Origin of the sequence: Cellulomonas algicola, assembly GCF_019024305.1 — a bacterium.
GTDB classification, from domain to species: domain Bacteria; phylum Actinomycetota; class Actinomycetes; order Actinomycetales; family Cellulomonadaceae; genus Cellulomonas; species Cellulomonas algicola.
Map to the genome: position 1 here is coordinate 57672 of NZ_JAHKSJ010000006.1, position 56554 is coordinate 114225.

Genomic DNA, 56554 nt, shown 5'->3' on the forward strand with positions numbered 1-56554 from the left:
GGAGATGGCGGCCGTGGCGGCGATCTCCTCCTTGGACTCGACCTCCTTGGCCTGCGCGAGGAGCTGCGTCGTGACGGCCTCGACGGCCTTCTCGATGCCCTTCTTCAGCGCGATCGGGTTCGCACCCGCGGCCACGTTGCGCAGGCCCTCGCGGACGAGCGCCTGGGCCAGGACGGTCGCCGTCGTCGTGCCGTCACCGGCGACGTCGTCGGTCTTCTTGGCGACCTCCTTGACGAGCTCCGCGCCGATCTTCTCGAACGGGTCGTCGAGGTCGATCTCCTTGGCGATGGAGACACCGTCGTTGGTGATCGTGGGGGCGCCCCACTTCTTGTCCAGCACGACGTTGCGGCCCTTGGGGCCCAGGGTGACCTTGACGGTGTCGGCGAGGACGTTGAGACCCCGCTCGATGCCGCGGCGGGCCTCCTCGTTGAAGGCAATGATCTTGGCCATGGGGCTGTGATCCTTCGCTCGGTTTGCGTGGTGGCCGCCGGGTGCCCGCGACGGACGACGCGCCCCGCGCGGTCATGTCCCGCGACGCGACGCGCCTCACCGGGCGGCCGATGCTTCTGTCACTCTCGACCCGAGAGTGCTAAGTCAATGGTTAGCACTCGACCCCTGCGAGTGCAAGGCGCGTTCGCCCAGGGACGACCTCACCCGCCGAACCGCCCGGACGCGCACGCCCGCCGGTCTATCGTGCGCGTGTGCCAGGTCACACCGGGGTGGTCGACGACGTCGTCGACGCCGTCACCGTGCCGACCGGCACCGCGTCCCGCACGCATGCGCCGCCTCCCGGGCGCTCCGCGACCCCGCCGCGCACCGCCGCCGCACCACCCCGCCCGCACCCGCGGCCGCGGCCCGGCACCGCCCGCCGTCCGCCGAGCCCTCTCGCGCGCGTCGCCACCGCCACCCTCGGCGGCGTCGTCGCCCTGGCCGTCCTCGCCGCGCACCTCCCCCCGGCCGGCCGCTCCGCGCCGCGCACCGCGCCACCCGCCGCGGTCGTCGGCCCGCCGACGACGTGGGCGCAGATCCCGCTCTACCAGGAGACCGTCACGCTGCTCCCCGACGGCACCCGCGCCGAGGTGCGCAGCGGCACCGACCCGACGTTCCTCCCCGGCTCGCGCGTGCTCGACCCTGCGGCGGCGACGCTCGCGGAGGCGTTCGGCGCGTCCTCGGCCGCGGCGGCGACGTCACACGGGGTGCCGCGGGCCGACGCGGCCGCGCAGGTGCAGCGCGACTGGCTCGCGGCCGGGACGGTCCCGGGCGCGGGCGGCCCGTACGAGCCGATGGCCCGCGCCGCGCTCCTCGACCTGCGCACGCTGCTGCTGCCGGGCGGCGCCGCGGTCGCGGGGTGGTCGGAGCGCTGGCGGTACGTGTGGCCGCGCGACGCGGCGTTCGTGTCCGTGGCGCTCGCCCGCACCGGTCACGTCGAGGACGCGCTCGACGTGCTCGCGTTCCTCGACGGCGTCCAGGCCGCCGACGGCTCGTTCCAGGCGCGCTACCTGCCCGACGGCTCCGGCCCGCCCGACGACCGCGGCGTGCAGACGGACGGCACGGGCTGGGCGCTGTGGGCGGCCGGGCTCGTCGTCGCCGAGCTCGACGACCCCACCGAGCGCGCGGCGGCCGCGCACCGGCTGCACCCCCTCGTCGTCCGCTCGACGCAGCACGTGAACGCCCTGGTCGCGGGCACGGGCCTGCCGCCCGCGTCGCCCGACTACTGGGAGGTGCCCGAGCGCTCGCTGACGCTGGGCACGGTCGTGCCGCTCGTCGCGGGCCTCCAGCAGGCCGACGGGCTGCTCCGCCTGACGGGTGACGTGGCCCTCGCGGACGCCGCCGCCCGCGCGGCGACGCGCAGCCAGGTCGCGACCATCCGCGAGTTCGGCGGGTCGGGCTACGCACGGTACGCGGCGGGCGGCCACGCGGACGCGGCGACGGCGTTCCTGCTCACGCCGTTCCTGCGGGCACCCGCACCGGGCGCGCACGACGCGTGGCTCGCGTCCGTCCCCACGATGCGTCGACCGGCGAGCGGGCTCGCACCCGGCGCGGGGTGGCGGGACGACGGCGTCTCCTGGACGCCGCAGACGTCGCTCTACGCGTGGGTCGCGGCGGAGAACGGCGAGCCGGGGCTCGCGCACGGCTGGCTCGACTTCCTCGACGCGCACCGCACGACGGCCGGCTCGATCCCGGAGAAGGTGCTCGGCGACGGGTCGCCCGCCGCGGTCGCGCCGCTCGCGTGGAGCGCCGCGTGCGTGCTGCTCGCGCTCGACGCGCTCGACACCGCCGCGTCGACGACCGCCCCGCACGCGGCCCCGCTCCCCCGCTGACGACGCTCCCCGCCGACGTCGCTCGGCCCCTCGTGCACCCGGCCGCCGTCGGGCAGGAACGCGCGAGGGCCGCGCACCACGGTGGGTGCGCGGCCCTCGCCGATGCGTCCGACGTGGACGTCCGGAGCTGGAGTGCCGGGGAGACGACGCCGGGGCGTCAGGTCAGACGGGGCGAACCTGCTCGGCCTGCGGGCCCTTCGTGCCCTGGCCGACCTCGAAGTCGACCTGCTGGCCCTCCTCGAGGGTCCGGTAGCCGTCGACCTGGATGGCGCTGAAATGCACGAAGAGGTCCTGCCCTCCGCCGGTCGGGGTGATGAAGCCGTACCCCTTCTCCGCGTTGAACCACTTCACGGTGCCCTGGGCCATGCGAACTCCTCGACGATCGGTGCGCCGCGGGCTCCGCCGGCCCCCGGTGCGCGTGAGCCTAGTGGTCACGGGCATGCCACGACCAGGGTCATCTCGGAGGTGACCAGCGCGTCGACCCCGGTCAGGCGTCGGGGTCGGTGCGCAGGACGACGACGATGCCGTCGCCCGCCTGGTCCGGGTCGAGCGTGACGGCGGTGAGGCCGAGCGTCTGGGCGACGAGGTCGGCGGTCGACCGCAGGTCCTCGCTCGCGTAGAAGACGGTCGAGTCGGTCACGCCCTCGCCGTCGGAGTTGCCGGTCGTCGCGGCGGTGAAGCCGGCCTCCTGGAGCTTGGCCTGCTGCCGGGCGGCGACCCCGCTCACCCCCGAGGCGTTGAGCACCTGGACGGGCGTGCTGAGCACGGGCTCGACCGCGGGCGGCGCCTCGCTCTCGACGGGCGGCTCCTCCGTCCCGTCGGCGGGCGTCTCCTCCGTGCCGTCGGTCGTGCCCTCGTCACCGGTCCCGCCGTCGTCGACGGTCGAGCTCCCGGGCGAGTCGTCGGCCCCGTTGATGATGCCCCACGCCGTCACGGCGCCGTAGGCGAGGACGGGGGCGAGGACGAGGACCGCCAGGAACGGCCACCACCGGCTCCACGCCGAGCGCGGCGCACGGTGGACACCGCGCGGTGCGTCGGGGTCCGCAGCGGCGTCGAACTCGTCGTCCGGGTAGGGGTAGTCCGCCTTGCTCACGGCCGCAGGCTATCCGCTGGACCTGGGGCTCAGGCGTCGGTCGCGAGGCGACGCGCGGTACGGGCGCGCTGACGGGACTGCCGCAGGCGCCGCAGACGCTTGACCAGCATGGGGTCGTGGGCCAGGGCCGCGGGCTCGTCGATGAGGGCGTTGAGCACCTGGTAGTACCGCGTGGCGGACATGTCGAACAGCTCGCGGACCGCCTGCTCCTTGGCGCCGGCGTACTTCCACCACTGGCGCTCGAACGCGAGGATCTGCTCGTCGCGCTCCGTCAGGCCGGAGGTTCCCCCGTCCGGCCCAGCGTCGACGGTGCCGATCGGGAGCGCGGTCGCGGTGTCCATACGGCCTCCTCGGTGGTGCAGGGCGGGTCGGTCAGCGGCCATCGTAGGTGCGAACCACACCGGTGTCATTCCGCCTCACCGCCCGTCACCGGGTCGGGTGGCCGACCGGGTAGCCTCGCCCGCGTGAACCCGGCTCCCCTCGCGTCGCTCGTCGCACCGGACTGGGCGCAGGCGCTCGCACCGGTCGAGCCGCAGATCCGGGCGGCGGGGCAGTTCCTGCGCGACGAGGTGGCCGCGGGCCACGGGTACCTGCCCGCGGGCGAGTCCGTGCTGCGGGCGTTCACCCGCCCGCTCGCGGAGGTCCGCGTGCTCGTCGTCGGGCAGGACCCCTACCCCACGCCCGGCCACCCCATGGGTCTGTCGTTCTCGGTGCAGGCGGACGTGCGGCCCCTGCCGCGCTCGCTCGACAACATCTTCAAGGAGCTCGTCGCCGACCTCGACGTGCCGCGGCCGACGACGGGCGACCTGTCGCCGTGGGCCGACCAGGGCGTGATGCTGCTCAACAGGGTCCTGACGGTCCGGCCGGGTGCGCCCGCGTCGCACCGGGGGCGCGGCTGGGAGGCGGTCACCGACCGGGCGATCGCGGCGCTCGTCGAGCGTGGCGGCCCGCTCGTCGCGGTCCTCTGGGGGCGCGACGCGCAGTCGCTGCGTCCGGCCCTCGGGTCCGTGCCGCGGGTCGAGTCGGTGCACCCGTCGCCCCTGTCGGCGAGCCGCGGGTTCTTCGGGTCGCGCCCGTTCTCGACCGTCAACCGCCTGCTCGCGGAGCAGGGCGCGCCGCCCGTCGACTGGCGCCTGCCCTGACGCCTCGCCCGGGCGCGACGGCCCCGCCCTCCGGGCTCCCGGCTGCCACGACGGCCGCGGGACCCCGGCTCAGGGCAGGCACAGGGGCGGCATCCCGCCCTGGGTCGTCAACCGGACCTGCACCTCGGGCGTCGCTCCGATGTTGGCCGGGAGCTTGCCGCGGATCGTCGGCAGGTCGGCGCACCGCGACGTCAGCTGCGCCGAGTTGTTGACCTGGACCACGGTCGCCGCGGACCAGACCCACCCGCTCGGCACGGCGCGGTCGGGCACCGTGATCTCGAACTCGACGTGCTCGCCCTGCTGGATGCCCGGCGCGGAGAAGTAGACGGTCCAGTACGCGTTGCCCGTCCAGAAGCTCGGCGCACCCGTGCCGGTCACGGTGCACGGCGTGGTGCTCGCGCTGCCGTCGGCCTTCACGACCCGGCACGAGTCCGGCGCCGGGCCCGGGACGCGCCACGTCGCGGGGACGGCGAACCCGCCCACGAGGACGCGCACGCGCGTGACGGCGGTCGGTGTCGGCGATCCCGTGAGGGGGTACGTCTGCGTCGCGCCGGTGAGCGTGCCCTGCGCGGTCCCGACGACGCCCGAGGCGCCGAACAGGGTCACGTCGACCGGCCGCCCCGCGCACGCAGCCTGGTCGGCGGCGGTGAGGCCGTCGAGCCGGAGGGCGGTGGGCGCGGTGGTCGTGGTCGGGACGACCTGCACGGCCGTCGCGGTGCACGCGGTGCGCGTGACGATCGCGGCCGGCTCGGCGCGCACGTCGAGGCGCGACGCGCTCGCGGTCGCGACCGGGGTGGCGACGACGAGGGCGACGAGCGCGGCCAGGGCGGCGATCCCGCGGCGGCGGTCGCGGCGGCGCGTGGAGCCGGCACGGCGGTCGCGGTGCCGGGTGCGGGCGGTGGAGGTGGCGCTCATGACAGCGTCACCACGAGGGAGCGGACCGCCGTCGCGGTCACGGGGGCGAACCCGCCGAGGCGCACCGTGGTCGCGCCGGCAGGGAGCGGACCGCTCGCGGACAGCAGCAGGGAGCCGGCGGCGTCGTGCCCGGTGACGGCGACGGTGCGGCCGGCGCAGGCGGTCGCGTCCACGTCGAGGACGTCGACGGCGGCGACGCGGTCGGTGTCGACACCGCCGACCTGCTCGAACGCCAGACGGGTCGTGACGTCGACGTCGCACGGGGCGCTCGCGACCGCGGCGCCCGAGGCGACCCGGTCGTGCGCGGCGACGTCGAGGCGCGCCGCCGACGCGGACGTCAGGCCGCCCACGAGGGCGAGCCCGAGGACGACGACGCCGGTGCGGATGGCGCGGGTGCGCAGGTCAGCGGTCCGAGGCAACGGACACCTCCTGGGCGGGCTGGTCGGCGCCCTCCGGGACGGTGCGGTCACGCGCGGGCCACAGCAGCCAGCCCGCGACGACCAGCGCGAGCGCGATCCACGTCGTGGGTGCTGCGAGCACGGGCGTCACCGCGCCGAGTCCCGCCACGTGCCAGCGGACGACGCCCGCGACGTCGTCGGCCGTCGGGTGCCAGACGTCGTCCCAGCCGTTGTTGTCGCCGCGCGTCGTCCAGCCGGTCGCGGCGTCGCCCCCGACGACCCGGTGGACGACGTAGCCGTCGACGCCGTCGGGGCGGTAGACGATCACGTCGCCCACCTCCACGGCGCCGGCGCGCGCGACGACCAGGTCACCCGAGGCGAACGTGGGGTCCATCGACTCGCCGGCGACGACGACGAGCGTGGTCCCGCCGCCCCATGCCGTGGGCCACAGGAGGACGGCGACGGCGAGGACGAGGGCGGCGGGCACCCACGCCACGACCCGCCGCCAGGGCGCGCGGGTCCGCGTGGTCGCGGTCCTGGCGGCCGCGGGCGGCGTGGTCGTGGTCATGGGCTTCCTCCTCGGCGACGGGTGGTCAGGCGTTCTTCACCAGGACGACGGACACGGTGTCGAGCTCGTCGTGGCTGGTGAGCCCGCCCGCGATGGGCTGCGGGGCGGCGGGGTCGAACGCGATGCCGACGGTGTCGGACGCGCCGACGTAGACGGTGCCGCTCCAGTCGCCGAGGTCGACGCCGGGGGGCACGTCGGACAGGGCGATCGTGAGGACGACCGGCACGGCACCGGAGGCGTCCGGCGGCGTGGTGCCGTCACGCTCGGTGCTCAGGGTCGCGACGGCACCCGTCAGCCCGTCGACGTCGGTCGCGACGCCGGACGCGACGCGGTCCTCGGCACCGACGACGAGCTGCGAGGCGGACGCCGTGGCCAGGCCGGCGATGCCGATCCCGACGAGGGCGACCGCGGCGATCCGCTTGCGGTTGTCCTTCTTCTGGTTCGTCTGCGTGGTCATGGTGCACCTCCTGGTCCGCGTTTCGTCCCGGTCGGTCCGAGCCGTTGTTGCGAACCGTTCTTGTTGACGCATCCAGGGTGCGGGTCCATGCGAACGCATCGATAGGACGCTGGTCCCAGCGAATTGGACAAGCGTCCAGACAAACCCACGGCGACCAGCGATGACGCCGCACGGTGTGGATCGCGCCACAATGTCCCGCGTGAGCACCCCCGCCGACACCCCCCGCTGGAACCGCTACGTCGCGATCGGCGACTCGTTCACCGAAGGGCTCTGGGACTCCCCCGACGGCCCCGACTCGCCGACGCGCGGCTGGGCGGACGTCCTGGCCGCCCGCCTCTCGCAGCGTCGCACCGCCGCAGGCGAGACCCCGCTCGAGTACGCCAACCTGGCGATCCGCGGCCGGCTGCTGCGGCCGATCCTCGTCGAGCAGGTGCCCGCGGCCCTCGCGATGAAGCCCGACCTGGTCAGCCTGGTGGGTGGCGGGAACGACATCCTGCGCCCCGCCGCGGACGTCGACCGGCTGGCCCGGCTGCTCGAGCAGGCCGTCGTGCGGCTGCGCGAGGCCGGCGTCGACGTGCTGCTCGGCACGGGTGTCGACGCCTCCGACAGCCCGCTCGTGCGGGCGACCCGCACGCGCGTCGGCATCTACAACGCGCACATCTGGTCGATCGCCCGCCGGCACGACGCGCACGTCGTCGACCTGTGGGGCATGCGCAGCCTGCGCGACTGGCGGATGTGGGCCGACGACCGGATCCACCTGACGTCCGACGGGCACGCGCGCGTCGCGCAGGCCGCGCTCGTCGGCCTCGGGCTCGAGCCCGACGAGCCGCGCTGGGACGACCCGCTCGCGCCGCTGCCCCCCACGCCCCGGCTCGAGCAGCTCCGCGGCGACGCGCAGTGGCTCCGCGAGCACGTCTACCCGTGGGCGACGCGTCGCCTGCGCGGGCGCTCCTCGGGCGACACGCGCGTGCCGAAGCGCCCGGTCCTCACGCCGCTCGACTAGCGGGTCACCGGCGCGTCCCCGTCAGCGGTCGACGACGCAGGTGGAGAACGAGAAGCTCTGCGTCCCGACGATGTTCGACGCCGTCCGCGAGGTGGTCTGGAAGACGTAGGGACCGCTGAGCGACGGCACGACCGTCCGGTCCAGGCGCCACTCGTCGCCGCCGTACCGCCAGGCGTCGGGCGACCCGCCCGCCGACCGGAGCCGCGCCACGGCCGCGGTCATGTCGACCGGCGTCTGCCACGCCACGTAGAACGGCGACGTGCCGTTGCCGGTGACGGTCGTGACCACGCACGCCTCACGGTCGGTCCACGTGCCCTGCGCGGACGACACCGTGTAGGCGGACGGGGTCACGACGGCGCCGGGCAGCGAGTAGTTGCACACGGTGACCGTGCGCACCTGGCCGGCGACGACCGTGTCGTACGGCTGCCAGACGTCGGTCCGGCCCGAGACCTTGATCAGCCCCGCGCTCGTCGGCGCACCCAGCTGGTACTTCCACGACTCGTCGCCCTGCAGCGAGTACCCCGTGCGCGCGCCGTTGAACGGCGCCTGCGTGGTGTCGATGTACGCGGACCAGACGATCGGCGTGGTCGACCGCGTCGTGACGCGGATCGTGAAGCACGCCTGCTGCCCGCTCGTCGCGTTGGTGAGGTCCCACGTCACGGTCGTGTCGAACGCCGAGCCGTCAGGTCCCGGGTACACGGGACCCGCGGCCGCGGGCGGGACCCAGGTCGCCGCCACGGGCCAGCCGTCGCCCGCGACGAGGACGCGCGCGGTCGTCGCGGTCGGGGCGGTGAACGGGGTGCTCGTCATGGCGGTGAACGCACCGCCCGCGAGGGGGCCCGTGGAGTCGAGCAGCACGGTCCCGGCGCTCGTGGCGAGCAGGACGCGCCCGGTGGCGCACGTCCCGCCGAGCCCGGTGACGGTGACCTGCGTGTACTGCCCGCCGACCGCGGAGCCGCTCGGGGTCACGGTCGCGGGGCCGGTGGCGCAGCGCTGCACGGCCGCGGCGTAGGGCTGCGCGGGCTTCGCGAGGGTCAGGCGGGCCGCGCTCGCCTCACCGAGCCCGAGGACGGCGACGACGAGCACGAGCACCGTGACGACCAGCCCGGCGGTGCGCGGGCGCAGCAGGGTCCGGTGCACGGCGTCAGCCGCCGGCGGGGGTGAGCGCGGGGCGCCGGGTGCCGTCGTCGTCGACGGCCGGCGTCCCGGTGGGGAGGTCGTCGGCGGCCGGGTCCGGACCGCTGGCAGGTGCGGGGGTCGGGTCGGCGTCGTCGGTGTCGTCCTCGTCGCGCGACGACGGCCAGACGAGCAGGGCGCCCGCGATGAGCAGGCACGACCCGAACACCCACGGCGACGCGACGAGCCGGCCGACGAGCCCGACCTTCGCGACGTGGAGCTGCGCGACGCCGAGGACCTGGTCGTTCGTGGGGGCGAACGGGTCGGTCCAGTCGTTGTTGTCGCCCTGGACGACCCAGCCGTTCGTGCCGTCGCCCCCGATGAGGCGGTGGATGATCCGCCCGCCGTCGAGCTCGTCGGGGCGGTAGACCACGACGTCGCCGACCTGCGGCTCGCCGCAGCGTGAGACCACGAGGTCGCCCGTCTCGTACGTCGGCTCCATCGAGTGCCCGGAGACGATCGTCAGCGTCGTGCAGCCGCCCAGGTTCGTCGGCCACAGCAGCCACGCGGCGACCGCGGCCGCGGAGTAGAGCAGGACCGACGCGACGGCACGCAGCACCCGGTGCGCGAGGTGCGCACCGGGTGCCGTCGTGACGTCGCTGGTCATCGGTCTCAGCCGTCGATGCTGACCGCGAACGAGGAGATCGTGTTGTAGTCGACGCCGGCCGGGAGTGCGAAGGCGACGAGCGTGGCCGTGGTGTGCGGCGCGGTGAGCGTCTTGGGGGTGAGCTCCGTGTACGAGCCCGACGCGGTCTTCCACGCGACGCGGATCGTCTTGCCCTGGCAGTCGGCGTCGATGTTGCTGAACTGCACCTCGGACGGCGCGAAGCCGGTGGTGCCGAGTGTCGGCGTCTTGTACTTGGCGGTGACGGCGCCCGTCGCGGCCTTCTGGCAGGTCGCGTCGACGCTCACGGTGCCCGTCGCGGCGGTGCCGTTCGAGGTGAGGTTGAGCTGCGACGCGGACGCGAGGGACAGGCCGGCGACGCCGAGGACGGCCAGGCCGACGGCCAGGCCCTTACGGGTCGAGAACTTCGCCATGGTGACTCCTGGATCGTGACGACGCGGGTCGGCGTGTCGTCGATCCGCACGGCCTCCGGTTGCGGAGCGCCGTCGCAGACGCTACGAACCTCCGATCGACCGCGGTCGGGCCGGCCTGGGTGCCAGCACCTGGGCCGCCGGGAACGTCGTTTTCTTTCACCCGGAGCGGATCCGGCCGATCCTGGACGACCGTCCATGAAGCGGACAGGGCCGGTGTGACCTGCGCCTACGGCCGAACGGGTGACGCCTTGTGGCCGCCGGTGCCGAGCGGGATGCGCGCGACGAGCCGTGCGCCGCGACCGGCCCCCGGCTCGAGCGCGACGGAGCCGCCGACGAACGTCAGGCGCTGGCGCATCCGGGCAGTCCCCGACGCGACGCCCGCGGTCCCCTCGTCGTAGAGCGCGCCGTCGTTCTCGACCGCGACGACGAGCACGCCGTCCTGCACGTCGACCGACGCCGTGATCGACGTCGCCGGCCCGTGCTTGAGCGAGTTCGTCACGCCCTCCTCGACGACCCGCACCGCGAGGAGCCGCTCGGGCACCGTGAGCCGCGGGTGCGCCGGGTCGTCGTAGGCGCGCACGGCGTCGGTCACGTCGAGGCGGGTCGCGATGCTCGCGGGGAGCCGCCCGAGCAGCGCGCGCACCGCGGGCACGAGGCCGAGCTCGAGCCGGTCCGGGTACAGCAGCCGGCTCATCTCGCGCACGTCGGCCGCGCGGGCCTGCTCGAGCTCGCCCCGGATCCAGTGCAGGTCGTCGAGGTCGCCCGGGTCGAGCGGGCCCTGCTCAGCGTGCGCCGCGATCTGGTCGAGCCGCGCCTCGACGAGCACGAGCTTGTTCTGCAGCGTGCCGTGCAGCCCTTCCGCGACCTCCCGCCGGACGCGGATCTCCTCCTGCTCGAGCGCCCGGACGGCGTTCTCGACGAGGACCGCCTCACGCTCGGCACCGCGGATCTGCGCACGCAGGCGGCGCCTCGCGACGAGCCCCCACATGCCGATCGCGCCCGAGATCACCCCGATGACCAGCCCCGAGAACAGCTCGGCCTCGACCACCTCGCGCGTCGGGTCCTCGTAGACGCCCAGCAGCTGCTGCGCGCCGATGCGCAGGACCGCGCACGCGGTCGCGGCGAACAGCAGCGAGACGGCCATGTGCCAGATGCGCGTCGCCCGGTGCGCGTTGACGACGGCGAGGACCGCGACGAGGCCGACGACGGCGGCGAAGTTGGCGCCGAGCCGGCTCCAGACGCTGACCGACTGCCAGTCCTCGACGACGCGGCTGTAGATGTACGTCGTCTGGAGGGCCGCGCCGACCGCGTAGCCGGTCGCGACGATGCCGCTCGCCCGCAGCAGCCCGACGCGGTCGCTGCGCAGGTCGCGGGCGCGGCGGGCGACGAGGGCGGCCGACTCGTCGTCGGCGGACGTGCTGCGGGTGGTGGGCATCGTTCGTCCCTGCGGGCCGTGCGGGTGCACCGGACGGGTGCTCGTGCGCGTGGCGTCGGTCACGTCAGACGCTCCGGGTGACTGACGCGTGGCGCGGCGACGACGATACTTGCCCCGATGAACGCTGCCGCGAACGGCCCGGTGCGCGTCGCCGTGGTCGAGGACCAACCACTCTTCCGCTCCATGCTCGAGCGGATGCTCGACGACACCGACGGCCTGCAGGTCGTGGTGGCCACGGGCACGGTGACCGAGGCGACACGCCTGCTCCCGCCCGGCGCGGTGGACGTCGTCGTGCTCGACGTGGACCTGCCGGACGGCAACGGGATCGCCCTGGGTGTCACCCTGCGGCGCCGTCAGCCCGCGCTCGGGGTGCTCCTGCTGTCGGCGCACGACGCGATGGACCTGCTGCTCGACCTGCCGCCCGACGTCGCCGCCGGCTGGGGCTACCTGTCGAAGACGTCGTCGACGAGCGAGGAGGTGCTCGTCTCGGCGGTGCGCGCGGCGGCGGTCGGCGAGACGGTGCTCGACCCGGCGCTGCTCGCCCGGATGGCGCCGCGCGCGGGGTCGGCGGTGTCGCGCCTGACGGACCGCCAGTACGAGGTGCTGCGGCTGCTCGCCGAGGGCCTGTCGAACGCGGGCATCGGCGCGCGACTGGGGATCACGGAGAAGTCGGTGCAGAACCACGTCAACGCGCTGTACGCGACGCTCGGCATCGACACCGACCCGAGTCGGAACCCGCGGGTGAGCGCGGCGCTGCGCCTGCTCGCGGAGACGGGTCCCGTCTAGCCCGTCCGGTCCGTCTGCCCTGGTCAGCGGCATTCTTCGGCAATCGCTTGACCGGTACAGTCCCGGATCTACTGTACCGGTATAGCGATCTGTAGCGGTACAGATCGGAAGGGAGAAGGACCCGTGCTCGACCAGTCGATCGGCCTGCTGCTCGCCCGTGACGCGTCCGTCCTCGAGTCGCACAGCGCCCGCCCCTGGGCCCCCGTGGCCGAGGAGCGTCCCGCCCGCGAGCCGCAGCCGCACCGTCCGCGCGTCCCGCGCACCCGTCGCGCCCTCGCCCGGGGCCTGCACCGCGTCGCCGACGCCGTGCAGCCGGCCTGCACCTTCGAAGCCGGCCACCCCGCGCGATGACCGCGACACCCGCCCCGCTCGCGGCCCCCGGGACCAGCCCGGACGCGACATCCCTCGGGCGGCGCTCCCCGGTGCCCGGCGGCACGACCTACCCTGTCCCGCATGCCGCGGAACAGGGTGGCGTCGTGCCCCGGGTGACCCTCCAGACCATCGCCGACAAGGTCGGCGTCAGCCGCATGACCGTGTCCAACGCGTTCTCGCGCCCCGACCAGCTCTCGGCCGACCTCCGGCGGACCATCCTCGACGCCGCCGCCGAGCTCGGGTACGTCGGCCCCGACCCGTCCGCGCGCGCGCTCGCGCGCGGCACCACCGGCGCGATCGGCCTGCTGCTCACCGCCTGGGTCGGCGAGGCGCTCCGCGACCCCATCGCCGCGTCGTTCTTCGGCGCGATCGCCGAGGAGCTCCAGCCCACCGGCTACGCCGTCGCGCTCCTCCCCGGCGAGAAGGCCGCGCGCGACATCCCCCTCGACGGCGCGCTCGTCTACGCGTGCGGCGGCGACTCCGCCGCGCTCGACTGGCTCGTGCGGCGCAAGCTCCCGCTCGTCTTCGTCGACCTCGACCCCATCCCGGGCCACCCGTCGATCGTGCTCGACGACCACGCCGGCAGCCGGCAGGCCGCCGAGCACGTCCTCGCGCTCGGGCACCGGCGCATCGCGTTCTTCACCATGGGCGGCCGCGAGCGCCACGGCCACCTCGCCGACGGCCGCACCGCGGGCCACGACTACGTCTCCCGCGCCCGCGTCGCCGGAGCGGTCGAGGCGCTCGACGCCGCCGGCGTCGTGCCCACCGCGTTCGAGATCGTCGACAACGTCGACCCCTACGCGCACGAGGGCGCCCGCGCGCTCCTCACCGGCCCCGACCGCCCGACCGCGGTCCTCTGCTTCTCCGACCTCATGGCCACCGCCGTCCTTGACGTCGCCGCCGAGCTCGGCCTGCGCGTCCCCGAGGACCTGTCCGTCGTCGGCTGGGACGACAGCCCGCTCGCGGCCCGCGTCCGGCCCGCGCTCACCACGCTCCGGCAGGACCTCGACGCCAAGGGCCGCGCCGCCGCGCGCACCCTGCTCGCCGCGATCGAGCGGTCCCGTGCGGGCGCACCCGTCGACGCCGTCCGCACCGAGCTGCCCGTCGAGCTCGTGGTGCGCGAGAGCACCGGCCCGGCCCCGACGGACTGACGCCGCCGGCGCCCCCCGGCCGCCGCCGGCCGCGCGGTCAGCGGCGGCCCGTCACTGCTCCCGGTCGCCGATGTGCCCCGGCGCCGTCACCGAGAGCACGCGCTGCACGAACGAGCAGTACTCCTCCATGTAGTGCCCCAGGAACTGCTCGAGCGACGAGTCCGCGACCGACCCGTCGTCGCCGAACGTCTGGTCCGTGACCTGGATGTACACCTCGGGCGAGTTCAGCTGCGGCGCGTTGAGGAAGCTCAGGACGCTGCGCATCGACGACTGCATGACGGCCGTCCCGACCGCACCGATCGACGCCCCGACGATGCCCGTCGGCTTGCGCGCGAACGAGTTGGTCCCCCACGGCCGCGACCCCCAGTCGATCGCGTTCTTCAGCGCACCGGGGATGCTGCGGTTGTACTCGGGCGACACGAACAGGATCCCGTCCGACGCCTCGATCGCCTCCTTGAGCGCGCGCGCCGGCGCCGGGTAGTCCGCGTCGTGGTCGGGGCTGTAGAGCGGGAGGTCGCCGACCGGGATCTCGGTGAACGCGAGCTCGTCGGGCGCGAGCGCGATCAGCGCCTGCGCGAGCCGGCGGTTGATCGAGCTGCTCGACAGGCTGCCGACGAAGTAGCCGATGCGGTAGGTCACGAGGGTCTCCTCTCCGCGGGCCGGCGGAGCAGGACGCGCGCACCGGCACCGGGCTTGCGGACCCGTCCGATTCTCGTGCGGCACGCCGCGTCTCGCGCGGCGGGTGCGTGGAGCCCCCTGTCGGATTCGAACCGACGACCCCCTGTTTACAAGACAGGTGCTCTGGCCGACTGAGCTAAGGAGGCGGGCGGGGACAGCGTACCGGTGCCCCCTCGCACCCCCGGCCCAGGCAGGCGGCGCACGTCGCCGGACGCGCCGACGGGCGGACCGGGAGCCCCTCGCGAGGTCCGGCCCGCCCGTCGGCGGTGCTGCGGTGCGGGCGTCAGCCCTTGGCGGCGGCGGCCTGCTCCACGGCGGCGCGCAGGGCGCCCGGCTGCTGCCAGTTGCCCTCCCACTTCACGCCGTCGATGAGGATGTACGGCGTGCCGAGGTCGGGGAACTGCTGCTGAGCAGACGCGTAGGCGGCCTTGATCCAGGGCGCGAACGTGCGCCACTCGCCGTCCTTCTCGGTCGTGTCGTCGCCGGTCCCGACCTCGTACGTGCCGGTCACGGTCGAGGTGAACGTCGCGATGACGTCGTCCGGAACGCCGACCCCGGACGCGACCTCGGCGATCTCCGCGTCCGACAGGCCGGACGTGCCCTCGGCCGGCTGCGTGCCCTCCGCGTACATCGCGGACATGAAGTCGACGAGGTGCTCGGGCGACTCGTCCGCGATCACGGCGTACGCGTTGGCGGCGCGCGTCGAGTAGAAGGTGCCCTGCGACGTGTAGTCGAGGAACGCGAGCGGGTGGAACGCGACGGTCACGCCGTCGGTCTCGGTGAGGGCCTTCACGTCCTCGCCGTTGGTCTGCTCGAACTGGCCGCAGACGGGGCACATGAAGTCGAAGTAGATCGACAGGACGGTGTCGTCGTCGCCCTGCTCGCCGACGCCGGCGGGGCTCACGGGGATGCCGCCCTCGTCGTTCGCGGGCGCGGGCGCCTCGACGTCCGCGAGCGCGGGCGCGACGACGTCGTCCCCGCCGCCGCCGAACGCGACGCTGCCGTAGGCCTCGGCGCGCTCCTTCGACTGGTTGACGATGAAGAACACGACGGCACCGAGCGCGAGCACGGCGAGCACGAGGCCGCCGATCGCGAGCATGCGGTTCCGCTTGGCCTTGCGCTCCTGCTCGGCGCGCATCTGGGCGGCCTTGGCGCGCGCCTCGTCGCGTCGGACCGCCTTGGTGGGGCGGGGTTCGTTCGTGGGCATGGGTACTCCTGGTCCGGGAAGAAGAGGGTCGTGCGGGTCGGTCAGACGGCGACGGAGACCGGTGGTCCGCGGACCGGGAGGACGGCGACGAGCAGGCGGTCCCGCAGGACCGGCGCGGCGCGGTCGACGGGTGCCGCGACGCCGACGGGCAGCTGGACGGCCGCGTCGTCGAGACGGACGACCCAGCGCCGCAGGAGGCGGGTGACCCCACGGGCGGCACGGGTGACCACGACGGACGCGCCGAGGCCGCCCGCCGCGAGCGCGAGGTGCGCGAGGACGACGGGCACGGCGACGCTGAGCAGCAGCACGGCGCCGCCGGCGGCGGGACCGAACGCGTAGGTGCCGTCGGGGCAGTCGGACGCGTCGCTCAGGAGCAGGAGCCGCACGCCCCACGGGCCGACGCCGACGGCCGACACGCACTGGTGCAGCAGCACCCGGCCGGACAGGGCGATCGCGAGCCCGAGCAGGGCGGCGAGCCCGGCGACGGCGACGAGCGCACGCGAGTCCGCGAGCGGGGCTCGTCGTGCGCGCATGCGGGACAGCGTAGGGCCACGACCTGTGCGGCAGGGCCGGGCTGGAACGGTTCGCACGTGCCGCGCGGCGCTCGCCGCGGCGTCAAGACGTCCGGGGGCGTCGCGCGCCGGTCACGGCATCGTCGGCGTGGGGAGCGGCCACCAGGTGATCGGGCGGCCGTCGAGCAGGAGGGCGACCAGCACGGCCGCCGCGGCGAGCAGCACGACGACGGCCACGAGCCCCCCGAGCCGGCCGGGGGCGACGACCGCGAGCGTCCGGCGCGCGCCCACGCGCGTCATGCTCGACAGCGGCCCCCACCACACGACGAGGACGGCCAGCAGGACCAGCGCGCCGACGACGAGCGAGGCCGTGAGCCCCTGCACGGGCAGCCCGGACGGGGAGCCGTCGATCGTCCAGCGTCCCGAGTCGAGCAACCACCAGAGCACCCCCACGACGACGACCGCGACGCTGGCGCCGACGACGAGCGACGGCACGAGCCCGGCGGTCGCGCGCAGCAGGTGCCACGGTCCGGCGGCGACGGTCACGGGGACGTCGGAGCGGCGGACGCCGGACCGCTCGCGACGGGCGTGCATCGACTCGACGGCGGTGCCGAAGGTGCGGACGACGAGCACGAGGACACCGACGACGACGAGGGTGACGACGGGGAACAGGGTGCCGGCGGCGGCCACGAGCAGCCCGGCGGCGAGCAGCGTGCCCCAGCGCCGTTCGGTGGGCGGGCGCACGTAACCCGACCCCTCGGGACCGGGCTCCTCGGACGCGTCGAGGTCGTCCTGGATCCACTCGACGCCCTCGGGGTCCTCCTCGTCGGACCAGCCGTCCTCGTCCTCCGACCAGCCGTCCCACCCGTCGTCGTCCCCGGCCACGTCGTCGGTGCCGGGCTCGAACGTCCGCGTCTTCCCGTCGTTGGCGACGAGCGTCGCCGTGCCCGCGGCAGCGGCACCGCCGGGCCGGGCGGCCGCGCCCGCGAGCAGCGCGGTGCCGGTCGCGTCGGCCGGGTCCAGCCGCGCCGTGTCCGTGGCGTCGCCCGGGCCGACGTGCGTCGTGTCGGTGAGGTCCTGCGCGTGCACGAGGGTCGTCGCGGTCGCGTCCTCGGTGACGACGTCCCCGTCGGTCGCGGCGACGGTCAGCGCGGCGACGACGTCCTCGGGGTCGGTGCGGGCGTCGGGTTCGGCGACGAGCGCCCCGCGCAGCGCGGTCGCGGTGAGCGTGCCGAGGCCGTCGAGGTCGGCGGTGCCGGACCGGGCGCGCGACAGCACGGCCTCGAGCGGGCGGGTCCCGAACGGTGCGCGCCCGGTCGCGGCGAACGCGAGGACGGCAGCCCAGCCCCAGTAGTCGCTCGCCGCGGTGGGCTCGTCGCCGTCGAGCAGCTCGGGCGCGAGGTAGCCGGGCGTGCCGATGACGAGGCCGTCCGACGTCAGCGGCGCGTCGTCGGCCGCCTGCGCGATGCCGAAGTCGATGAGCACCGGACCGTCGTCGGTCACGAGCACGTTCGCGGGCTTGAGGTCGCGGTGGACGACGCCGGCGCCGTGCACGGCCGCGAGCGCGGACCGCAGCCCCTCGGCGAGGTCGAGCAGGTCCTGCGCGTCGAGCGGGCCGCGCTCGCGCACGTGCTCCTCGAGGGTGTCGCCGTCGACGAGCTCGGTCACGAGGAACGCCTCGGTCGAGTCGGCCTCGGCGTCGAGGATCGCGGCGACGCCCGGGTGCCGGAGCTTCTGGAGCGCGCGGACCTCACGGCGCAGCCGGTCGCGGGCGACGGCGTCGGAGCCGAGCTGCGGGTGCAGCAGCTTGAGCGCGACGGCCGTGCCGCCGCCGTCGACCGCCCGGTACACGGTTCCCATGCCGCCCGAACCGAGCGGCGCGACGATGCGGTACCCCCCGATGTCCGACCCCGGCGTCAGACCGATCCGCTCCATGCCCCGCAACCTAGCCCGCGGTGCGGACGGGCGTCCCCCAACGCGCGGGTGACGTGTGACGCGCGTCGCGTCCTGCCGTGACCAGGGGCGCTCACCTGGCCCGACGGCTAGGGTCGACGCAGACCCGAGGAGTTGATCTCGTTGCCTTCCGACGTGCCTGACGCCGGCTACGACCTGCTCGTCGTCGCGAACCGTCTCCCCGTGGACGTCGCGCTGGGGGACGACGGCGAGCCCACCTGGACCCGCTCCCCCGGCGGTCTCGTGACCGCCCTGGCTCCCGTGATGGCGGGGGCCGACGGCGCGTGGATCGGGTGGGGCGGCTCACCCGACCTCGACCTCGAGCCCTTCGAGGTCGACGGCACGCAGCTCGTCCCCGTGACCCTCAGCCAGACCGACGTCGAGCGGTACTACGAGGGGTTCGCCAACGACACCCTGTGGCCGCTCTACCACGACGTCATCGCCCCGCCCGCGTTCCACCGGCAGTGGTGGGACGCCTACCAGCGCGTGAACAAGCGGTTCGCCGAGGCCGCCGCGAAGGCCGCGTCGAAGGGCGCGACGGTGTGGGTGCACGACTACCAGCTGCAGCTCGTGCCGCAGATGCTGCGCGTGCTGCGCCCCGACCTGCGCATCGGCTACTTCCACCACATCCCGTTCCCGCCGCTCGAGATCTTCGCGCAGCTCCCGTGGCGGCGGCAGGTCGTCGAGGGCCTGCTCGGCGCGGACCTGGTCGGCTTCCAGCGCGCGGGCGACGCCGCGAACTTCGTGCGGATCGTGCGGCGCCTCACGGACCTCACGACGCGAGGCCAGGTCGTCACGCTCATGAAGCACGGCCGCGTGGACCGGCACGTGCGCGCCGCCGCGTTCCCGATCTCGATCGACTCGCACGCGTTCGACGACCTGGCCCGCAGCCACGACGTGCAGATGCGCGCCAAGCAGATCCGGCACGAGCTCGGCGACCCCGAGGTGCTGCTGCTGGGCGTCGACCGGCTCGACTACACCAAGGGCATCCGGCACCGCATCAAGGCGTACGGCGAGCTCCTCGAGGACGGCCGCCTGTCACCGAGCACGACGACGCTCGTGCAGGTCGCGAGCCCGAGCCGCGAGAACGTGGGCGCCTACCAGCAGCTCCGCGACGAGGTCGAGCTGCTGGTCGGGCGTATCAACGGCGACTTCGGCCAGGTCGGGCACGCGCCCGTGCAGTACCTGCACCAGTCGTTCCCGATGGAGGAGATGGCGGCGCTGTACCTCGCGGCCGACGTCATGCTCGTCACCGCGCTGCGCGACGGCATGAACCTCGTCGCCAAGGAGTACGTCGCGGCCCGCTCCGACGACCGGGGCGCGCTCGTCCTCTCGGAGTTCACGGGAGCGGCCGACGAGCTGCAGGGCGCGGTCCTGGTGAACCCGCACGACATCGACGGCATGAAGGACGCGATCACGTACGCCGTGCACATGGACCAGCGGGAGGCGCGCAAGCGCATGCGCCGTCTGCGTCGCCGCGTGCTCGGCCACGACGTGACCGCCTGGTCGAAGGAGTTCCTCGCGGTGCTGACGGCGATCCCCGCCCGGACGGACCATGTCTGACGGCCCCGCGGACGCCGCGGCCCTGCGCGACCTGCTCGCGGGTCTCGCCGCCGATCCCGCGTCGCGCCCGCTGCTCGTCGCGCTCGACTTCGACGGCACCCTCGCACCCCTGCAGGACGACCCGCAGACGTCGCGGATCCTGCCCGACGGCGTCGAGGCGCTCACGCGGCTGGCCGCCGCCGAGGGCGTCGCGCTCGCGCTCGTGTCCGGCCGCGCGATGAACGACCTGCACGCGCTCGCCGAGGTCCCACCCGGCACCTACCTGGTCGGCAGCCACGGCGCCGAACGGGCCAGGGTCACGCGGTACGGGCTCGACCGCGACGTCGTGCAGCTCACCGACGAGCAGGCGGACCGGCTCGCGGCGCTCGGCGCCGAGGCCGCGCAGGTCGCACGGGGACGCGACGGCGTCTGGGTCGAGACGAAGCCGACCGCGGTCGTCGTGCACACCCGGCTGGCCGAGCCCGACGTGGCCGAGCCCGCCGAGGCCGAGGCGATCGCGCTCGGCGAGCGGCTCGGGTCCGGGGTCCTGCACGGCAAGGACGTCGTCGAGATCTCCGTGCTGCGGGCCAGCAAGGGCGAGGCGCTGACCGCGCTGCGCGACGAGCTCGGTGCGCCGGTCGTGCTCTACGCGGGCGACGACGTGACCGACGAGCACGCGTTCGCGGCGCTCGGTGAGCGCGACGTCACGGTGAAGGTCGGGCCGGGCGACACGTCCGCGCGGTTCCGCGTGGACGACCCGCACGCCGCGGTCGACGCGCTCGCCGACCTCGCGGCGCGGCTGCACGTCTGACCCGACCGCACCCCGCTGCCCCGCGGAACGACTGACCCGACCGCACCTCGCTGCCTCGCCGAACGTCGGAGCCGACCGCACCTCGCGGCCCGGCCGCGCGCCGCCGGCGACCTCACCCGCTCCCCGCCCGCGCCCGCGCGGACCCCGGGTTACCGTGACGAGATGTCCGGCCGGATGCAGGACGTGCACCTCGTCGAGGCCGACGAGCACGACGACCGCACGGTCGCCCCCTCGGGCCGTGCGCGACCCGGCCGCGACCGGCGAGGCCCGGGCGCAGGAGGCCCGACGGGTGCACCGGACGGCGCCGACGCGCCCTCCGCGGCGGCGGACGACCGCCACGACACCGACGGTTCCGACGCCTCCCCGGTGCACGGGTGGGTGCGCACGCACCTGCGCCTGCTCGTCCCCGCGGTGCTCGCGGTCGCCGCGCTGCTCGTGGGAGCCCAGCTGCTCCTCGACGCGCTCGAGCGGGCCCGGGTCGCGGCCCTCGCCGACGTCCGCGGCGTGCTGCGCCCGGTCGACCCGGGGCTCGGGGTCCGCTGGGCGTCGGGCGCCGAGGACGCGCGCGTGGTCGAGTCGGGCGTCCTCGTCGACGGGCTCGTCGTCGGCGCCGCACCGCTGCCGGCCGCGCAGGTCCAGGTGCGCGCGCTCGACGAGCTCACGGGCGCGCTGCGGTGGACGCGCGAGCTCGACCTGCCGACGCCCGTCATGACGCCCGACGCCGCCTCGCCCGCGACGTGGACGGTCTGCACGACGGCGGGCGCGCCGAGCACGTCGACGAACAGCCCGGACGACGCCCGGCCCGTCGTCGCCTGCCTCGCGCAGCAGCCCGGTTCGGACATCGGCCCGCCGCCGGAGGTGTCGCTGTGGTTCCTCGACGCGCGCGACGGCACGCTGCTGTCGACGCAGCGGCTCCCGGGCGACGCGGCGTTCACCGTCCTCGACGGCCGGCTCCTCACGGCCGTCCGCGAGGAGGACGAGGACGGCGGCGGCGACCGCTCGACCCGCTGGCGCGTCACGGCGACCGACCCGGCCACGCAGGAGGCGCTGTGGACGTGGACGACGCCGCCGATCGACGCGCCACGGGTCACGCAGCAGCCGACCGACGTGTGGTCGTCGTCGTTCGCGTCGCTCGACGCGCGCGCCGACCACGTGCTGCTCGCGGTGGGCTCGTCGTCGTGGCTGCTCGACACGGACGGGTCGATGCTGCGCCGCGACGGCCTGGAGCCCGGCTGGTGGCCGGAGCTCGCCCGCGGCGGCGCGGTCGTGCACTCGACGTGGTCGCGCGACGGCCGCCCGCAGTCGCGTCTGCTGCGGCCCGACGGGTCGCGCACGACGGTCGACGCGACACCGCTGTGGCTCACGGTCGACGACGGCTCGGTCCCGGGCTCGGTGCTGTTCGCGACGCGTGACGTCGGGCCGTCGGGCGTGGTCGCGTCGGTGTCGGCGCGCGACGCGTCGACGGGTGACCTGCGGTGGCGCGTGACGGGCGTCGAGGCGACGTCGGCGGTCCTGCTCGACGACCGGCTCTACGTCGTCGGGGCCGACGGGCTCGCAGCGATCGACGCGACGACGGGGGCGGTCCGGTGGACGACGCCGCTCGGCCGCACGGTCGACGAGCTCTCGACGGACGGCCGCTGGCTGCTGCTGCGCGGGCCCGGTCCCGTGGTCGAGGCGTACGCGACCGCGGACGGCGGGCGCGCGTGGCGGGCGGACCTCACGGGTGAGGCCCTCGAGCCGGGGACGAACCTGCGGGTCGGGTGGCAGGTGCCGCGGATGTACGCGCTGCGCACCGACGGGTCGGTCGCGGTGCTCGGCTGACCGGTGGTGCGTGGGGTCCTCGCGCCCGTCGCGCGCAGCGTCGCAGGCCCGCGAGGTGGTTGCCCGGGCCGACGAGACGTGCGTCACGCGTGTGGCATGATGACCTCGGACCGAGGACGGGCCTTTCGCCCCCCTCGGTCCGTGTCAGCGAAGACACTCTGACACCCTCCACAACGGATCGTCCGGCACGTACCTGCCGGTGAAGGGAACGGATCAGACATGGCTACGGTCACGTTCGACAAGGCCACCCGGGTCTACCCGGGCACGGAGCGCCCCGCGGTCGACTCGCTCGACCTGCACATCGAGGACGGCGAGTTCCTCGTCCTCGTCGGCCCCTCCGGCTGCGGCAAGTCCACCTCGCTCCGCATGCTCGCGGGTCTCGAGGACGTCAACGCGGGTCGCATCCTCATCGGCGACCGCGACGTCACGGACGTCCAGCCGAAGGACCGGGACATCGCGATGGTGTTCCAGAACTACGCGCTGTACCCGCACATGACGGTCGCCGACAACATGGGCTTCGCGCTCAAGATCGCCGGCACGCCGAAGGCGGAGATCCGCCAGCGCGTCGAGGAGGCCGCCAAGATCCTCGACCTCTCCCAGTACCTCGACCGCAAGCCGAAGGCCCTCTCGGGTGGCCAGCGTCAGCGTGTCGCCATGGGCCGCGCCATCGTGCGTCAGCCCCAGGTGTTCCTCATGGACGAGCCGCTGTCGAACCTCGACGCCAAGCTCCGCGTCCAGACCCGTACGCAGATCGCGTCGCTGCAGCGTCGTCTCGGTGTCACCACCGTGTACGTCACGCACGACCAGACCGAGGCCCTGACGATGGGTGACCGCATCGCGGTCCTCAAGGACGGCCTCCTGCAGCAGGTCGGCACGCCGCGCGACATGTACGACACCCCGGCCAACGTCTTCGTCGCCGGCTTCATCGGCTCGCCGGCCATGAACATCGCCACGGTCCCGGTGCTCGAGGGCGCCGCCCAGCTCGGCCGTGCGCGCGTCTCGCTGCCGCGCGACGTCCTCGCCAAGTTCACCGAGGCCGACCGCAACCACATCACGCTCGGCTTCCGTCCCGAGGCGCTCGAGGTCGTCCCGCAGGGCACCCCCGACGCGATCCCGGTCATCGTGAACATCGTCGAGGAGCTCGGCTCGGACGCGTTCCTCTACGCGTCGCTGACGAACGAGTTCGGTGGCGCCGAGGCCGTGCACTCCGGTGCCGGCGACGCGCAGATCATCGTCCGCATCGACCCGCGCGGCGTCCCCGCCAAGGGCGAGACGGTCTGGGTCCGCATCCGCGAGGGCCAGCAGCACCTGTTCCACGCGGGCACCGGCGAGCGCATCACGGTCTGATCGCTCCCAGCAGCACCGCCGACGGGCGGGTCCGGCTCCGGCCGGGCCCGCCCGTCGGGCGTTCCCCGGGTGCTCCCGCTCGTCGCCGGCATGCGCGGCTCGCGCCCACTCGTCACGTTGTGCGGGACGCCCACACGTCCTCCCCGACTTCCGTGCCCGCCCGCAGGGTCGGTCGTCGGACCACTCTGAGAGGATCGGGTCATGAGCCCGACGCCGCAGCGCCTGCAGATCACCGCGGCCAACCCGGACCCCGCGCTCCTCGACCTGCCGTGGCAGGTGCCGCTGGAGGACTGGCCGGCCGAGACCCTGGCTGCGCTCCCCCGCGGCATCTCCCGCCACATCGTGCGGTTCGTGCGGCTGTCGGGCCGGGTCATCGCGGTCAAGGAGATCGGCGAGACCGTCGCGTACCGCGAGTACGAGCTGCTGCGCCAGCTCGACCGCATCGACGTCCCGAGCGTCGTGCCCGTGGGCGTCATCACCGGCCGGCGCGACCCCGACGGCGAGCCGCTCGAGGCCGTGCTCATCACCGAGCACCTGCAGTTCTCGCTGCCGTACCGCGCGCTGTTCAGCCAGTCGCTGCGCCCCGACACGGCCACCCGCCTCATCGACGCGCTCGCCGTGCTGCTCGTCCGCCTGCACCTCGCGGGCTTCTACTGGGGCGACGTGTCGCTGTCGAACACCCTGTTCCGCCGCGACGCCGAGACGTTCGCCGCGTACCTCGTCGACGCCGAGACGGGCGACCTGCACGACACGCTGACGACCGGCCAGCGCGAGTACGACCTCGAGGTCGCGCGCGTGAACATCATCGGCGAGCTCATGGACCTCCAGGCGGGCGAGTTCCTCGAGGAGGACGTCGACGCCGTCGCGATCGGCAACGCGCTCGCCGAGCGGTACCGCGAGCTGTGGCGCGCCCTCACCGAGACCGAGTCGTTCGGCTACGGCGAGCGGTGGCGCGTGCAGGCGCGCATCGACCGCCTCAACGACCTCGGGTTCGACGTCGGCGAGCTCGACATCACGACCGACGTCGGCGGCACGACCGTGCAGATCCAGCCGAAGGTCGTCGACGCGGGCCACCACTCGCGCCGGCTCATGCGCCTGACCGGCCTCGACGTGCAGGAGAACCAGGCCCGCCGCCTGCTCAACGACCTCGACGAGTACCGGGCCGCGACCGACCGGCAGCGCGAGGACGAGGCGTTCGTCGCGCACGACTGGCTCACCGAGGTGTTCGAGCCCGCGGTGCGCGCGGTCCCGCGGGACCTCCGCCACAAGCTCGAGCCCGCGCAGGTGTTCCACGAGCTGCTCGACCACCGGTGGTACCTCTCGCAGCAGCAGGGCCGCGACGTGCCGATGCCGGAGGTCGTGAAGAGCTACGTGAAGAACATCCTGCCGACGCGCCCGGACGAGGACGCGATCCTGGGCGTGCAGTCGGGCGACATCCGCGACACCGACATGTTCCCGCAGGTCGAGGACGACCAGCTCCTCGGCTGACCGATGTTGTCACTACTGCAACGCCTACTGCAAAGAGCATGTGGCAGTAGCCGTTGCAGCTGCCGTTCGCGAGTATCAGGTCAGACGCCACGCCGCCCGTGGGTCCTTGGGTGACTGCCCCTCCCACTTGATCAGGCCAGCGTCCTGCAGTCGCTGAAGGTGGCGGGACGCCGTAGGGCGCGTGACACCTGCCGCGTCGGCCACCTGCCCTGTGCCGATTGGCCGCCCGACACGGCGCAGCACATCAAGCACCTTCAGAGCGCCCGCAGGGAGCGACTCACGCACCTCACGCGGGAGCGCATCCGAGAAGAACAACGTCAGTTGCACGGCTCCGGCCGTCTGCGTGTACACCGGATCGGTGAGACCCCGAGCGCGCATCTCATCGAAGATGCGTCGTATGCCCTCGCCCAGTTCCTGTGCGATGCCGAGGTCCGAGCACACGCGCGCAATTCGTGGATTGCGTGCGTAGCGGCTGATGTCGAGCGGTCGACTCGGGTCGACTAGTCCAGGGAATCGTCCAGGGCTAGCGATCTCCAACCGATCCGGGAAGATCTCCACCCGCACGTGATCGCCCGCCATGCTGTAGGAGCGATGAAGCACGGCATTGACGAGGCCTTCGAGCCACGCATCTCGAGGGATCACCGGAATGCGTTCGAACCGTCCGCTTGCCCCTAACGCACGACGATCGGGCAGGAACCACTCGATGACGTTTGCGGCCTCGGTGATCTGCTGCGGGATCGAACCTTCGCAACGAACGTCCGCGGCATCCTCGAGTGTGAGCCCGGCGCCCGTCCCGCGCTCCACGTCGCGGTACCGCAGGATGCGGACATGAGCATTCGGAAATGCGTCCTGCGGTCGCTCTCCGAACAACAGGTAAGCAGCAACCGTCAAACGCCCCTGACGTGTGAGGAGTCCGCGTGCGCGAAGCATCGACTCTGGTGACGACGAACCAATCGCCAGCTGATAGGCCGAGACCTGACTCGCGTCGAGGTCCTCGACCCCGAGGTCGACCGTTGTCCCGTCGAAGGGCGCTCCGCCGCGGTCGTACTCCAGTTCCTGACGCTGAGCGAAGCCAAGCTTCCGAGACTCGTCGCCTACGCGGAGATAACAGTCACCGCTCGTCGTTTCGTGCACTCTCTCACCGGGATCGACGCGCAAGAGGAGCACACGTGCCCCGTCGGAGGTCGTCAACACCTCAGCCCGTGTCCGTGCGACGGGTTGTGTGAAGTCCTGGGCGACCTCGCGCAGGTCGTTGAGGCGACCTTCGCCCACACCGTCGACCGCGCCGGAGTGGATCCCCACGACGATGCACCCACCCTCGGCGTTGGCGAACGCCACCAAAGGGACCGCGAGGTCCCGAGGCGCGATCCGACCAGACTTCCGCTCGAACCACTGCCCTTCGGGCAGGTCTGCGAGCGCCTGCCGTCAAGCCCGTGGGTACGGGTTACGACGCGCGGCGGCGGGCGACCTCGTAGAGCGCGATCCCCGCGGCGACTCCCGCGTTGAGCGACTCGACGGCCGACGCGATCGGGATGGACGCGATCGCGTCGCACTGCTCGCGCACGAGCCGGGACAGGCCCTTGCCCTCGGAGCCGACGACGAGCACGAGCGGGTCCTCGGCGAACGCGACGTCGCCGATCGCGACGTCGCCGCCGCCGTCGAGCCCGACGACGAACACGCCCGCCTCGCGGTACGCCTGCAGGGTCCGGACCAGGTTCTTCACGCGCGCGACGGGCACGCGCGCCGCGGCACCGGCGGACACCTTCCACGCCGAGGCCGTGACACCCGCGGCGCGACGCTCGGGCACGAGCACGCCGTGCGCACCGAACGCGCCCGCGGACCGGAGCACGGCGCCGAGGTTGCGCGGGTCGGTCACGCCGTCGAGCGCGACGACGAGCGCAGGCTGCTCGGACGCCTCGGCGGCGTCGAGCAGGTCCTCGTCGTCGGCGTACGCGTACGGCGGCACCTGGATCGCGACGCCCTGGTGCACGGACCCGTCGGTGAGCCGGTCGAGCTCGGTGCGGCTGACCTCGAGCAGCGGGTAGCCGGACTCGGCGGCGGTCGAGACGATCTCGCGCGTGCGGTCGTCGGCCTCGAGCCGTGCCGCGAGGTACACGGTCGACACCGGGATGCCGGCCCGCAGCGCCTCGACGACGGAGTTCCGCCCGGAGACGATCTCGTGCGTCGACGACGTCCGGCCGCCGCGGCCCCCGGCCGCGCTGCGCGACGCGGACGCCGAGCGCTGACCCGAGCGGCCCTGGCCCGCGACCGTGCGCTTCTCCGCGGCGACCTTCTTCTTGTACGCCGCGTGGTACGGGCGGTCCTCGGCCTTGGGCGTCGGCCCCTTGCCCTCGAGCGACTTGCGGCCGTGCCCGCCGGTGCCGACGGACGCGCCCTTCTTGGACCCCGGCTTGCGGGTGGCGCCTCGGCGCTGGGAGTTGCCGGCCATGGGTGCTGTCTCCTACGTCTGGTGGTGCGAACGTCTGGTGCGGGTCGGGCCCGCGCGGTTCCGGTCGGGCGGCGGCGGCCGCAGCGGGGTGGCGGTCAGCCCTCGGGTCGCAGGGACCAGCGGGCCCCCGTCGGCGAGTCCTCGACGACGACCCCGGCGGCCGCGAGGCGGTCGCGGATCGCGTCGGCGGTCGCGAAGTCGCGGTCGGCGCGCGCCTGGGCGCGGGCCTCGAGCTGCCCGGCGACGACCGCGTCGAGGGCGCGTGCGTACCGCTCGTCGCCGCCCCGCCCAGCCCACTGCGGGCTGCCCGGGTCGAGGCCCAGGACGTCGAGCATCGCGCGCAGCGCGACCATCTCGGTCCGGGCCACGACCAGGTCACCCGACGCGAGCGCGCCGTTGCCGAGCCGCAGGTGCTCGTGCACGACCGCGAGCGCGGCGGGCACGTTGAGGTCGTCGTCCATCGCGGCGACGAACGCGTCGGGCAGGTCGGCCTTGGCGACCTCGTCGAGGTCGGCGGCGCCGACCTTCTCGGCCGCGCGCTCGACGAACCCGGCGAGCCGGTCCCACGTCGCCTCGGCCTCGCGCAGCGAGTCGTCGGTCCACTCGAGCATCGACCGGTACTGCACGGCCGTGAGCGCGTACCGGAGCACCGCGGCACGCACGCCCTGGAGCACGACGTCGACGAGCAGCCCGTTGCCGAGCGACTTGCTCATCTTCGCGCCGCCCTGCGTGACCCAGCCGTTGTGCAGCCAGTACTGCGCGAACCCGTACCCGGCGGCGCGCGACTGCGCCTGCTCGTTCTCGTGGTGCGGGAACCGCAGGTCGAGCCCGCCGCCGTGGATGTCGAACGCGTCGCCGAGGTACCGCCGCGCCATCGCGGAGCACTCGAGGTGCCAGCCCGGTCGCGCACGGCCCCACGGGGTGTCCCACGACGCGCTCGTGGGCTCGCCCGGCTTCGGCGACTTCCAGAGCGCGAAGTCCCGCGCGTCGCGCTTGCTGATGCCCGACGCGTCGTCGGGGGCGGGGACCATGTCGTCGACCCGCTGGTTGGTGAGAGCGCCGTACTCCGGGTACGAGCGGACGTCGAACCACACGTCGCCCGGGCCGGTCGTGTACGCGTGGCCTGCGTCGACGAGCCGGTCGACGAGCTCGACCATGGCAGGGACGTGCCCGGTGGCGCGCGGCTCGTACGTCGGCGGCAGGACACCGAGCGCGTCGTACGCGGCCGTGAACGCGCGCTCGTTCGTCGCCGCCCACGCCCACCACGGCTCGCCCGCGTCGGCGGCCTTGGCGAGGATCTTGTCGTCGATGTCGGTGACGTTGCGGACCAGCGTGACGCGGTGGCCCGTGCGGCGCAGCCAGCGCACCAGCACGTCGAACGCGACGCCGGACCGGACGTGGCCGATGTGCGGGGGCGCCTGGACGGTCGCGCCGCACAGGTAGATGCCGACCTCGCCCGCGGTGAGCGGGACGAAGTCGCGCACCGTGCGGGTCGCGGTGTCGAACAGGCGCAGGGTCACGCCCGTCATCGTACGGGGACGGAGGGGAGGCGCGGAGTGACGTGGAAGGTGACGACCGCAGGTCGCTGCCTGGAACAGCACGCAGCGACTCCCCGACCGACGAGCACCGGCTGCTCACGCGGGGTCGGTCCCCGCAGGCCCGCTCGGCAGGGGCGCCCGACGTGGCCGCTCGACGGGACGCCGCACCACCGTCCGGGCGGACCGGACGTCGCGGCCGCGCTCAGCCGAAGGTGCGCCCCTCGCCCCGGTACGTCGGCACGGTCGCCTCGACGGACGTGCCGCGCACGAGGTGCACGTCGGAGAACCGCTCCATGACCTCGCCGGCCTTGGCGTGCCGGAACCACACGCGGTCCCCGACGCGCAGGTCGGCGCCCGACGACAGCCGCAACGGCGTCTGCACCTCGCCCGCACCCTCACGGCCGGTGAGCGCGAGCCCGCCCGGCCACACGGGACGCGGCAGACGCGTCTTCACGGCCGGGCCGGACGCGACGTACCCGCCACCGAACACGGTCGCCCAGCCGGGCCCGGGGACGCGGACGACGTCGAGGCCGAAGAACGCGGCGGGACGCGGCTCGAACGCGCGGTACCGGTCGAAGAGCGTCGGCACGAACAGGCCCGAGCCGGCGGTGACCTCGGTGACGGTGGCGTCGGAGACGCTCGTCTCGACCGACCCGGACCCGCCCGAGTTCACGAGGTCGAGCGCGTGCCCCACGGCGTCCTGCACGGCCTCGACGACGGCGGCACGGCGGACCGCGAGGTCGGCGACGGACAGCCGCTTCACGGCCCGGACGGCGGGGCTGGTGTCGGGCAGGCCTGCGACCTGCGCCTCGTAGAACATGACGCCGCGCACGACGAGCGGCCCGCGGGCCTCGACGGCGGCGGCGAGCACGGCGGCGTCGGCGGCGGAGTGCACCGGGGAGCGGCGGACGCCGAGGTGCGCGCGCAGCGGGCCGAGCCGCACGCGGAGCGACGCGTCGACGTCGAGGCACACGCGCAGCGTCGTCCCGTGCGCGCGGGCCGCGGCCGCGGCGAGGTCCGCCTGCGCGACGTCGTCGACCATGAGCGTGACGGCCGCCGCGGCGCGCGGGTCGGCGGCGAGCTCGTCCAGCGCACCCGTGTCGACGCTCGGGTAGCCGAGCAGCACGTCGTCGACGCCCTCGCGCGCCAGCCACACCGCCTCACGCACCGAGTACGCCATGACACCCGCGAACCCGGGCCGGGCAAGGACGTCGTGCAGGACGTGGCGCACGCGGACGGACTTCGACGCGACGCGGACCGGCGTCCCGCCCGCCCGGTGGACCAGGTCGGTCGCGTTGGCGTCGAGCGCGTCGAGGTCGACCACCGCGAGCGGTGCCGGGAGGCCGCGCGTCGCCTCGTCGAGCCGCACCCCGAGCGTGCCCGTCGCCGGCGCCGACGCGTCGGCGGTGCGGACGGTCGCGGTGGTGGAGGGGGACGTGGGCGGGACGGTGCCGCGGGCGGTGCCGGTCACCGGGACGCCTCGTCCGTGGGCACGACGCCGCCCGAGGCCGTGACCGGGCCGACCGACGTGGCCGAGTCGCCTGCGTCGGCTCCCGTGTCGACGCCGCTCGCGCCGACGCCGCCCGCGCTGTCGCCGCCCGCGCTGTCGCCGCCGTCGTCCGCGCTGCGCCGCCCGAACCGCGGCGCGACCACCGCGACGGCGACGACGAGCAGCACGGGCACGACGAACCCGGCGCGCAGCGTCGACCCGGAGCCGATCGCGCCGACGAGCACCCCGCCGAGGACCGCGCCGACGTAGTTGAAGATGTTGAGCCGCGCGACGACGGCGTCGGCGTGCCCGGGCGCGAGCGCGCCGGCGGCCGAGAAGCACAGCGGCGCGACGACGCCGAGGCCGGCGCCGGTGACGGCGAACCCGAGCAGCGCGACGGGGGTGCCCGGCGCGACGACGACGAGCACGAGCCCGGTCGCACCGACGACGGCCGCGACGCGGACGACCGCGGCTCGCCCGTGCCGGCGGACCAGCGGGTCGCCCGCGACGCGCGAGACGAGCGTCGTCGCGAGGTACGCGGCGTACCCGAGCGGGGCGATCCGTGCCGTCGCGTCGAGGACGTCGCCCAGGTAGATGGTCGACCAGGTCGAGACGGCGGTGTCGGCGACGTAGTACGCGACGACGCCGAGCCCGAGGAGCAGGACGGGACCCCACGGGACGCGTCCGGCGACGTCCGTCGACGCGTCGGACGCAGGCTCGCCCGACCGGTCACGACGCCACCCGGCGGCGGCGACGAGGACGGCCGCGAGCGAGGCGACGAGGATGCCCGACCACAGCACGTACGCGACGGGCTCGGGGGGCGTCCGCCCGGCGGTCACGGACACGAGCACGGCGCCGGCGATCCCGCCGACGGACCACGCGGCGTAGAAGCCCGTGAGCAGCGACCGCCCGTAGACGCGCTGGACGGAGACGGCCTGCATGTTGGTGCCGGCGTCGACGAGCCCGAGCCCGAGCCCGTAGACGGCGAACCCGAGGGCCAGCACCGCGAACGTCGGCGCGGCCGACACGACGGCGACGGCGGCGACGAGCACGCACAGGCCGGACGCGAGCGCCCCGCGGCTGCCCGCACGCCCGCGTGCGACCCGGTCGGCGACGAGCGTGCCCACGGCGGCGAGCGCGCACACGCCGAGCACGACGAGGGTGATCTGCCCGTCGTCGACGCCGTACCGGTCCTTGAACTGCTCGAGGCTGGTGAGCAGGAGCGCGTAGACGAACCCCTGGGTGGCGAACCCGCCGGACGTCGCGACCCGGGCGCGCCGGGCCGCCGTCGTGACCGTGCTGCTGCTCCCCCTGGCCTCGGCGCTCACGCGGTCGTCTGCTGGTCCGCGCGCGCGGACGCGCCGGGCGGCAGGCCGTGGTCGAGCGCCTCCGGGGCGAGCTCGACGGGCACGGCCATGGTCGCGAGGTACTGCCCGAAGCCCTGCAGACCGCGCCGGGCGGCCTCCGAGTCCCCGTCGACGAGCCACGCGAGCGAGAACCCGTCGACGACGGCGACGACGGCCCGCGCGACGTGCGCACGCGGCACGGTCCAGCCGACGTGCGCGGCCTTCTCGACGAGCTCGAGCACCTGCTCGGCCGCCGACCACTGGCCGCGGTACTGCTCGATCGCGACCTGGTTGAGCTCGGCGTGGCGCAGCGACGACGTCGTGAGCTCGTACGAGAGCAGCTGCGGGCCGCGCGCGGACGCGATGGTGTCCCACAGCGCGTCGAGGACGGCACCCACGATGACCGCGACGTCCGCACCCTCGGGCAGGTCGTCGAGGCTGCGGGCGAGGTTCTGCGCGGTGATGGCGTGCGCCATGGACCGCAGCAGCTCGTCCTTGTCCTGGAAGCAGTAGTGCACGACGCCGAGCGAGACGCCTGCCTCGGCGGCGATGGCGCGCACGGTCGCGGCGTCGATGCCGTCGCGGCTGGCGACGGTCAGCGCAGCCTCGATCAGCTGCTCGCGCCTCTCGGCGACGGGCAAGCGGTTCATCCGGGTCCCCTCCCTCGATGCGACGTGCCCTCACCGGCCCGACCGCCGGTTGCGTCGAGGGTCCCGTCGCGTCTCCCCACGCCATATCTCAATGTCAGTCGTGACGATAGTCAAGGTATGTACGCACTTGACTTGGACAACCGACCAGGAGGACCGTTGTCCACGATGGGCAAGACGTCGGCCGCCACGCCCTGGCAGAACTGGGCCCGCACCGCGCACGCGACGCCGCGCAGCGTGGCGCACCCCCGTGACCTGGGCGAACTCGTCGCGACGGTCCGCGCCGCGGCGCACACCGGCCTGCGCGTGCGCGCGGTCGGCGGCGGCCACTCCTTCACCCCCGCCGCGGTCACGGACGGCGTGCAGGTTCACCTGGACGCGATCGACGCGCTCGAGCGTGTCGCCCCGCAGCCCGACGGCACGACCCACGTGACGGTCGGCGCCGGGATCCGGCTGCGCGCGCTCAACACGCTCCTCGCCCAGCACGGCCTCGCGATGCGCAACCTCGGCGACATCGACAAGCAGTCGATCGCCGGCGCCGTCTCGACCGGCACGCACGGCACGGGCTCACGGCTCGGCGGCCTCGCGACGCAGGTCGTCGGCGCACGCCTGGTCCTCGCCGACGGCGACGTGGTCGAGGTGTCCCCCACGCGTCACCCCGAGCTGTTCGAGCTCGCCCGCCTCGGGCTCGGCAGCGTCGGCGTGCTGGCGGCCGTGACGCTCGAGGTCGTGCCCGCGTTCCGCCTCGAGGCGCGCGAGGAGCCGTGGCCGCTCGACCGCGTGCTCGACGAGCTCGAGGGTCCCGACGGCCTCGTCGACGGCAACGACCACTTCGAGTTCTACTGGTTCCCGCACACGCGGCGCGCCCTCACCAAGCGCAACAACCGGGTTCCCGACGACGTCGTCCGGCCGCTGAGCCCCGTGCGCTCGTGGATCGACGACGAGCTGCTCTCCAACGCGATGTTCGCGCTGACCAACCGCATCGCGACGCTCGTGCCGCCCGCGACCGTCGGCATCAACCAGCTCAGCAGCCGCGCGCTGTCCGCCCGCCGCTACACCGCCCCGTCGGCCGAGGTGTTCGTCTCGCCGCGCCGCGTGCGCTTCCGGGAGATGGAGTACGCCGTCCCGCGCGAGAGCGTCGCCGACGTGCTCGCCGAGGTCGACGCGTGGATCGAGGCGTCGGGCGAGCGCCTCCCCTTCCCGGTCGAGGTGCGGTTCGCCGCCGCCGACGACCTGTGGCTGTCGACCGCGCACGGCCGCCCGACGGCCTACGTCGCGGTCCACCAGAACGCCCACCTGCCCTACACCCGCTACTTCACGGCGGTCGAGCGGATCGCCGCGCAGGTCGGTGGCCGCCCGCACTGGGGCAAGCTGCACTGGCTCGACTCCGAGGCGCTCGCACGCGTCTACCCGCGGCTGTGCGACGCCCAGCGGGTGCGCGCGGAGGCCGACCCGGGCGGCACGTTCAGCAACGCGTACCTCGACCAGGTGCTCGGTCCCGTGCCCCACGACGAGCGGGCACCGCGCGCGGCCTGAGCGACCCGCGCTGGACGTCCGACCAGGTCGGGGCGGGTCAGGTCACCCGCGCGGGTGATGGTGTGCATGCGGACGCATCAACCCTGGCGGCGAACGGGTGACCGGTGCAGGCTGTGCCGGGTGAGTGTCACGAGCAGGGCTGTCGTCGCGACCGCGTTCGGTGGGCCGGAGGTGCTCCGCACCGTCGAGACGGCACCGACGGACCCCGGACCGGGCAACGTGCTCCTCGAGGTGAGGGCCGCCGCGGTCAACCCGATCGACTGGAAGATGTACGCCGCCGGGCCCGGCAACGACCCCTCCAGGCTGCCGATCCGGCTCGGCCTCGAGGTCGCGGGCGTCGTCACCGCCGTCGGACCGTCGGTGCGCTGGCTCACCCCGGGGGACGAGGTGATCGCCTGGCGCGTCACCGGCGGGTACGCGTCGCACCTCGAGGTGTCCGAGCAGGTCACGTGCCGCCGGCCGCAGACGCTCGACTGGGCCGCCGCGTCGGGGCTGCTGCTCGCCGGGACGACCGCGGTGCACACCCTCTCCGCGACCGGCACGCACGACGGCGACGTCGTCCTCGTGCACGGCGGCTCGGGCGGCGTCGGCCGCATGGCGGTGCAGCTCGCGGGCCTGCGCGGCGCCCGGGTCGTCGCGACCGGGTCGCCCGCGACGCACGACGACCTGCGGGAGCTCGGCGCGGTCCCCGTCGCGCACGGTCCCGGGCTGCTGGACCGCGTCCGCGAGATCGAGCGGACGACGGGCCCGGTGACCGTCGCGATCGACACCGTCGGGTCGGACGAGGCGCTCGACGTGTCCGTCGCCGTCGTGGCCGACCGCCACCGCGTCGCGACCATCGCCGGCTTCGGCCGCGCGGCCGAGCTCGGCATCACCGCGCTCGGCGGCGGGCCGGGTGCCGACCCCGGCACCGCGGTCCGGGAGGCGGCCCGCGCGCAGCTCGCGGAGCTCGCCGCCGACGGGTCGCTCGACGTGCGGGTCGCGCGCACCTTCCCGCTCGACGACGCCGCCGAGGCGCACCGTGAGAGCCGCGACGGTCACGCCCGCGGCAAGCTGGTCCTGATCCCCTGACCGGGCGTGCACGGCGTGCCTGCGCCCGCGTGCCGCCCGAGGCGACGTCGGTGGTGCCGCTAGAACGTCACGGGCGGCGGGGCGTCCTGACCGAGCGTGCGACGGTGCTCGTCGTCCAGGCCGGCGAGGCCCTGCTCGGTCGCCTCGAGCACCTCGGCGGGCACGCGCACGCGCAGCCGGACGCGGTTGCCCGGTTGACGCAGCGGGAGGGACGACGACCCGGAGCGGGCAGCCGAGAGCGCTCCCACGCCTTCTGGCGCAGGCCCCTGCTCCTCGGACCACTCCGTCACGAACCGGGACGCTATCCCACGACAGGGCGGCCACGCGAGCCCCCGTGCGTGTGGTTCGTGGCGCCGCCGCTCACGACGCGGTGGGGCCGCCGATGCGGTCCGCGAGCGCGCGCAGCTCGTCCAGGACGCGCCGCACGACGACCCGCTCGGCGCGGTCGGCACGGAGCAGCGCGTCGATGCGCCGGCCCGCCCGGACGTCCGCGAGAGGCACCAGGCGCACGCGCGGGTCGTCGCCAAACGTGTATCGCGGCAGCAGCGCGACGCCGTGACCTGCGGCGACGAACGACGCGGCCACGTGGAAGTCGTTGATGCGGTGCACGACGCGCGGCACGTCGCCCGACCTGCGCGCGACGGCGGCGAGCACCGTCGCGACGGGGAAGCCCTCCCGGACGGCCACCCAGTCGACGCCCGCGAGCTCCCCGGGCGGCACGGACCGGCGCCGGGCGAACGGGTGGTCGGGCGGGACCGCGACGTCGAGCGGCTCGCGCAGCAGCGGCACGACCTCGACGCCGGGCGCCGACCACGAGCGGCCGTCGTCCGGGCGGTGCGCGACGACCACGTCGACCTGGTCGGTGAGCGCGACGAAGTCGTCCTGCGCCACGTCCTCGTCCGAGCACTCCACGACGACGCCCTCGAGGTCCGCGACCCGGCTCAGCAGGCCGGGCAGGAGGAGCTGCGCGCCGCTCTGGAACGCGCTCACGCGCACGACGCCCGCCGGACGCGCGAGGTAGGCGTCGACGGCGCCGCGGGCGCGTGCGAGGGCGACAGCGACGTCGACGGCGGCGTCGGCGAGCGCGACTCCCGCCGCCGTGAGCCGCAGCCCCCGGCCGACGCGTTCGGTCAACGGGACGCCGACCTCGCGCTGCAGGCCGGCGACGTGCTGCGAGACCGCCGACGGCGTCAGGTGCAGCGTCGCGGCAGCCGCGGTCACGCCGCCCTGGACGTGCACGGCGCGGAGGATCTCGAGCGAGCGGGCGTCCACGCCGCCGACCCTACGCCTGACTGTTCAGTGGGACTGCATCGTCGCGTCGTGACAACTCGATGGTGCTGAAGTGTGCCAGCGGGTCATGCTGCGTGACATGCCCGCCCGCGACCGCGCCCTCGCCGTCCTCGTCGCCGTGCTGTGGGGGCTGAACTTCACGGCCATCCACCTCCAGCTCGAGCAGTTCCCGCCGTTCCTCCTCGTCGCGCTCCGGTTCGCGCTCATCGCGGTCCCGACGGTGGTGCTCGTCAAGCGCCCGGCCGCCCCCTGGCGCCGGGTGCTGCTGTACGGCCTCGGGTTCGGGGTGCTGCAGTTCCTGTTCCTCTACCTGGCCATGGACTCGGGCATGCCGACCGGGCTCGCGTCGCTCGTGCTCCAGTCGTCCGCGCCGTTCACCGTCGTGCTCGCGGCCGCGCTGCTGCGCGAGCGGATCAGCGCACGACAGGGCCTGGGCGTCGCGGTCGCGGTCGTCGGCCTCGGCGGCATCGCGCTGCACCGCGCGGGCCTCGACGGCGGTGCGACCCTCCTCCCCGTCGTGCTCACGCTGTGCGGCGGGCTCGGCTGGGCCGTCGGCAACCTCGGCAACCGGCTCGCCATGCGCGCCGCCCCCGGGGAACCGCTGCGGCTGCTCCTGTGGATGTCGGTCGTCCCGCCCGTGCCGATGCTCGCCGCCTCGCTCGTCGTCGAGGGCCCGGAGCGGATCGCCGCGTCGTTCGAGGGCCTGGCCACGACGCAGGGGCTGCTCGCGATCGGCGGTCTGCTCTACACCGTGCTGATCGGCACGCTGCTCGGGTCGGGGCTGTGGACCGCGCTCATGGGCCGGCACCCGTCGAGCACCGTCGCACCGTTCTCGATGCTCGTGCCGGTCGCCGGCATCGCGGCGTCGTGGCTGCTGCTGCGCGAGCCGACCCCGCTCGTCGAGATCGCGTGGGGTGCCGTCGTGGTCGGCGGCGTGCTGCTCGGCAGCACCCGCGCCGTCCCGTCGTGGTGGCCCGGCGTGTCCCGTCAGCCGCGGGCGGGTCAGCCGGCGACGGACGAGCCCGTCGCGGGGCAGCCGGCGACCGGTGCGCTGGTGGCACGTCAGCCGGAGACGGGTGCGCGCGTGGCGGGTCAGCCCGCGACGGGGACGACGAGCGCGGTCGCGACCGCCGCGACGCCCTCGCCACGACCCGTCAGCCCGAGCCCGTCGGTCGTCGTGGCCGAGACGGTCACGGGCGCTCCCGCGGCCGACGACAGCGCCGCCTCCGCCTCCGCGCGCCGCTGACCGAGCCGCGGGCGGTTGCCGATCACCTGCACGGCGACGTTGCCGACCTCGAAGCCGGCGGCCCGCACGCGGCGGGCGGCCTCCGCGAGGAGCGTCGTGCCCGCGGCGCCCTTCCACTGCGGCTCCGACGTGCCGAAGTTCGACCCGAGGTCGCCCAGGCCCGACGCCGAGAGCAGCGCGTCCGCGGCGGCGTGCGCGGCGACGTCGGCGTCGGAGTGGCCCGCGAGCGGCCGCTCTCCCGGCCAGGCCAGCCCGGCGAGGTGCAGGACCGCGTCGGGCGCGGGGTCGGGGTCGTAGGCGTGCACGTCGACGCCGATCCCGGTCCGGGGCAGCAGCGGGGTCACAGGGCCTCCTCGGCTGCGGACGTGGCGGAGGTCGAGACCGCGGCGGCGTCGGCGCGCGGCGGGACGGCGTCCGGCGAGCCGGCCGCGTCAGCCGGGTCGGACGCGACGGACAGGTCGGCAGGGGCCGCGCCGCCCGCCCGAGCCGCGGACAGGACCAGCTCGGCGACCGCGAGGTCGCGCGCGGTGGTCACCTTGGCGGCGTCCTCGTGCCCCTCGACGACCCAGACGGGACCGCCCGCGAGCTCGACGAGGCCCGCGTCGTCGGACGCGGCGAGCGCCTCGTCGTGCGCGACGTGCGACCCGTGCGCGTGCGCGGCGACGAGCACGTCGAACCGGAACCCCTGCGGCGTCTGGACGGCGCGCAGGTCGCCTCGGGGGACGGTCCGCACGACGGGCAGGGCCACGGGCACGACGGCAGGCGCCGCACGGCGTGCGGCGCCAGGAGCCGTCGCCGGCGACCCGTCCGCGACCGGGGCACCGGGGGCACCGCGACCGGGCGCGGCCTGCCCCACCTGCTTGACGGTGTCGGTCACGGGCACGCCGGGGACCACCGCGTCGTGCCCGGCGCGCACGGCCTCGACGACGCGCGCCACGAGGGCGGGCGGCACGAGCGGGCGGGCGGCGTCGTGGACGAGCACGACGTCGACGCCGTCGCGGGACGCGAGGACGTCGAGCGCGGCGGCGACCGACGACTGCCGCGTCGGCCCCCCACGCACGACGACCACGTCGCCACCGAGCCCCTCGAGGAGGGAGCGGACGGTGTCGACGTGGTCGGCGGGTGCGGTGACCACGAGGGTCACGACGTGCTCACCGGCGGCCGTGCGGGCCGCCAGAAGCCGTCGTGCGGCGTGCACGACGAGCGGTTCGCCACCGAGCGGCACGAGGGCCTTCGGCAACGTGTGGCCGAGGCGCGAACCGCTGCCGGCGGCCGTGAGGACGGCGGCGACGCTCACCGGGACGCGGGGGCGGGGTGAGCGAGGCCGACGTGCTGGACGGGGGTCAGGACGCGAGGACCTCGTCGAGGATGGCCTCGGCCTTCTCCTCCTCGGTGTGCTCGGCGAGCGCGAGCTCCGAGACGAGGATCTGACGGGCCTTGGCGAGCATGCGCTTCTCGCCCGCGGACAGGCCGCGGTCGGCGTCACGACGCGACAGGTCACGGACGACCTCGGCCACCTTGATGACGTCGCCCGAGGCGAGCTTCTCGAGGTTGGCCTTGTAGCGGCGCGACCAGTTGGTCGGCTCCTCCGTGTACGGGGCGCGGAGCACCTCGAACACGCGGTCGAGGCCTTCCTGGCCCACGACGTCACGCACACCCACGAGGTCGACGTTCTCCGCCGGCACCTCGATGGTCAGGTCCCCCTGGGCGACCTTGAGCTTGAGGTAGATCTTGTCCTCTCCGCGGATGGTCCTGGTCTTGATCTCTTCGATCAACGCTGCACCGTGGTGCGGGTAGACAACGGTCTCCCCAACAGTGAAAGTCATCTGCAGGCGTCCCCTTTCGCAGACGTGTATCTTATCACGCCCGATTTGACTCCCCGACGGCGTGAGACCTGCATCACTGCAGGTCAGCGCGGTGCTCGTCGGCAGCACCGCACACCGGCGCCCTCGACGCGCGGGACGTCGGACCCACGACCTGGGCGAACGCCCGGGTAGGTTCCTCCCGGGCAGGTCGCGCGCGTGCGCCGCGCCCGGTCGCGGCCCGCGGGCGGCTAGGCTGACCGTGCGGTCGTCCTCGACGCTCGCCGGCAGCCCGCCGGCGCAGCCGTGCGACGGCCGTCGACCTGACCGGATCCCCGCACTGGGGCACCCGACGCCCCGAGGAGTCATCGTGACCTCGCCCCGCCTCCGCACCCCCCGGCTCCTCGCGATCGCCGGCGCCACCGCCGCCGCGCTCGCGCTCGCGGGCTGCTCGGCCACCAACCCGATCACGACGCAGGACGAGTACGCGGCGTCCGACGGCGTCCGCGTGACCGTCGGCGAGATCCGTGGCGACAACCTCATGGTGCTGTCGGACGGCGACGGCGCCCCGGGCGTCCTGCACGGCGGCCTCGTCAACGACGGCTCCGAGGACGAGCGCGTGACGTTCACGTTCGAGGGCTCCGAGCCCACGACGGTCGACGTGCCCGCAGGCGCCACGGTGCTGCTCGACGGCACGGACGGGGACGACCGCGCCGACGTGCGCCTCGCCGCGGTCGAGACGATCCCGGGCGGGCTCGTCTCGCTGACGCTGGGCACGGACACGTGGGGCGCGTCGACGTTCGACGTCCCGGTCCTCGACGGCACGCTGCCGGAGTACGCGGGTCTCGTCCCGACGCCGACCCCCACGCCCACCCCGACGCCGACTCCGACGGCCACCGAGACCGCGTCCGCGGAGCCCACGCCGACCCCGACGGCGACCGCCGAGGGCTGACGCAGCGGGCGGCGCGCTCGGCACCCGCACCCCGCACCGCCCGTGCACCACGCACCGCCTGCGCACCACGCACGACGAAGGCCCGACCGGATCACCCGGTCGGGCCTTCGCGCGTCCCGGGTCGTGCCCGGCCGGGACGGGTCAGCCGAAGCGGCCCGAGATGTAGTCCTCGGTGGACTGCTCGCGCGGCGAGGAGAAGATCGTCGACGTCTCGTCGATCTCGACCAGGCGGCCGGGCTGGCCGGTGCCGGCGAGGTTGAAGAACGCGGTGCGGTCGGACACGCGCGCGGCCTGCTGCATGTTGTGCGTGACGATGACGATCGTGTAGCTCGCCTTGAGCTCGGCGATGAGGTCCTCGATCGCGAGCGTGGAGATCGGGTCGAGCGCGGAGCACGGCTCGTCCATGAGCAGCACCTGCGGCTTGACGGCGATGGCGCGCGCGATGCACAGACGCTGCTGCTGACCGCCGGACAGGCCCGAGCCGGGGCGGTCGAGGCGGTCCTTGACCTCGTTCCAGAGGTTCGCGCCGCGCAGGGACGCCTCGACGAGGTCCTGCGCGTCGCCCTTGGAGATGCGGCGGTTGTTGAGCCGCACGCCCGCGAGCACGTTCTCGGCGATGGACATCGTCGGGAACGGGTTGGGGCGCTGGAACACCATGCCGACCTGGCGGCGGACCGCGACGGGGTCGATGTCGTTGCCGTAGAGGTCGACGCCGTCCATCGCGACGGTGCCCTCGACGCGCGCGCCCGGGATGACCTCGTGCATCCGGTTGAGCGTCCGCAGGAACGTCGACTTGCCGCAGCCCGACGGGCCGATGAAGGCCGTGACCGAGCGGGGCTCGACGGCCATCTCGATGTCGGCGACGGCGCGGAAGTCGCCGTAGAAGATGTTGAGGTCCTTGACGTCGATGCGCTGAGACATGCGGGGTCCTTAGCCGAGGTTCTTGGGAGCGAAGAAGCGGGTGATGAGGCGCGCGACCAGGTTGAGCAGCATGACGATGAGGATCAGCGTCAGCGCGGCGGCCCAGGCCCGGTCGTAGTTGATGGTCGCGACGCAGTCGACGGCGTCCGGCGCGCACGGCACGAGGCCCTGCTGGTACTGCCGGTACACGTAGACGGGCAGCGTCATCATGCGGCCCTCGAAGAGGTTGAAGTTGATCGAGTCGATGACGCCGACCGTGACGAGCAGCGGGGCGGTCTCGCCGATGACGCGCGCGATCGCGATCATCACGCCCGTGCCGATGCCCGCGACGGCGGTGCGCAGCACGACCTTGACGATCGTGAGCCACCGCGGCACGCCGAGCGCGAGCGCCGCCTCGCGCAGCTCGTTGGGCACGAGCCGCAGCATCTCCTCGCAGGACCGCACGACGACCGGGATCATCAGCACGGACAGCGCGACCGACCCGACGATGCCCATCCGGACGCCCGGGCCGAGGATCACGGCGAACAGCGCGTACGCGAACAGGCCCGCGACGATCGACGGGATGCCCGTCATGACGTCGACGAAGAACGTCACCGACCGGGCGAGCGCGCCGCGGCCGTACTCGACGAGGTAGATCGCGGTGAGCAGGCCGATCGGCACCGAGATGAGCGTCGCGAAGAGCGTGATCTCGACCGTGCCGACGATCGCGTGGTAGATGCCGCCGGCGTCCATGCCGCCGAAGACTCCGCGCATGGAGTGCGTGAGGAAGTACGCGTCGAACCGCTCGATCCCGTGCGCGAGCACGGTCCACGTGACGGAGACCAGCGGGAGCATCGCGACGACGAACGCGCCGACGACGAGGCCCGTCATGAGCCGGTCGCGGCGGCGGCGGCCCTTGTCGACGGCGGACAGCACCCGACGCAGGTCGGCGTCGCCCGCGGGGGCGACGGGAGCGGTGGCGGCGGTCATCAGTTGGCTCCCGAGAAGTCCTTGCGGCGCGCGACGATCGCGCGGGCGGCCATGTTGACGAGCAGCGTGATGACGAACAGCGCGAGGCCCGTCGCGATGAGCGCGGAGACGCCCAGCGGGTTGGCCTCGGGGAACTGCGCCGCGATGTTCGCGGCGATCGTCTGCTGCTGACCGGCGACGAGCAGCTTGAACGAGTAGAGGAACCCGGGCGACAGGATCATCAGGACGGCCATCGTCTCGCCGAGCGCGCGCCCGAGGCCGAGCATCGCGGCGGAGATGATGCCCGAGCGCGCGAACGGCAGCACCGCGGTGCGGATCATCTCCCAGCGGGTCGCGCCGAGCGCGAGCGCCGCCTCCTCGTGGAGGCGCGGCGTCTGCAGGAACACCTCGCGGCTGACGGCGGTGATGATCGGCAGCAGCATGACGGCCAGCACCAGGCCGACCGTGAGGATGACGCGCGCGGTGGGCGACACGTCGCCGCCGAACAGCGGGATCCAGCCGAGGTACCGGTTGAGCCACGCCCAGACCGGCTGGACCAGCGGCGCGAGCACCAGGGCGCCCCACAGGCCGTAGACGACCGACGGGATCGCGGCCAGCAGGTCGACCAGGTAGCCGAGGCCTGACGCGAGCCGGCGCGGCGCGTAGTGCGAGATGAACAGCGCGATGCCGAGCGCGATGGGCGTCGCGATGAGCAGCGCGAGGGCGGCGGCGAGGACCGTGCCGAACACGAGCGGGCCGACGAACGCGGCCAGCGAGTCCGCGCCGCGCAGCCACGTGATCTTCTCGGTCAGCTCGGCGGCCGGCGTCGTGAGCGCGGGCCACGCGCGCAGCACGAGGAAGACCGCGACCGCGGCGAGGACGACCAGGATGAGGGCACCCGCACCGGTCGCGGCCCAGCGGAACACACGGCTCGCGCCCCGGTCCCGCACGCGGCCGGAGCGGCGCAGGGCCGGAGCGGGGCGCGACGGCGGCCCGTCGCTGCGTCGGCCCGCCGTCGGGGGGCTCGTCGTACTGGTCACGGTTCTCCTGATCTGAGAGAGGGGGCGGGCGCAGGCGCCCCACGTGCGAGGAGCCGGTGACCGACCCGCATCCCCCCGGTGCGGGTCGGTCACCGGCGTGCCGTCACGCGGCGGCGATCGCCTCGACGGCAGCCTGCGCGTCGGCCGCGAGCGCGTCCGACAGGGGCGCGGAGCCCGCGGCCTGCGCGGCCGCCTCCTGCCCCTCGGTGCTCACGACGTAGCCGAGGAAGCCCTTGACCAGGTCGGCCGTCTCGGCGTCCTCGTACTGGAGGCACGCGACCGCGTACGAGACGAGGAACAGCGGGTAGGCACCCGACTCCGTGGTCTCACGGTCGATGTCGATGACGATGTCGTGCTCCGCACGGCCCTCGGCCCGCGGCGACGCGTCGAGCGCGACCGCGACGGCGTCCGCCGACGGGGCCACCCACTCCTCGCCGACCTTGATCGACGCCTTGCCGAGCGAGCCCGCGGCCGACTCGTCGGCGTAGGTGATCGTGCCGTTGCCGCCCTGGACCGTCTGGATCACGCCGGACGTGCCCTGCGCGGACTCGCCGCCCTCGATCGGCCAGTTGCCGTCGGCCTCGTGGGCCCACGCGCCGCCCGACGCCTTGCCGAGCCAGTCGGTGAAGTTCTTCGTCGTGCCCGACTCGTCGAGGCGGTGCACGGGCGTGATCGCGACCGCGGGGAGCGTCGCGTCCGGGTTCTCGGCCTTGATCTCGGCCGCGTCCCAGCTCGTGATGGTGCCCTCGAAGATGCCCGCGATGGTGGTCGCCGAGAGGTTGAGCTCGGTGATGCCCTCGAGGTTGAAGACGACGGCGATGGGGCTGACGTACACGGGGATGTCGATCGCCTCGGCCGAGCAGGTCTCCTGCGCGGTGGCGAGCTCCTCCTCGTTCAGCGCCGAGTCGGTGCCGGCGAACTGCACGGCACCCTCGAGGAACTGGGTGCGACCGCCGCCCGAGCCGACCGGGTCGTAGTTGACGGTGACGTCGGGGTTGCCGCTCTGGAAGCCGGCGCGCCACGCGTCCATGGCCTTCTCCTGCGACGAGGCACCCGCGCCGTTGAGCTCACCGCTGAGGGTGCTGACGCTCTCGTCGGATCCGGAGGTCGCGTCGCCGGAGCCGGTCGGGTCGTCCGATCCGCACGCCGCGAGCGCGAGGGCGAGAGCGCCGGTGAGGGCGACCGCCCCGGCGCGGCGGTGGAGGGAGAGCTTCACTGTGGTCCGTCCTTTCGTGCCGGCACCGGGGTGTGCGCGGCGAGGCCGACGGTAGGAAGCCCACGTGACGCGCCGGACGGCGGTGGGTGAACCACGGGTGAACGGTGGCCGACGAAGTGCGCGGCGGCCTTGATCGTCAGGCCGTGCCGGACGTATCGGACGCCCGCGTGCCGCCGAACCTGCGACGACGCGACGAGACCGCGACATGGATGTCGCGGTCTCGGGCGGAGGTCACGGTCTCGGGCGACGGGACGGCCGGGCTAAGCCTCTTCGAGCTTGTACCCGAGGCCGCGCACCGTGAGCAGGAGGGTCGGGTTGGCCGGGTCCTCCTCGATCTTGGCGCGCACGCGCTTGACGTGGACGTCGAGCGTCTTGGTGTCGCCGACGTAGTCCGAGCCCCAGATGCGGTCGATGAGCTGCCCGCGCGTGAGGACGCGGCCCGCGTTGCGCAGCAGCATCTCGAGCAGCTCGAACTCCTTGAGGGGGAACGGCACGACCTCGCCGCGCACCTTCACGGTGTGCCGGTCGACGTCGAGCTCGACCGGGCCGCTGACCAGCAGCTCCTCCTCGACGACCGGGCCCGCGGGTGCCGCGGTCGCACCGGCGGTGACGGCGGCCTCCCGGCGACGCAGCACGGCGCGCATGCGCGCGAGCAGCTCGCGCGACGAGTACGGCTTGGTGACGTAGTCGTCGGCTCCGAGCTCCAGGCCGACGACCTTGTCGATCTCGTCGTCCTTCGCGGTGAGCATGATGACGGGCACGTCGCTCGTGAGCCGCAGGCGGCGGCACACCTCGGTGCCGGGCAGCCCGGGCAGCATGAGGTCGAGCAGGACGAGGTCGGCGCCGTGCTCCTCGAACCGCTCGAGCGCCTCGGGACCGGTCGCGGCGGTGACCACGTCGTAGCCCTCGCGCTCGAGCTGGTACGTCAACGGCTCGCGGTACGACTCCTCGTCCTCGACGAGCAGGATGCGGGTCATGAGGCGTTCCGCCGCACGGTGTCTCCCTGGGGGATGGTCGTGGACGTCAGGTCGACGACGTCCGAGCTGGTGAGGTCCGCGCGCGGCAGGCGGATCGTGAACGTCGACCCCCGCCCGGGCTGCGACCAGACGGCCACGTCACCGCCGTGGTCCGCGGCGACGTGCTTGACGATCGAGAGGCCGAGGCCCGTGCCGCCGGTGTCGCGCGAGCGCGCGGGGTCGACGCGGTAGAACCGCTCGAACACCCGCTCCTGCTCGGCGGCCGGGATGCCGATGCCCTCGTCGACGACCGCGATCTCGACCAGGCCGTCGACCTCGCGCACGCCGACGCCGACGTGCGCGGCCTCGCCCGAGTACGCGACGGCGTTGTCCACGAGGTTGCGGACCGCCGTGACGAGCAGGTCGTGCTGGCCGAGGACGCGCGTGCCGTGCACGCCGCCGATGTCGAGCCGGACCTTCTTGGCGTCGGCGCGCGTGCGGGCACGGTCGACGGCCTCGGCGAGCACCGCGTCGACGTCGACGACCGCGACCTGGCCGACCGCGCCGGCGACCTGCAGGCGGGACAGCTCGATGATCTCGTGCACGAGCGCGGACAGCCGGGCCGCCTCCGCCTGCATGCGGTCGGTGAAGCGGCGCACCGCGTCGGGGTCGTCCGCCGCGTCGTGCACGGTCTCCGCGAGGAGCTGCAGCGCACCGACCGGCGTCTTGAGCTCGTGCGAGACGTTGACGACGAAGTCGCGGCGCATCGCCTCGATCCGGCGGGCCTGCGTGAGGTCCTCCGCGAGGACGAGCACGTGGCGGGGCGTCACCTGCGCGACGCGCACCTGGACCATGAGGATGCCGGAGCCGACCGGGCCGCGCGGGACCTCGAGCTCCTCGTCGAGGATGACGCCGTCGCGCCGCACCGCGGCGATCATCTCCCGGATGGACGCGGGCACGATCCGGCCGTCGCGGACCAGGCCGAGCGCGTGCGCGGGCGCGCTGGCCCGCACGACCGTGTCCTCCTCGTCGAGCACGATCGCCGCCGAGCGCAGGACCGCGAGCGCCCTCACCAGCCCCTCGTCGAGCTCGGGCTCCGGCAGCGCCACCGGGACCTTCTGGGCGCGCTCGCTCACGCGGAACGCCAGGGTGGCCCCGATGCCGGTCAGCAGTCCGAGGCCGCCGGCGAGGAGCAGCGCAAGGCCGTCGAACCCGTCCACGCCTCCAGCGTAGGCCGCCGACGGGAGAGCACCGACGACGCCGCACGTCTGCGCCGGGACCGTCGCCCAGCGTTCACCGAGCCGTCCGCGACCGTTCACCGCGCCGCGGACGGCGGGCCCCCGTGTCGACCCGGCCCGTCAGCCGAACGTCTCGAGCAGCGTCGAGCGCTCGCCCTCGGTGAGGTTCGTCGCGACGAGCGTCGAGTGCAGCCCGTGGAACCGCTCGCCGAGCCGGTCGAGGTCGCCGTCGGTCGTCACCGCGCACAGCAGCGACGTGCCGGGCGTGACCTGCTCGCGGATGGTCTGGAGCTGCGCCTCGTCGATCCCGACCGCGGCGACCGCCTTGGAGATCGAGCCGATCGCCGCGCCCGCGGCCGCACCGAGGAGCGGGACGAAGAAGATGCCGCCGAACAGCAGGCCCCAGAACGCGCCCCAGCCCGCGCCGCGCTTCTTGTCGTCGTTGCTGTGGTGCACGTCCGGGCGGGCCGCGTCAGCGGGCCACTCCACGAGCGCGTGGTCGACGATCGTCACGAGCCCGTCCTTCGCGGCCTCCTTGAGCGCGGTCTCCGCGCGCCGGGCACCGTCGGGGCTGTCGAACTTCCACGCGGTGAACGTCGTCATCGTGCGCCTTCCCTTCGTCCGTCCGGACCGTCAGGAGACGGCCCGCTCGACCTCCTCGCCGTGGACGATCAGCGCCCACAGCACCACGACGTCCAGCACGATCACCGCGAGCGACCACCATGGCGTGATCGGCAGGGACACGAACTGCGCGACCAGGTTGAGCACGACGAGCACGCTCGCGGTCCAGCGGGCCCACGCGGCGCCGGTGAAGAGCACGAGCCCGAGCGCGACCATCGCGGCGCCGAGGATCAGGTGCACCCAGCCCCACGTGGAGACGTCGACGATCGTCACGCCCTGGCCGGACCACGCGAGCACCTTGTCCTCCGAGAAGACCGCGATCAGCCCGGACACGACGTTGAACAGCCCCACGGTGAGGAGGCAGAACGCGCCGAACCAGACCCAGCCGACCCAGCCCGTCACCGTGCGTGCCATCGCGTGCCCCTCTCGTCGACCGCCGTCGGCCCTGGTCCGGGCCGCTCGCCGACACTGTCGCGCGGCGCGCGCGGGCGGTGCCTCACCCGCGCCGGGTGACTGCCGGACGGGCGCCGCCGCGCATATCACCCGACGGGCGTGAGGCACGCGGTACCCCTGCTCGGGACCCTGGTCCGGTCGGTCCGACGAGGGAGCTGCCGTGCTCTACCACATCCGCGTGGACGGGTCGCCGGGGGGCGCCGACCTGGAGCAGCTGCTGCGCGAGCACGCCGACGTGGTGGCCACCGCGACCCCCGACGGGACCGTGCTCTCGTGCCGTCTGCCCGACACCGCGGCGCTCACCGGCGTCGTCGCGCTGCTGCACGACCTGGGGCTCGTGCTGGTCGAGGCGCACGCCGTCCCGGACCCCGCCGAGGACTGAGGGCGCGGACCGCGTCGAGAGGAGGGCGCAGGCCCCGTCTAGAGGAGGCCGCGCTCCGCGGCGACGCGGAGCGCGTCGCGACGGCCGGCGACGCCGAGCTTGCGGTAGATCGAGCGCTGGTGCGTCTTGACGGTGTTCGTCGAGACGAACAGGACCGCGGCGATCTCGGTCGTCGTCATGGTCGACCGCAGCCGTACGAGCACCTGGTGCTCACGCTCGGTGAGCTCGAGGTTGCCCCACCCGCCGCGCTGCGCTCGCCGGGGCGCGTCCCCGGCGACGAGGCTCGCGACGAGCGCCTCGTGGGTGCTGCCCCACCGCAGGTGCTCGAGCAGCAGGTCGTGCAGGAGCGGCTCGAGCTCGACGAACGGTCGTCGGACGCCCGCGGGCTCGGCGACGTCGAGGGCGCGCTCGAGCATCCGGTGCGCGGCGTGCTCGTCGTCCTCGGCGAGCACGAGCGCGCGCTGCAGCACCGCGACCACGTCGACCGACGTCCGGCAGTGCGAGGTCGCGATCCGCCCGAGCACGTCGAGGCTCACGTGCTGCTCGGCGCCGGGGTCGTCGGCGGGCACCGCGTGCCGCGCTCCCCCGGTTCCGGTCGTCTGCAGCGCGTCCTCGACCCGGCGGCGCGCCCGCTCGAACGCCGCACGGTCGTCCTGCGCGTGGCAGACCAGCGCGAGCGTCGCCGCGGCGCGGACCGCGACCGCGAGCTGCGCGGGACCGGCGAGCGCGAGGGCGTCCTCCAGGTCGGCGCGCGCGTCACCGAGCCGGTCCTGCCAGTACGCGACGAGCCCGCGGACCAGGTGCGCGGGCGCGAGCGCACCCGTCCGCACCCCGTCGGCGGCGAGCAGGTCGACCGCGAGGGCGTCCGCGACCGCGAGCTCGCCCGCGTCGGCGAGCAGCAGCGCGCGCTCCGCACGGCACGCACTCGCGACCGTCGGGAGGGCCGCCGCGTCGGCCGCCGCCGCACCGTGCGCGAGGTGCGCCGCGGCGGTCGCCGGGGCGAGCCCCTCGTGCGCCTCGGTGCGGCCCAGCAGGTAGAGCGCGAGCGCGCGGGTCGGCGGTGCGACACCCGCCGCGTCGAGGTCCACGGTGGGCGCGTCGTGCGCGTCGTTCGGGACACCGTCCGGACCGACCGACGAGCCGAGCGCGCTCGCGAGCACCTGCGCGAGCAGCTCGTCGTCGGGCCCCCACGCGGCGACGACGCGCTGGATCTGCGGGAAGACCGTCGGGTCGCCGCGCCCGTCGAGCAGGTCGGCGGCGGCCTGCGCGAGCAGCAGCCACGCGTCGCGCCGCCCCTGCGCGACCACGAGGGCGCACAGGCGACGCAGCAGCGTCGTGTCGCCCGCGACGAGCACCTCGGGCCAGTGCGCCTGCAGGACGTCGACCGCGAGCGCACCGTCGCCCGCGGCGCACGCGTGCCGGACCGCGGCGGGCCAGTCGGTGTCGCGGCGGTGGTGCGCGACCGTGCGGTGCGCGGCGGTCAGCGCGGCCGGGTCGCGGCGGGACAGCAGGACGCGGCACTGCGCGGCGAACAGCCCGTGCCAGCGGTACGCGGTCGCGTCCGGGGTCGTCGCCGGCGTGAGGAACAGGCCGCGCGCGACGCAGTCGTCGAGCAGCGCGGCGCCGCCGGGCACGAGCGCCTCGGCCAGCCCGGGGTCGATCACGTCGTCGACGGTCGCGAGCAGCACGAACGCCCCGAGCGGCGCGGGCAGCCCGGCCAGGACCTCGTCGACGACGTAGTCCGCGACCGGGACCGCGCTCGACGGGACCGCACCCAGGCGGCGCGCCACGTCGGGGCCCGTCGCGACGCCCATGAGGATCATGCGCACCGCGACCGCCCAGCCGTCGGTCAGCGCGCGCAGCTGCTCGCCGGCCGCGCGGTCGAGCGTCACGCCCGCCGCGGCGGCCACCCGGACGACCTCGTCGGCGCCGAGCGCGAGCGACACCGCGCGCACCTCGCCGAGCTCGCCCGCGACGCGCAGCCGGTGCAGCGGGACGCCCGGGTCGGCGCGCGCGACGAGCACGAGGTGCAGCGACGGGGGCGCGTACCGGACGAGGCGGCCGAGCACGTCGCGCGCGGTGGGGCCGTGCACCGCGTGGACGTCGTCGACGACGAGGACCAGCGGTTCGGAGCGGGCGCCCAGCGCCACGAGCAGCGCGTCGAGACGGCCACGCGCACCCCGGTCGGCCGAGGCCGCGGCGCGGCGCAGGGCGGTGCGATCGGCGTCAGGGACGGCCACGGCGACGGCGGCCTCGAGCCCCCGCACGAGCCTCACGGGGTCGTCGTCGGCCTCGTCGAGCGTGAGCCACGCGACGGGGTGCGCGGTCTGGGCGGCCCACGCGGCGACGAGCGTCGTCTTGCCGAAGCCCGCGGGGGCGACCACCGCGGCGACCCGGTGGCCCGCGACGGCGGCCTCGAGCTCGGCCGTCGGACCCGGTCGCGGCACGACGTGGAGCCCCAGGGGAGGTGTCGTGACCTTGACCCCCGGTGCCCCGACCTGCGCCACGTGCCGGACGCTCACGAGGCGAACGTATCGGGCAAACGGTGCCGAAGCGAGAGCATCCGGGTGACGTTCCTGCCGAGGACCGCCGTCGCACGTTCACCTCGACGCGTCCAGCCGTTCATCTGGCGGTGCGAGCCTGTCGACCGCGCGGCAGCGGGCCGCAGCAGGAGAGGACTACATGCGGGACATCTTCGACGCCGAGCTGGCGCAGCTCGGCCACGACCTCGTCGCGATGAGCGGCCGGGTCGAGCGCGCGATCACCGACGCGGGTGTCGCGCTCCTCACGGCGGACGTGACGCTCGCGGAGTCGGTCATCGCGGCGGACGTCGAGATCGACGCGATCGAGCGCGACCTCGACGAGCGCTGCGTGCTCCTGCTCGCCCAGCAGCAGCCCGTCGCGACCGACCTGCGCATCGTCGTGTCGGCGCTGCGCATGAGCGCGACGCTCGAGCGCATGGGTGACCTCGCCCGCCACATCGCGCAGGTCGCGCGCGGCCGCTACCCGCGGCAGGCGATCCCGCACGGGCTGTCGGGCACGTTCACCGAGATGCACGACGCGGCCGTCCGCGTGGCGCGCCGCACGACGACGCTGCTCACCAACCACGAGCTGCCGCTGGCCGAGAGCATCGAGCAGGACGACGACCTGCTCGACGAGCTGCACGAGGACACGTTCGCCGCGCTGCTGTCGGGCGGCTGGGACGGCTCGATCCAGGAGGCCGTCGACGTCACGCTGCTCGGCCGCTACTACGAGCGCTTCGGCGACCACGGCGTGTCGATCGCCCGCCGCGTGACCTACCTGGTCACGGGCGTGCTGAGCCAGGAGCTCGACCGCTCGGCCACCTGACACCACGCTGACGTCGGGCACGCCAGGACTGCAGCACCGCGGTCTCGCGCCGGACGGACGAAGGCGCCGCCACCCCTGCTCGGGTGGCGGCGCCTTCGTGGTTCCTGCAGGGCCCTCGGTCAGCGGCCCTGGTTCGCGACGGCCTTGATGGCCTCGGCGGCGGCCTCGGGGTCGAGGTACGTGCCGCCCTTCGTCACGGGCTCGAGGGTCTCCTCGTCGAGCTCGTAGAGCAGCGGGATGCCCGTCGGGATGTTGATGCCGGCGATCGTGTCGGCGTCGACGTCGTCGAGGTGCTTGACGATCGCGCGGATCGAGTTGCCGTGCGCGGCGACGAGGACCGTCTTGCGAGCCTGGAGGTCCGGCACGACGTCCGACTCCCAGTACGGCAGCGCCCGCTCGAGGACCTGCGCGAGGGCCTCGGCGCGCGGGATCGGCTCGCCCGCGTAGCGCGGGTCGGTGTCCTGCGAGAACTCCGAGCCGAGCTCGATGTCCGGCGGCGGGACGTCGTACGAGCGGCGCCAGAGCATGAACTGCTCCTCGCCGTACTCGCTGAGCGTCTGCTTCTTGTCCTTGCCCTGCAGCGCGCCGTAGTGGCGCTCGTTGAGGCGCCAGCTGCGCTTCACCGGGATCCAGAGGCGGTCCGCGGCGTCGAGCGCGTAGTTCGCGGTCGTGATCGCGCGGCGCAGGAGCGACGTGTGGACGACGTCGGGCAGCACGCCCGCGTCCGTGAGCAGCTTGCCGCCGCGCTTCGCCTCCTCGACGCCCTTCTCCGAGAGGGGGACGTCCACCCAGCCGGTGAACAGGTTCTTGGCGTTCCACTCGCTCTCGCCGTGGCGGAGCAGCACGAGGGTGTAGGTCATGCGCCCATCCTGCCGCAGGGTGCGCGGAGCGTCGCCGGGACGTCCGTCCCTGGGACGGGGCGCAGGTCGTGCTGCCGGGCCGCGGTCGGCTGCGGGGTTGCTGGAGCGGGGTCAGCGGGAGCGGCGGGCCTCGGCGGCGACGCCGTAGACCTTGAGCACCTGGTCGGCGGCCGCGGACCAGCCGAACCGCTCGGCGCTGCGGCGCGCGGCCTCCCCGTACGCGGACCGCACGGCATCGTCGGCGAGCACGTCCGCCAGCACGTCGGCCCACACCGCGGGGTCGTGGCCACGCACGAGCCGGCCGGACACGCCGTCGTCGACGATCGTCCGCAGCCCACCGACGGCCGCGGCGACGACGGGGACGCCGCTGGCCTGGGCCTCCGCCGCGACGAGGCCGAACGACTCGCTGCGCGACGGCATCGCGACGACGTCGGCCGCGTGGTACCAGCGCACGAGGCTGTCGCGGTCGGCGGGCGGGCGGACGACCACGTCGTCGGCGACACCCGTGACCGCCGCGAGGGCCTGGAGCTCCCGGACCGCCGTGGACCGGCCGCTCGGGCCTCCGAGCACGACGAGCAGCGGCACCGGTCGGCCCGTCGCGCGCAGCACGCCGAGGGCGCGGACCAGCACGTCGGGGGCCTTGAGCGCCTGGACGCGGCCCGCGAACAGGACGACGCCACGGTCGGCGGGCAGGCCGAGCGCCTCACGGGCGGCGCGGCGGTCGGCGTCGGGGACGGGGGCGAAGCGGTCGAGGTCCACGCCGGGCTCGACGACGTGCACGCGCGAGGGGTCGGCACCGTACAGGTCGACGAGCTCGCGGGCCTCGACGGGCGTGCTCGCGACCAGCGCGTCGGCGGCCGCGACGACCTCCTCCTCACCGAGCACGCGCCCACCGGGCTCGGGCTCGTCGCCGGGGGCCAGCGAGGCGTTCTTCACGCGCGCGAGCGTGTGCGACGTGTGGACGAGCGGGACCTCCCAGCGGTCCGCGGCGATCTGGCCGACCTGCCCCGACAGCCAGTAGTGCGAGTGCACGACGTCGTACCAGCCCGGCCGGCGGGCGGCCTCGGAGCGCAGCACGCCCGCGGCCATGCCGCACAGCACGCCCGGGAGGTCGTTCTTGTCGAGCCGCTCGAACGGGCCCGCGGGCACGTGGTGGACCAGGACCGGGGGCACGATGCCGGCGTCGACGTCGTCGGCCAGCAGGACCGCGCGGGACTCGTCGCGGGTCAGGGTGCGGCCGTGCGCGTCCGTGCCCGGCACGACGACCGTCTCCGGCAGGTCCGACGACGTGGCGCGCGTGAAGATCTCGACGCGTGCGCCACGGGCCGCGAGCGCCTTCGACAGCTCGAGGACGTAGACGTTCATGCCGCCCGCGTCGCCCGTGCCCGGCTGGTCGAGCGGCGACGTGTGGACCGAGAGCATGGCGACGCGCGGGGCATGCTCCGAGGTCACGTGGGCTCCTGAGGACGGGCGGCTGTCTGCGCCCATTGTCGCCCCCGGAGCGGGGTGAGCGCCGCGCGGGGCGGGAGATGCCCGTCACGTGGCGGCCGGCGCGTGGTCGGACGCGGCGGCCGGCCACGGACGAGTCGAGTCCGGCGCCGGCCCGGCCGCCCACCGCGAGCCTCGTCCGGCGGCGGGTCGGCCGGGGTCAGCCGGCCGCCCGCCGCCGGACGTGGGTCAGCGCACGACGAGGATCCGCGGGAGCGCGAGCGACGCCAGGTAGGTCCCGTCGCCGCCGTACGTGACCACGACGAGCGACGTGCGCGTGGACCGCGGGAGGTCGACGACGGCGTGCCCGTCGGCGTCGAGCGTGCCCGTCGCGGCCTGACGGCCGTTCAGCCACACGGTCACGGTGCCCGTGGGCCCGTGGTCCGCGACGCCGTCGACCTGCACGTGCACCTGCTTCGGGTCGTCGCGGCCGACGGTCCAGTCGGTGCCGGCCGTGCGGACCTCGGGCCGGACCTTGCCGACCGTGAGGCGACGCGCGTCCGACGTCGACGCCGCGACGGGCGGGTCGGTCGACGCCGTGCCGCCGTAGACGGCGACGACGGTGTGCCGCCCGGCGGCGAGGTCCGCGGGGAGCCGGACCTCGGCGACCGCCTGGTCGCGGCCCTTGGCCGTGAGCGTGCCGGTCGCCACCGCCTCGCCGTCGACCCGGATCTCGACCGTGCCCTGGGGCGTGACGCCCTCGGCGCGGACGGTGACCTTCGCGACGACCGCCTTGCCGAACGGCGTCGACGACGGCAGCTGCAGCGACGTCGTCGACGCGACCGGGGCCGTCGTCGGGACGCCCGCGACCTGCGCGAGCAGGTCCGCCGCCTCGCCGGCCGAGCCCGCCATGAGGAGGTGCTCGGCGTCGGCGGTCGCCGAGGCCGCGTCGGCCGGCGCGCTGCCCGCGACGACCGCCGCCTGGGCCAGGTCACGCAGCAGCGACACGACGAGCCCGGCCGCGGTCGCCGTGGTCCGGTCGGTGCCGTCGAGCGCTGCGGCGGCGTCGGCGAGCAACGGGACAGAGGTGCCGTAGGCAGCCGGGTCGAGCGTGCCGTCGGCCCAGACGTCGGCGTCGAGCACGGCCTGCACGGCGTCGCGCGCGTCGCCGGCGGGCAGGGACTCGGCGGCCGTCGTCAGGCGGTCGCGCTGCGCGTCCGTGCGCAGGCCCCAGCCGTACGCGTACAGCGCGTCGTAGGCGTCGTCGCCCACGTTGACCGGCACCTGGTCCGCCGACGCGGGCCACGTGACCGGCAGGCGACCGGTGAACGGCTGGTCGCCGAACAGCACGTCCGCGACGCCCGCACCCTCGGAGCCCGGCAGCCACGACGCCACGAGCGCGTCGATCGCGTCGAGCTTGTCGGTGACGAGCTGCGGACGTCCGGAGACGACGAGCACGACGCAGTCGACCGCGGCGCACACGGTGTCGATCGCAGTCCGGTCCGCGGTCGAGAGCGACAGGCTCTTGCCGTTGTTGCCGACGTCGCCGACGCCCTCCGCGTACGGCGTCTCGCCGACGACGACCACGCCGACGGTCGCGTCGCCGACGGGCGCGGACGCGTCCTCCGAGTACGTGACCGACGGGTCCACCGCCTGGATCGCCTCGAGGATCGACGTGCCCGTCGTCGTGTCGCCCGAGCCGCCCTGCCACGAGACCGTCCAGCCGCCCATCTGGTTCCCGAGGTCGTCGGCGTTCGAGCCCGCGACGTACACGTGCGCGTCCTTCGCGAGCGGCAGCGCGCCCGTGTTCTTGAGCAGCACCTGGCTGCGCGCCGCCGCCTCGCGGGCGACCGCGCGGTGCTCCGCCGAGCCGAGGTCCGCGGTGTGCATGCGGTCGGCGAACGGCTGCTCGAACAGCCCGAGCGCGAACTTCTGCGTGAGGATGCGGCGGACCGCGTCGTCGACGCGCTCCTCGCTCACGACGCCGCCCTCGACGTTCGCGACCGTCGACGTGATGAACGCGCCGAAGTTGTACGGCGCCATCGCCATGTCGAGCCCCGCGTTCACGGCCCGCGCCGCCTTCTGCGCGTACGTGCCGCCCGGCAGCTTGTCGATGCCCTCCCAGTCGGAGATGAGGAAGCCGTCGAAGCCGAGCTCACCCTTGAGCAGGTCGGTGTTGAGCGCGCCGTTCTCGTGCATGCGGACCGGGTCGCCGCCGCCGACCGAGACCGCCGAGTACGACGGCATGATCGTCCCGACGCCCGCCTCGATCGCGGGGACGTATGGGTTGACGTGCAGGCGCCGCAGCTCGTCGAGCGACGCGACGTGCGTGACGCCCTGGTCGATCGGGTAGCCGTTGCCCGCCTGCTCCGGCACGTACGTCGTGCCGCCGTCGCCGACCCAGTGCTTCGCGGTCGCGAGCACCTTGTCGGGGCCGGACAGGTCGGCCGGGTCGTGTCCCTGGAGGCCGGTCACGGCCGCCTCGGCCATCGCGGTGACCAGCGCCGGGTCCTCGCCGAACGACTCGTAGCTGCGGCCCCAGCGCTCGTCGCGCGTCACGCAC

55 protein-coding genes, 1 tRNA gene and 1 pseudogene (2 of these 57 only partly in view) are annotated in these 56554 nt (G+C 74.6%); 17 read left to right on the forward strand and 40 right to left on the reverse strand.

What is annotated here, in order from left to right; all coding sequences use genetic code 11:
• Positions 1–450, reverse strand: the 5' portion of a protein-coding gene (gene groL, locus KOV94_RS04420; protein ID WP_124342110.1) for a chaperonin GroEL. The gene continues 1176 nt to the left of window position 1, outside the view; only the first 450 of its 1626 coding nucleotides appear in the window; it begins with the start codon at positions 448–450; its stop codon lies beyond the left edge, outside the window.
• A 251-nt stretch (positions 451–701) separates the two neighbouring features.
• On the opposite strand from groL, the gene KOV94_RS04425 reads away from it, so the two are divergent.
• Complete coding sequence (locus KOV94_RS04425; RefSeq protein ID WP_218051321.1) at positions 702–2321, forward strand: glycoside hydrolase family 15; 1620 nt, start codon at positions 702–704, stop codon at positions 2319–2321.
• Between the two features lie 162 nt (positions 2322–2483).
• On the opposite strand, the gene KOV94_RS04430 is transcribed toward KOV94_RS04425, so the two are convergent.
• The 3 genes from KOV94_RS04430 to KOV94_RS04440 all read right to left on the reverse strand — a co-directional run bounded on the left by KOV94_RS04430 (position 2484) and on the right by KOV94_RS04440 (position 3755).
• The gene (locus KOV94_RS04430; RefSeq protein WP_013769803.1) at positions 2484–2687 is read right to left on the reverse strand and encodes a cold-shock protein; all 204 of its coding nucleotides are present in this window, start codon (positions 2685–2687) and stop codon (positions 2484–2486) included.
• A gap of 121 nt (positions 2688–2808) precedes the next feature.
• On the reverse strand, positions 2809–3414 hold the full coding sequence (locus tag KOV94_RS04435; protein ID WP_218051322.1) for a LytR C-terminal domain-containing protein: 606 nt from the start codon (positions 3412–3414) through the stop codon (positions 2809–2811).
• A gap of 29 nt (positions 3415–3443) precedes the next feature.
• Positions 3444–3755, reverse strand: a complete 312-nt coding sequence (locus tag KOV94_RS04440; protein ID WP_124343644.1) for a DUF3263 domain-containing protein — start codon at positions 3753–3755, stop codon at positions 3444–3446.
• Between the two features lie 123 nt (positions 3756–3878).
• On the opposite strand from KOV94_RS04440, the gene KOV94_RS04445 reads away from it, so the two are divergent.
• Complete coding sequence (locus KOV94_RS04445; RefSeq protein WP_124343643.1) at positions 3879–4556, forward strand: uracil-DNA glycosylase; 678 nt, start codon at positions 3879–3881, stop codon at positions 4554–4556.
• A 69-nt stretch (positions 4557–4625) separates the two neighbouring features.
• On the opposite strand, the gene KOV94_RS04450 is transcribed toward KOV94_RS04445, so the two are convergent.
• Genes KOV94_RS04450 through KOV94_RS04465 form a run of 4 tightly spaced genes read right to left on the reverse strand, consistent with a single transcriptional unit; the run spans position 4626 to position 6894 of the window.
• Positions 4626–5471, reverse strand: a complete 846-nt coding sequence (locus KOV94_RS04450; protein ID WP_218051323.1) for a hypothetical protein — start codon at positions 5469–5471, stop codon at positions 4626–4628.
• Positions 5468–5890 carry a hypothetical protein gene (locus tag KOV94_RS04455; protein WP_218051324.1) on the reverse strand — a complete coding sequence of 141 codons (423 nt, stop codon included), beginning with the start codon at positions 5888–5890 and terminating at the stop codon, positions 5468–5470. Before KOV94_RS04455 ends, KOV94_RS04450 begins: the two co-directional genes overlap by 4 nt.
• Positions 5874–6437 carry a signal peptidase I gene (locus KOV94_RS04460; RefSeq protein WP_218051325.1) on the reverse strand — a complete coding sequence of 188 codons (564 nt, stop codon included), beginning with the start codon at positions 6435–6437 and terminating at the stop codon, positions 5874–5876. The genes KOV94_RS04455 and KOV94_RS04460 overlap by 17 nt, the downstream gene beginning before the upstream one ends.
• Before the next feature lie 25 nt (positions 6438–6462).
• Positions 6463–6894 carry a hypothetical protein gene (locus tag KOV94_RS04465; protein WP_124341630.1) on the reverse strand — a complete coding sequence of 144 codons (432 nt, stop codon included), beginning with the start codon at positions 6892–6894 and terminating at the stop codon, positions 6463–6465.
• 190 nt (positions 6895–7084) lie between these two features.
• Here KOV94_RS04465 and KOV94_RS04470 point away from each other — a divergent pair, with 190 nt between their 5' ends.
• Positions 7085–7897 carry an SGNH/GDSL hydrolase family protein gene (locus tag KOV94_RS04470; RefSeq protein ID WP_124341667.1) on the forward strand — a complete coding sequence of 271 codons (813 nt, stop codon included), beginning with the start codon at positions 7085–7087 and terminating at the stop codon, positions 7895–7897.
• 21 nt (positions 7898–7918) lie between these two features.
• Here the strand turns inward: KOV94_RS04470 and KOV94_RS04475 are convergent, their stop codons facing one another.
• From KOV94_RS04475 to KOV94_RS04490, 4 genes are all read right to left on the reverse strand, one after another.
• A complete protein-coding gene (locus KOV94_RS04475; RefSeq protein WP_218051326.1) occupies positions 7919–9037 on the reverse strand; it encodes a hypothetical protein in 1119 nt (372 codons plus the stop codon).
• 4 nt (positions 9038–9041) lie between these two features.
• Positions 9042–9680: a signal peptidase I gene (locus KOV94_RS04480; protein WP_124341632.1), complete on the reverse strand. Its 639-nt coding sequence runs from the start codon at positions 9678–9680 to the stop codon at positions 9042–9044.
• A 5-nt stretch (positions 9681–9685) separates the two neighbouring features.
• Complete coding sequence (locus KOV94_RS04485) at positions 9686–10111, reverse strand: hypothetical protein (RefSeq protein WP_218051327.1); 426 nt, start codon at positions 10109–10111, stop codon at positions 9686–9688.
• A gap of 226 nt (positions 10112–10337) precedes the next feature.
• Positions 10338–11546, reverse strand: coding sequence for a sensor histidine kinase (locus tag KOV94_RS04490; RefSeq protein ID WP_124341634.1), 1209 nt, complete (start codon positions 11544–11546; stop codon positions 10338–10340).
• Positions 11547–11663: 117 nt separating this feature from the next.
• Between KOV94_RS04490 and KOV94_RS04495 the strand changes: the two genes are divergently transcribed.
• The 3 genes from KOV94_RS04495 (at position 11664) to KOV94_RS04505 (ending at position 13855) form a co-directional block, all read left to right on the forward strand.
• A complete protein-coding gene (locus KOV94_RS04495) occupies positions 11664–12332 on the forward strand; it encodes a response regulator transcription factor (RefSeq protein WP_124341635.1) in 669 nt (222 codons plus the stop codon).
• 123 nt (positions 12333–12455) lie between these two features.
• On the forward strand, positions 12456–12683 hold the full coding sequence (locus tag KOV94_RS04500; protein WP_124341636.1) for a hypothetical protein: 228 nt from the start codon (positions 12456–12458) through the stop codon (positions 12681–12683).
• 125 nt (positions 12684–12808) lie between these two features.
• Positions 12809–13855: a LacI family DNA-binding transcriptional regulator gene (locus KOV94_RS04505; protein ID WP_235843267.1), complete on the forward strand. Its 1047-nt coding sequence runs from the start codon at positions 12809–12811 to the stop codon at positions 13853–13855.
• 51 nt (positions 13856–13906) lie between these two features.
• On the opposite strand, the gene KOV94_RS04510 is transcribed toward KOV94_RS04505, so the two are convergent.
• From KOV94_RS04510 to KOV94_RS04530, 5 genes are all read right to left on the reverse strand, one after another.
• Positions 13907–14494 (reverse strand): NADPH-dependent FMN reductase, encoded by a 588-nt coding sequence (locus KOV94_RS04510; RefSeq protein ID WP_218051328.1) that lies wholly within the window; start codon positions 14492–14494, stop codon positions 13907–13909.
• 108 nt (positions 14495–14602) lie between these two features.
• A tRNA-Thr gene (locus KOV94_RS04515) sits at positions 14603–14679 on the reverse strand.
• Between the two features lie 137 nt (positions 14680–14816).
• Positions 14817–15740, reverse strand: a complete 924-nt coding sequence (locus KOV94_RS04520) for a DsbA family protein (protein WP_218051329.1) — start codon at positions 15738–15740, stop codon at positions 14817–14819.
• Between the two features lie 41 nt (positions 15741–15781).
• Positions 15782–16273, reverse strand: coding sequence for a hypothetical protein (locus KOV94_RS04525; protein ID WP_200829627.1), 492 nt, complete (start codon positions 16271–16273; stop codon positions 15782–15784).
• 111 nt (positions 16274–16384) lie between these two features.
• Positions 16385–18187, reverse strand: a complete 1803-nt coding sequence (locus KOV94_RS04530) for a serine/threonine-protein kinase (RefSeq protein WP_218051330.1) — start codon at positions 18185–18187, stop codon at positions 16385–16387.
• Positions 18188–18340: 153 nt separating this feature from the next.
• Between KOV94_RS04530 and KOV94_RS04535 the strand changes: the two genes are divergently transcribed.
• From KOV94_RS04535 to KOV94_RS04555, 5 genes are all read left to right on the forward strand, one after another.
• Positions 18341–19768 (forward strand): alpha,alpha-trehalose-phosphate synthase (UDP-forming), encoded by a 1428-nt coding sequence (locus tag KOV94_RS04535; protein ID WP_124341642.1) that lies wholly within the window; start codon positions 18341–18343, stop codon positions 19766–19768.
• Positions 19761–20558, forward strand: coding sequence for a trehalose-phosphatase (gene otsB, locus KOV94_RS04540; protein WP_124341643.1), 798 nt, complete (start codon positions 19761–19763; stop codon positions 20556–20558). Before KOV94_RS04535 ends, otsB begins: the two co-directional genes overlap by 8 nt.
• A gap of 162 nt (positions 20559–20720) precedes the next feature.
• Positions 20721–22379: an outer membrane protein assembly factor BamB family protein gene (locus KOV94_RS04545; RefSeq protein ID WP_218051331.1), complete on the forward strand. Its 1659-nt coding sequence runs from the start codon at positions 20721–20723 to the stop codon at positions 22377–22379.
• 219 nt (positions 22380–22598) lie between these two features.
• The gene (locus KOV94_RS04550; protein WP_124341645.1) at positions 22599–23726 is read left to right on the forward strand and encodes an ABC transporter ATP-binding protein; all 1128 of its coding nucleotides are present in this window, start codon (positions 22599–22601) and stop codon (positions 23724–23726) included.
• A 201-nt stretch (positions 23727–23927) separates the two neighbouring features.
• On the forward strand, positions 23928–25214 hold the full coding sequence (locus KOV94_RS04555; RefSeq protein ID WP_124341646.1) for a DUF4032 domain-containing protein: 1287 nt from the start codon (positions 23928–23930) through the stop codon (positions 25212–25214).
• A 75-nt stretch (positions 25215–25289) separates the two neighbouring features.
• Here KOV94_RS04555 and KOV94_RS04560 read toward each other — a convergent pair whose 3' ends face one another.
• From KOV94_RS04560 to KOV94_RS04585, 6 genes are all read right to left on the reverse strand, one after another.
• Positions 25290–26621, reverse strand: a complete 1332-nt coding sequence (locus tag KOV94_RS04560; protein WP_218051628.1) for an ATP-binding protein — start codon at positions 26619–26621, stop codon at positions 25290–25292.
• A 37-nt stretch (positions 26622–26658) separates the two neighbouring features.
• On the reverse strand, positions 26659–27663 hold the full coding sequence (gene rlmB, locus KOV94_RS04565; protein ID WP_162354034.1) for a 23S rRNA (guanosine(2251)-2'-O)-methyltransferase RlmB: 1005 nt from the start codon (positions 27661–27663) through the stop codon (positions 26659–26661).
• A 95-nt stretch (positions 27664–27758) separates the two neighbouring features.
• The gene (gene cysS / locus KOV94_RS04570) at positions 27759–29183 is read right to left on the reverse strand and encodes a cysteine--tRNA ligase (RefSeq protein ID WP_124341649.1); all 1425 of its coding nucleotides are present in this window, start codon (positions 29181–29183) and stop codon (positions 27759–27761) included.
• A 220-nt stretch (positions 29184–29403) separates the two neighbouring features.
• On the reverse strand, positions 29404–30570 hold the full coding sequence (locus KOV94_RS04575) for an alanine racemase (RefSeq protein WP_218051629.1): 1167 nt from the start codon (positions 30568–30570) through the stop codon (positions 29404–29406).
• Between the two features lie 98 nt (positions 30571–30668).
• Positions 30669–32018, reverse strand: coding sequence for an MFS transporter (locus KOV94_RS04580; RefSeq protein WP_218051332.1), 1350 nt, complete (start codon positions 32016–32018; stop codon positions 30669–30671).
• On the reverse strand, positions 32015–32686 hold the full coding sequence (locus KOV94_RS04585) for a TetR/AcrR family transcriptional regulator (RefSeq protein WP_124341651.1): 672 nt from the start codon (positions 32684–32686) through the stop codon (positions 32015–32017). The genes KOV94_RS04580 and KOV94_RS04585 overlap by 4 nt, the downstream gene beginning before the upstream one ends.
• Before the next feature lie 165 nt (positions 32687–32851).
• Here KOV94_RS04585 and KOV94_RS04590 point away from each other — a divergent pair, with 165 nt between their 5' ends.
• Positions 32852–34219 carry a D-arabinono-1,4-lactone oxidase gene (locus KOV94_RS04590; protein WP_124341669.1) on the forward strand — a complete coding sequence of 456 codons (1368 nt, stop codon included), beginning with the start codon at positions 32852–32854 and terminating at the stop codon, positions 34217–34219.
• 120 nt (positions 34220–34339) lie between these two features.
• Positions 34340–35290 carry a quinone oxidoreductase family protein gene (locus KOV94_RS04595; protein ID WP_124341652.1) on the forward strand — a complete coding sequence of 317 codons (951 nt, stop codon included), beginning with the start codon at positions 34340–34342 and terminating at the stop codon, positions 35288–35290.
• A gap of 59 nt (positions 35291–35349) precedes the next feature.
• Here the strand turns inward: KOV94_RS04595 and KOV94_RS04600 are convergent, their stop codons facing one another.
• Positions 35350–35580 (reverse strand): hypothetical protein, encoded by a 231-nt coding sequence (locus tag KOV94_RS04600; protein WP_124341653.1) that lies wholly within the window; start codon positions 35578–35580, stop codon positions 35350–35352.
• A 70-nt stretch (positions 35581–35650) separates the two neighbouring features.
• On the reverse strand, positions 35651–36562 hold the full coding sequence (locus KOV94_RS04605) for a LysR family transcriptional regulator (protein WP_124341654.1): 912 nt from the start codon (positions 36560–36562) through the stop codon (positions 35651–35653).
• 97 nt (positions 36563–36659) lie between these two features.
• Here KOV94_RS04605 and KOV94_RS04610 point away from each other — a divergent pair.
• Positions 36660–37463: pseudogene (locus KOV94_RS04610) on the forward strand (EamA family transporter); the annotation flags it as partial.
• Positions 37464–37672: 209 nt separating this feature from the next.
• On the opposite strand, the gene ispF reads toward KOV94_RS04610, so the two are convergent.
• The 3 genes from ispF to KOV94_RS04625 are packed head-to-tail and all read right to left on the reverse strand — an operon-like array spanning position 37673 to position 39652.
• Positions 37673–38170 (reverse strand): 2-C-methyl-D-erythritol 2,4-cyclodiphosphate synthase, encoded by a 498-nt coding sequence (gene ispF, locus KOV94_RS04615; RefSeq protein WP_124341655.1) that lies wholly within the window; start codon positions 38168–38170, stop codon positions 37673–37675.
• On the reverse strand, positions 38167–39123 hold the full coding sequence (locus KOV94_RS04620; protein WP_124341656.1) for an IspD/TarI family cytidylyltransferase: 957 nt from the start codon (positions 39121–39123) through the stop codon (positions 38167–38169). Before KOV94_RS04620 ends, ispF begins: the two co-directional genes overlap by 4 nt.
• A 46-nt stretch (positions 39124–39169) precedes the next feature.
• Positions 39170–39652, reverse strand: coding sequence for a CarD family transcriptional regulator (locus tag KOV94_RS04625; RefSeq protein ID WP_013769765.1), 483 nt, complete (start codon positions 39650–39652; stop codon positions 39170–39172).
• Between the two features lie 346 nt (positions 39653–39998).
• Here KOV94_RS04625 and KOV94_RS04630 point away from each other — a divergent pair, with 346 nt between their 5' ends.
• Complete coding sequence (locus tag KOV94_RS04630; protein WP_124341657.1) at positions 39999–40580, forward strand: hypothetical protein; 582 nt, start codon at positions 39999–40001, stop codon at positions 40578–40580.
• Positions 40581–40721: 141 nt separating this feature from the next.
• On the opposite strand, the gene pstB is transcribed toward KOV94_RS04630, so the two are convergent.
• The 8 genes from pstB to KOV94_RS04670 all read right to left on the reverse strand — a co-directional run bounded on the left by pstB (position 40722) and on the right by KOV94_RS04670 (position 47934).
• The gene (gene pstB, locus KOV94_RS04635) at positions 40722–41501 is read right to left on the reverse strand and encodes a phosphate ABC transporter ATP-binding protein PstB (RefSeq protein WP_124341658.1); all 780 of its coding nucleotides are present in this window, start codon (positions 41499–41501) and stop codon (positions 40722–40724) included.
• Between the two features lie 9 nt (positions 41502–41510).
• The gene (gene pstA / locus KOV94_RS04640; RefSeq protein ID WP_124341659.1) at positions 41511–42470 is read right to left on the reverse strand and encodes a phosphate ABC transporter permease PstA; all 960 of its coding nucleotides are present in this window, start codon (positions 42468–42470) and stop codon (positions 41511–41513) included.
• Positions 42470–43489 (reverse strand): phosphate ABC transporter permease subunit PstC, encoded by a 1020-nt coding sequence (gene pstC / locus KOV94_RS04645; protein ID WP_124341660.1) that lies wholly within the window; start codon positions 43487–43489, stop codon positions 42470–42472. The genes pstA and pstC overlap by 1 nt, the downstream gene beginning before the upstream one ends.
• Before the next feature lie 103 nt (positions 43490–43592).
• Complete coding sequence (locus KOV94_RS04650) at positions 43593–44705, reverse strand: phosphate ABC transporter substrate-binding protein PstS (RefSeq protein ID WP_218051333.1); 1113 nt, start codon at positions 44703–44705, stop codon at positions 43593–43595.
• A 260-nt stretch (positions 44706–44965) separates the two neighbouring features.
• Positions 44966–45682, reverse strand: a complete 717-nt coding sequence (locus tag KOV94_RS04655; protein ID WP_124341662.1) for a response regulator — start codon at positions 45680–45682, stop codon at positions 44966–44968.
• Positions 45679–46881, reverse strand: coding sequence for a sensor histidine kinase (locus tag KOV94_RS04660; RefSeq protein ID WP_124341663.1), 1203 nt, complete (start codon positions 46879–46881; stop codon positions 45679–45681). The genes KOV94_RS04655 and KOV94_RS04660 overlap by 4 nt, the downstream gene beginning before the upstream one ends.
• Before the next feature lie 138 nt (positions 46882–47019).
• On the reverse strand, positions 47020–47502 hold the full coding sequence (locus tag KOV94_RS04665) for a DUF1269 domain-containing protein (protein ID WP_124341664.1): 483 nt from the start codon (positions 47500–47502) through the stop codon (positions 47020–47022).
• A gap of 30 nt (positions 47503–47532) precedes the next feature.
• Complete coding sequence (locus tag KOV94_RS04670) at positions 47533–47934, reverse strand: DUF7144 family membrane protein (protein WP_124341665.1); 402 nt, start codon at positions 47932–47934, stop codon at positions 47533–47535.
• Positions 47935–48133: 199 nt separating this feature from the next.
• Between KOV94_RS04670 and KOV94_RS04675 the strand changes: the two genes are divergently transcribed.
• A complete protein-coding gene (locus KOV94_RS04675; protein ID WP_124341666.1) occupies positions 48134–48355 on the forward strand; it encodes a DUF8691 family protein in 222 nt (73 codons plus the stop codon).
• A 38-nt stretch (positions 48356–48393) separates the two neighbouring features.
• Here the strand turns inward: KOV94_RS04675 and KOV94_RS21160 are convergent, their stop codons facing one another.
• Positions 48394–50877 carry a LuxR C-terminal-related transcriptional regulator gene (locus KOV94_RS21160; RefSeq protein ID WP_218051334.1) on the reverse strand — a complete coding sequence of 828 codons (2484 nt, stop codon included), beginning with the start codon at positions 50875–50877 and terminating at the stop codon, positions 48394–48396.
• A 160-nt stretch (positions 50878–51037) separates the two neighbouring features.
• Here KOV94_RS21160 and phoU point away from each other — a divergent pair, with 160 nt between their 5' ends.
• Positions 51038–51703 (forward strand): phosphate signaling complex protein PhoU, encoded by a 666-nt coding sequence (phoU, locus tag KOV94_RS04685; protein ID WP_124344576.1) that lies wholly within the window; start codon positions 51038–51040, stop codon positions 51701–51703.
• Between the two features lie 119 nt (positions 51704–51822).
• Here phoU and KOV94_RS04690 read toward each other — a convergent pair whose 3' ends face one another.
• The 3 genes from KOV94_RS04690 to KOV94_RS04700 form a co-directional block, all read right to left on the reverse strand.
• Positions 51823–52563 carry a phosphoglyceromutase gene (locus KOV94_RS04690; RefSeq protein ID WP_218051335.1) on the reverse strand — a complete coding sequence of 247 codons (741 nt, stop codon included), beginning with the start codon at positions 52561–52563 and terminating at the stop codon, positions 51823–51825.
• Positions 52564–52674: 111 nt separating this feature from the next.
• Entirely contained in the window at positions 52675–54015 is a 1341-nt protein-coding gene (locus KOV94_RS04695) for a glycosyltransferase (protein WP_372449441.1), read from the reverse strand.
• Between the two features lie 225 nt (positions 54016–54240).
• A protein-coding gene (locus KOV94_RS04700; protein ID WP_218051337.1) for a glycoside hydrolase family 3 N-terminal domain-containing protein crosses the window boundary here: on the reverse strand, positions 54241–56554 show its 3' end. Its footprint extends 2870 nt past the window's final position; 2314 of the gene's 5184 nt are visible here — the last part of the coding sequence; its start codon lies off the right edge, out of view; its stop codon occupies positions 54241–54243.

Bases quoted from the DNA above. Each gene is read 5' to 3' on its own strand.
- KOV94_RS04485 (WP_218051327.1), bottom strand. From the start codon at position 10,111: ATGGCGAAGTTCTCGACCCGTAAGGGCCTGGCCGTCGGCCTGGCCGTC.
- KOV94_RS04495 (WP_124341635.1), top strand. From the start codon at position 11,664: ATGAACGCTGCCGCGAACGGCCCGGTGCGCGTCGCCGTGGTCGAGGAC.
- KOV94_RS04625 (WP_013769765.1), bottom strand. From the start codon at position 39,652: ATGACTTTCACTGTTGGGGAGACCGTTGTCTACCCGCACCACGGTGCA.
- KOV94_RS04585 (WP_124341651.1), bottom strand. From the start codon at position 32,686: ATGAACCGCTTGCCCGTCGCCGAGAGGCGCGAGCAGCTGATCGAGGCT.
- KOV94_RS04460 (WP_218051325.1), bottom strand. From the start codon at position 6,437: ATGACCACGACCACGCCGCCCGCGGCCGCCAGGACCGCGACCACGCGG.
- KOV94_RS04550 (WP_124341645.1), top strand. From the start codon at position 22,599: ATGGCTACGGTCACGTTCGACAAGGCCACCCGGGTCTACCCGGGCACG.
- KOV94_RS04690 (WP_218051335.1), bottom strand. From the start codon at position 52,563: ATGACCTACACCCTCGTGCTGCTCCGCCACGGCGAGAGCGAGTGGAAC.
- KOV94_RS04655 (WP_124341662.1), bottom strand. From the start codon at position 45,682: ATGACCCGCATCCTGCTCGTCGAGGACGAGGAGTCGTACCGCGAGCCG.
- KOV94_RS04530 (WP_218051330.1), bottom strand. From the start codon at position 18,187: ATGGAGCGGATCGGTCTGACGCCGGGGTCGGACATCGGGGGGTACCGC.
- KOV94_RS04440 (WP_124343644.1), bottom strand. From the start codon at position 3,755: ATGGACACCGCGACCGCGCTCCCGATCGGCACCGTCGACGCTGGGCCG.
- KOV94_RS04555 (WP_124341646.1), top strand. From the start codon at position 23,928: ATGAGCCCGACGCCGCAGCGCCTGCAGATCACCGCGGCCAACCCGGAC.
- KOV94_RS04450 (WP_218051323.1), bottom strand. From the start codon at position 5,471: ATGAGCGCCACCTCCACCGCCCGCACCCGGCACCGCGACCGCCGTGCC.
- KOV94_RS04670 (WP_124341665.1), bottom strand. From the start codon at position 47,934: ATGGCACGCACGGTGACGGGCTGGGTCGGCTGGGTCTGGTTCGGCGCG.
- otsB (WP_124341643.1), top strand. From the start codon at position 19,761: ATGTCTGACGGCCCCGCGGACGCCGCGGCCCTGCGCGACCTGCTCGCG.
- pstB (WP_124341658.1), bottom strand. From the start codon at position 41,501: ATGTCTCAGCGCATCGACGTCAAGGACCTCAACATCTTCTACGGCGAC.
- phoU (WP_124344576.1), top strand. From the start codon at position 51,038: ATGCGGGACATCTTCGACGCCGAGCTGGCGCAGCTCGGCCACGACCTC.
- KOV94_RS04590 (WP_124341669.1), top strand. From the start codon at position 32,852: ATGGGCAAGACGTCGGCCGCCACGCCCTGGCAGAACTGGGCCCGCACC.
- KOV94_RS04525 (WP_200829627.1), bottom strand. From the start codon at position 16,273: ATGCGCGCACGACGAGCCCCGCTCGCGGACTCGCGTGCGCTCGTCGCC.
- KOV94_RS04490 (WP_124341634.1), bottom strand. From the start codon at position 11,546: ATGCCCACCACCCGCAGCACGTCCGCCGACGACGAGTCGGCCGCCCTC.
- KOV94_RS04430 (WP_013769803.1), bottom strand. From the start codon at position 2,687: ATGGCCCAGGGCACCGTGAAGTGGTTCAACGCGGAGAAGGGGTACGGC.
- KOV94_RS04470 (WP_124341667.1), top strand. From the start codon at position 7,085: ATGTCCCGCGTGAGCACCCCCGCCGACACCCCCCGCTGGAACCGCTAC.
- KOV94_RS04480 (WP_124341632.1), bottom strand. From the start codon at position 9,680: ATGACCAGCGACGTCACGACGGCACCCGGTGCGCACCTCGCGCACCGG.
- KOV94_RS04545 (WP_218051331.1), top strand. From the start codon at position 20,721: ATGTCCGGCCGGATGCAGGACGTGCACCTCGTCGAGGCCGACGAGCAC.
- rlmB (WP_162354034.1), bottom strand. From the start codon at position 27,663: ATGGCCGGCAACTCCCAGCGCCGAGGCGCCACCCGCAAGCCGGGGTCC.
- pstA (WP_124341659.1), bottom strand. From the start codon at position 42,470: ATGACCGCCGCCACCGCTCCCGTCGCCCCCGCGGGCGACGCCGACCTG.
- KOV94_RS04465 (WP_124341630.1), bottom strand. From the start codon at position 6,894: ATGACCACGCAGACGAACCAGAAGAAGGACAACCGCAAGCGGATCGCC.
- KOV94_RS04665 (WP_124341664.1), bottom strand. From the start codon at position 47,502: ATGACGACGTTCACCGCGTGGAAGTTCGACAGCCCCGACGGTGCCCGG.
- KOV94_RS04520 (WP_218051329.1), bottom strand. From the start codon at position 15,740: ATGCCCACGAACGAACCCCGCCCCACCAAGGCGGTCCGACGCGACGAG.